At 64.3% G+C, this 56,310-nt stretch carries 53 protein-coding genes and 4 riboswitches (2 of these 57 running past the window's edge); of the genes, 21 read left to right on the forward strand and 32 right to left on the reverse strand.

Annotated features, from left to right (window positions below):
* From ACSKT0_RS23370 to gcvP, 9 genes are all read right to left on the reverse strand, one after another.
* Positions 1-274: the 5' end (the start) of a 4-hydroxybenzoate 3-monooxygenase gene (locus ACSKT0_RS23370; RefSeq protein ID WP_437771853.1), read on the reverse strand. The gene continues 914 nt to the left of window position 1, outside the view; the window shows 274 of its 1,188 coding nt (coding positions 1-274); its start codon is at positions 272-274; the stop codon falls past the left edge of the window.
* 113 nt (positions 275-387) lie between these two features.
* Positions 388-1,140, reverse strand: coding sequence for an IclR family transcriptional regulator (locus ACSKT0_RS23375; protein WP_437771854.1), 753 nt, complete (start codon positions 1,138-1,140; stop codon positions 388-390).
* 48 nt (positions 1,141-1,188) lie between these two features.
* The gene (locus ACSKT0_RS23380) at positions 1,189-1,752 is read right to left on the reverse strand and encodes a hypothetical protein (RefSeq protein WP_437771855.1); all 564 of its coding nucleotides are present in this window, start codon (positions 1,750-1,752) and stop codon (positions 1,189-1,191) included.
* Between the two features lie 106 nt (positions 1,753-1,858).
* On the reverse strand, positions 1,859-2,629 hold the full coding sequence (locus tag ACSKT0_RS23385) for a GAF and ANTAR domain-containing protein (RefSeq protein ID WP_437774100.1): 771 nt from the start codon (positions 2,627-2,629) through the stop codon (positions 1,859-1,861).
* Positions 2,630-2,722: 93 nt separating this feature from the next.
* Positions 2,723-3,772, reverse strand: a complete 1,050-nt coding sequence (locus ACSKT0_RS23390) for an FUSC family protein (RefSeq protein WP_437771856.1) — start codon at positions 3,770-3,772, stop codon at positions 2,723-2,725.
* Between the two features lie 205 nt (positions 3,773-3,977).
* On the reverse strand, positions 3,978-5,315 hold the full coding sequence (glyA, locus tag ACSKT0_RS23395; RefSeq protein ID WP_437771857.1) for a serine hydroxymethyltransferase: 1,338 nt from the start codon (positions 5,313-5,315) through the stop codon (positions 3,978-3,980).
* Entirely contained in the window at positions 5,312-5,695 is a 384-nt protein-coding gene (gene gcvH, locus ACSKT0_RS23400) for a glycine cleavage system protein GcvH (protein WP_437771858.1), read from the reverse strand. The genes glyA and gcvH overlap by 4 nt, the downstream gene beginning before the upstream one ends.
* 535 nt (positions 5,696-6,230) lie before the next feature.
* Positions 6,231-7,364: a glycine cleavage system aminomethyltransferase GcvT gene (gene gcvT / locus ACSKT0_RS23405; protein ID WP_437771859.1), complete on the reverse strand. Its 1,134-nt coding sequence runs from the start codon at positions 7,362-7,364 to the stop codon at positions 6,231-6,233.
* A gap of 13 nt (positions 7,365-7,377) precedes the next feature.
* Positions 7,378-10,251, reverse strand: coding sequence for an aminomethyl-transferring glycine dehydrogenase (gene gcvP, locus ACSKT0_RS23410; protein WP_437771860.1), 2,874 nt, complete (start codon positions 10,249-10,251; stop codon positions 7,378-7,380).
* A gap of 51 nt (positions 10,252-10,302) precedes the next feature.
* A riboswitch (glycine riboswitch) is annotated at positions 10,303-10,402 on the reverse strand.
* A riboswitch (glycine riboswitch) is annotated at positions 10,403-10,503 on the reverse strand. It abuts the riboswitch before it with no gap.
* 195 nt (positions 10,504-10,698) lie between these two features.
* Positions 10,699-10,796, forward strand: a riboswitch (glycine riboswitch).
* Position 10,797: 1 nt separating this feature from the next.
* Positions 10,798-10,906: riboswitch (glycine riboswitch) on the forward strand.
* A 50-nt stretch (positions 10,907-10,956) separates the two neighbouring features.
* Between gcvP and cycA the strand changes: the two genes are divergently transcribed.
* Entirely contained in the window at positions 10,957-12,423 is a 1,467-nt protein-coding gene (cycA, locus tag ACSKT0_RS23415; RefSeq protein WP_437771861.1) for a D-serine/D-alanine/glycine transporter, read from the forward strand.
* A gap of 35 nt (positions 12,424-12,458) precedes the next feature.
* On the opposite strand, the gene ACSKT0_RS23420 is transcribed toward cycA, so the two are convergent.
* Positions 12,459-13,952, reverse strand: a complete 1,494-nt coding sequence (locus ACSKT0_RS23420; protein ID WP_437771862.1) for a PucR family transcriptional regulator — start codon at positions 13,950-13,952, stop codon at positions 12,459-12,461.
* 218 nt (positions 13,953-14,170) lie between these two features.
* Here ACSKT0_RS23420 and speB point away from each other — a divergent pair, with 218 nt between their 5' ends.
* From speB to ACSKT0_RS23480, 12 genes are all read left to right on the forward strand, one after another.
* Entirely contained in the window at positions 14,171-15,175 is a 1,005-nt protein-coding gene (gene speB / locus ACSKT0_RS23425; RefSeq protein ID WP_437771863.1) for an agmatinase, read from the forward strand.
* Positions 15,172-16,629, forward strand: a complete 1,458-nt coding sequence (locus ACSKT0_RS23430; protein ID WP_437771864.1) for a purine-cytosine permease family protein — start codon at positions 15,172-15,174, stop codon at positions 16,627-16,629. The genes speB and ACSKT0_RS23430 overlap by 4 nt, the downstream gene beginning before the upstream one ends.
* Before the next feature lie 12 nt (positions 16,630-16,641).
* Positions 16,642-18,174 (forward strand): aldehyde dehydrogenase family protein, encoded by a 1,533-nt coding sequence (locus ACSKT0_RS23435; RefSeq protein WP_437771865.1) that lies wholly within the window; start codon positions 16,642-16,644, stop codon positions 18,172-18,174.
* A gap of 28 nt (positions 18,175-18,202) precedes the next feature.
* Positions 18,203-19,498 carry a D-arabinono-1,4-lactone oxidase gene (locus ACSKT0_RS23440; RefSeq protein WP_437771866.1) on the forward strand — a complete coding sequence of 432 codons (1,296 nt, stop codon included), beginning with the start codon at positions 18,203-18,205 and terminating at the stop codon, positions 19,496-19,498.
* 98 nt (positions 19,499-19,596) lie between these two features.
* Entirely contained in the window at positions 19,597-20,028 is a 432-nt protein-coding gene (gene mscL, locus ACSKT0_RS23445; RefSeq protein ID WP_236813712.1) for a large conductance mechanosensitive channel protein MscL, read from the forward strand.
* 122 nt (positions 20,029-20,150) lie between these two features.
* Entirely contained in the window at positions 20,151-21,005 is an 855-nt protein-coding gene (locus ACSKT0_RS23450) for an ACT domain-containing protein (RefSeq protein WP_437771867.1), read from the forward strand.
* Positions 21,006-21,079: 74 nt separating this feature from the next.
* Entirely contained in the window at positions 21,080-22,027 is a 948-nt protein-coding gene (locus tag ACSKT0_RS23455) for a proline dehydrogenase family protein (RefSeq protein WP_437771868.1), read from the forward strand.
* Between the two features lie 365 nt (positions 22,028-22,392).
* Complete coding sequence (locus tag ACSKT0_RS23460) at positions 22,393-23,733, forward strand: MFS transporter (RefSeq protein WP_437771869.1); 1,341 nt, start codon at positions 22,393-22,395, stop codon at positions 23,731-23,733.
* 101 nt (positions 23,734-23,834) lie between these two features.
* Positions 23,835-24,518, forward strand: a complete 684-nt coding sequence (locus tag ACSKT0_RS23465) for a GntR family transcriptional regulator (protein WP_437771870.1) — start codon at positions 23,835-23,837, stop codon at positions 24,516-24,518.
* Complete coding sequence (locus ACSKT0_RS23470; protein ID WP_437771871.1) at positions 24,515-25,330, forward strand: aspartate/glutamate racemase family protein; 816 nt, start codon at positions 24,515-24,517, stop codon at positions 25,328-25,330. The genes ACSKT0_RS23465 and ACSKT0_RS23470 overlap by 4 nt, the downstream gene beginning before the upstream one ends.
* An 8-nt stretch (positions 25,331-25,338) precedes the next feature.
* Positions 25,339-26,772 carry an amidohydrolase family protein gene (locus ACSKT0_RS23475; protein ID WP_437771872.1) on the forward strand — a complete coding sequence of 478 codons (1,434 nt, stop codon included), beginning with the start codon at positions 25,339-25,341 and terminating at the stop codon, positions 26,770-26,772.
* Between the two features lie 7 nt (positions 26,773-26,779).
* Positions 26,780-27,514, forward strand: a complete 735-nt coding sequence (locus ACSKT0_RS23480; protein WP_437771873.1) for a maleate cis-trans isomerase family protein — start codon at positions 26,780-26,782, stop codon at positions 27,512-27,514.
* An 18-nt stretch (positions 27,515-27,532) separates the two neighbouring features.
* Here the strand turns inward: ACSKT0_RS23480 and ACSKT0_RS23485 are convergent, their stop codons facing one another.
* The gene (locus ACSKT0_RS23485) at positions 27,533-27,736 is read right to left on the reverse strand and encodes a cold-shock protein (RefSeq protein ID WP_035743560.1); all 204 of its coding nucleotides are present in this window, start codon (positions 27,734-27,736) and stop codon (positions 27,533-27,535) included.
* Between the two features lie 242 nt (positions 27,737-27,978).
* Here ACSKT0_RS23485 and ACSKT0_RS23490 point away from each other — a divergent pair, with 242 nt between their 5' ends.
* Both ACSKT0_RS23490 and ACSKT0_RS23495 read left to right on the forward strand, forming a co-directional pair.
* Positions 27,979-28,653, forward strand: coding sequence for a response regulator (locus tag ACSKT0_RS23490; protein WP_437771874.1), 675 nt, complete (start codon positions 27,979-27,981; stop codon positions 28,651-28,653).
* Positions 28,654-28,730: 77 nt separating this feature from the next.
* Positions 28,731-29,504, forward strand: a complete 774-nt coding sequence (locus ACSKT0_RS23495; protein ID WP_437774101.1) for an SDR family oxidoreductase — start codon at positions 28,731-28,733, stop codon at positions 29,502-29,504.
* Positions 29,505-29,579: 75 nt separating this feature from the next.
* Here ACSKT0_RS23495 and ACSKT0_RS23500 read toward each other — a convergent pair whose 3' ends face one another.
* The gene (locus ACSKT0_RS23500; protein ID WP_437771875.1) at positions 29,580-30,632 is read right to left on the reverse strand and encodes an iron ABC transporter substrate-binding protein; all 1,053 of its coding nucleotides are present in this window, start codon (positions 30,630-30,632) and stop codon (positions 29,580-29,582) included.
* A gap of 316 nt (positions 30,633-30,948) precedes the next feature.
* Between ACSKT0_RS23500 and ACSKT0_RS23505 the strand changes: the two genes are divergently transcribed.
* Genes ACSKT0_RS23505 through ACSKT0_RS23515 form a run of 3 tightly spaced genes read left to right on the forward strand, consistent with a single transcriptional unit; the run spans position 30,949 to position 32,852 of the window.
* Positions 30,949-31,602 carry a hypothetical protein gene (locus ACSKT0_RS23505; protein ID WP_437771876.1) on the forward strand — a complete coding sequence of 218 codons (654 nt, stop codon included), beginning with the start codon at positions 30,949-30,951 and terminating at the stop codon, positions 31,600-31,602.
* A 54-nt stretch (positions 31,603-31,656) separates the two neighbouring features.
* A complete protein-coding gene (locus ACSKT0_RS23510; RefSeq protein ID WP_437771877.1) occupies positions 31,657-32,091 on the forward strand; it encodes an SRPBCC family protein in 435 nt (144 codons plus the stop codon).
* Between the two features lie 29 nt (positions 32,092-32,120).
* Positions 32,121-32,852, forward strand: a complete 732-nt coding sequence (locus ACSKT0_RS23515; RefSeq protein ID WP_437771878.1) for a hypothetical protein — start codon at positions 32,121-32,123, stop codon at positions 32,850-32,852.
* A gap of 95 nt (positions 32,853-32,947) precedes the next feature.
* On the opposite strand, the gene ACSKT0_RS23520 is transcribed toward ACSKT0_RS23515, so the two are convergent.
* The 4 genes from ACSKT0_RS23520 to ACSKT0_RS23535 form a co-directional block, all read right to left on the reverse strand.
* The gene (locus ACSKT0_RS23520) at positions 32,948-36,133 is read right to left on the reverse strand and encodes a fibronectin type III domain-containing protein (RefSeq protein WP_437771879.1); all 3,186 of its coding nucleotides are present in this window, start codon (positions 36,131-36,133) and stop codon (positions 32,948-32,950) included.
* Between the two features lie 225 nt (positions 36,134-36,358).
* Entirely contained in the window at positions 36,359-37,741 is a 1,383-nt protein-coding gene (locus ACSKT0_RS23525) for an NAD(P)(+) transhydrogenase (Re/Si-specific) subunit beta (protein WP_437771880.1), read from the reverse strand.
* A complete protein-coding gene (locus ACSKT0_RS23530; protein ID WP_437771881.1) occupies positions 37,738-38,079 on the reverse strand; it encodes an NAD(P) transhydrogenase subunit alpha in 342 nt (113 codons plus the stop codon). The genes ACSKT0_RS23525 and ACSKT0_RS23530 overlap by 4 nt, the downstream gene beginning before the upstream one ends.
* On the reverse strand, positions 38,079-39,269 hold the full coding sequence (locus ACSKT0_RS23535) for a Re/Si-specific NAD(P)(+) transhydrogenase subunit alpha (RefSeq protein WP_437771882.1): 1,191 nt from the start codon (positions 39,267-39,269) through the stop codon (positions 38,079-38,081). Before ACSKT0_RS23535 ends, ACSKT0_RS23530 begins: the two co-directional genes overlap by 1 nt.
* A gap of 226 nt (positions 39,270-39,495) precedes the next feature.
* Between ACSKT0_RS23535 and ACSKT0_RS23540 the strand changes: the two genes are divergently transcribed.
* The gene (locus ACSKT0_RS23540) at positions 39,496-40,107 is read left to right on the forward strand and encodes an NADPH-dependent FMN reductase (RefSeq protein ID WP_437774102.1); all 612 of its coding nucleotides are present in this window, start codon (positions 39,496-39,498) and stop codon (positions 40,105-40,107) included.
* A gap of 79 nt (positions 40,108-40,186) precedes the next feature.
* On the opposite strand, the gene ACSKT0_RS23545 is transcribed toward ACSKT0_RS23540, so the two are convergent.
* The 12 genes from ACSKT0_RS23545 to ACSKT0_RS23600 form a co-directional block, all read right to left on the reverse strand.
* Positions 40,187-41,011, reverse strand: a complete 825-nt coding sequence (locus ACSKT0_RS23545) for an IclR family transcriptional regulator domain-containing protein (RefSeq protein WP_437771883.1) — start codon at positions 41,009-41,011, stop codon at positions 40,187-40,189.
* Positions 41,012-41,107: 96 nt separating this feature from the next.
* A complete protein-coding gene (locus tag ACSKT0_RS23550) occupies positions 41,108-41,806 on the reverse strand; it encodes a 3-oxoacid CoA-transferase subunit B (protein WP_437771884.1) in 699 nt (232 codons plus the stop codon).
* Between the two features lies 1 nt (position 41,807).
* Entirely contained in the window at positions 41,808-42,467 is a 660-nt protein-coding gene (locus tag ACSKT0_RS23555; protein ID WP_437771885.1) for a 3-oxoacid CoA-transferase subunit A, read from the reverse strand.
* Positions 42,468-42,471: 4 nt separating this feature from the next.
* Positions 42,472-43,701: a thiolase family protein gene (locus ACSKT0_RS23560; protein WP_437771886.1), complete on the reverse strand. Its 1,230-nt coding sequence runs from the start codon at positions 43,699-43,701 to the stop codon at positions 42,472-42,474.
* Positions 43,702-43,783: 82 nt separating this feature from the next.
* Positions 43,784-44,245, reverse strand: coding sequence for a 4-carboxymuconolactone decarboxylase (gene pcaC / locus ACSKT0_RS23565; RefSeq protein ID WP_437771887.1), 462 nt, complete (start codon positions 44,243-44,245; stop codon positions 43,784-43,786).
* Positions 44,242-45,045 (reverse strand): alpha/beta fold hydrolase, encoded by an 804-nt coding sequence (locus tag ACSKT0_RS23570; RefSeq protein ID WP_437771888.1) that lies wholly within the window; start codon positions 45,043-45,045, stop codon positions 44,242-44,244. The genes pcaC and ACSKT0_RS23570 overlap by 4 nt, the downstream gene beginning before the upstream one ends.
* Positions 45,038-46,483 carry a lyase family protein gene (locus ACSKT0_RS23575; protein ID WP_437771889.1) on the reverse strand — a complete coding sequence of 482 codons (1,446 nt, stop codon included), beginning with the start codon at positions 46,481-46,483 and terminating at the stop codon, positions 45,038-45,040. The genes ACSKT0_RS23570 and ACSKT0_RS23575 overlap by 8 nt, the downstream gene beginning before the upstream one ends.
* Positions 46,480-47,061, reverse strand: coding sequence for a protocatechuate 3,4-dioxygenase subunit alpha (gene pcaG / locus ACSKT0_RS23580; RefSeq protein WP_437771890.1), 582 nt, complete (start codon positions 47,059-47,061; stop codon positions 46,480-46,482). Before pcaG ends, ACSKT0_RS23575 begins: the two co-directional genes overlap by 4 nt.
* A gap of 3 nt (positions 47,062-47,064) precedes the next feature.
* A complete protein-coding gene (gene pcaH, locus ACSKT0_RS23585; RefSeq protein WP_437774103.1) occupies positions 47,065-47,940 on the reverse strand; it encodes a protocatechuate 3,4-dioxygenase subunit beta in 876 nt (291 codons plus the stop codon).
* 51 nt (positions 47,941-47,991) lie between these two features.
* Entirely contained in the window at positions 47,992-49,941 is a 1,950-nt protein-coding gene (locus ACSKT0_RS23590; RefSeq protein WP_437771891.1) for a bifunctional sugar phosphate isomerase/epimerase/4-hydroxyphenylpyruvate dioxygenase family protein, read from the reverse strand.
* Positions 49,941-50,864, reverse strand: a complete 924-nt coding sequence (locus tag ACSKT0_RS23595; RefSeq protein ID WP_437771892.1) for a shikimate dehydrogenase — start codon at positions 50,862-50,864, stop codon at positions 49,941-49,943. The genes ACSKT0_RS23590 and ACSKT0_RS23595 overlap by 1 nt, the downstream gene beginning before the upstream one ends.
* A gap of 167 nt (positions 50,865-51,031) precedes the next feature.
* A complete protein-coding gene (locus tag ACSKT0_RS23600; RefSeq protein WP_437771893.1) occupies positions 51,032-51,802 on the reverse strand; it encodes an IclR family transcriptional regulator in 771 nt (256 codons plus the stop codon).
* A 207-nt stretch (positions 51,803-52,009) separates the two neighbouring features.
* Here ACSKT0_RS23600 and ACSKT0_RS23605 point away from each other — a divergent pair, with 207 nt between their 5' ends.
* Together ACSKT0_RS23605 and ACSKT0_RS23610 are read left to right on the forward strand one after the other, a co-directional pair.
* Positions 52,010-53,326 (forward strand): MFS transporter, encoded by a 1,317-nt coding sequence (locus tag ACSKT0_RS23605; RefSeq protein ID WP_437771894.1) that lies wholly within the window; start codon positions 52,010-52,012, stop codon positions 53,324-53,326.
* A 174-nt stretch (positions 53,327-53,500) separates the two neighbouring features.
* Positions 53,501-53,737, forward strand: a complete 237-nt coding sequence (locus tag ACSKT0_RS23610; RefSeq protein ID WP_059388807.1) for a hypothetical protein — start codon at positions 53,501-53,503, stop codon at positions 53,735-53,737.
* Between the two features lie 16 nt (positions 53,738-53,753).
* Here the strand turns inward: ACSKT0_RS23610 and ACSKT0_RS23615 are convergent, their stop codons facing one another.
* The 4 genes from ACSKT0_RS23615 to ACSKT0_RS23630 form a co-directional block, all read right to left on the reverse strand.
* On the reverse strand, positions 53,754-54,041 hold the full coding sequence (locus tag ACSKT0_RS23615) for a MoaD/ThiS family protein (protein ID WP_437771895.1): 288 nt from the start codon (positions 54,039-54,041) through the stop codon (positions 53,754-53,756).
* 8 nt (positions 54,042-54,049) lie between these two features.
* Positions 54,050-55,216 (reverse strand): WD40/YVTN/BNR-like repeat-containing protein, encoded by a 1,167-nt coding sequence (locus ACSKT0_RS23620; RefSeq protein ID WP_437771896.1) that lies wholly within the window; start codon positions 55,214-55,216, stop codon positions 54,050-54,052.
* Between the two features lie 57 nt (positions 55,217-55,273).
* Positions 55,274-55,474: a hypothetical protein gene (locus ACSKT0_RS23625; protein WP_059388808.1), complete on the reverse strand. Its 201-nt coding sequence runs from the start codon at positions 55,472-55,474 to the stop codon at positions 55,274-55,276.
* A gap of 331 nt (positions 55,475-55,805) precedes the next feature.
* On the reverse strand, positions 55,806-56,310 hold the 3' end of the coding sequence (locus tag ACSKT0_RS23630; protein ID WP_437771897.1) for a GntP family permease. It continues 887 nt past the right edge of the window; 505 of the gene's 1,392 nt are visible here — the last part of the coding sequence; the start codon falls outside the window, past its right edge; its stop codon occupies positions 55,806-55,808.

Here is a 56,310-nt window from a genome sequence, read left to right on the forward strand (position 1 = left end):
CGATCCTGTGGCTTTCGCCGTTGAAGCGCAGTTCGATCCCGTCATGCCGGTCGCCGTCGCGCAGCACCCGGTCCGAAACCCCGCTTTCCACGAGCAGGGCCACGGAGCCGTGTTCGAGGATGCCCGCACGGACGGTTTCGGCGATCCGCTGATGGCTGCGGACCTCGACCACCGTGGATTCGATCCCCGATGTGGCCAGCAGATGGGAGAGCATGAGGCCGGCCGGGCCCGCGCCTATGATGGCCACTTGGGTGGTGATGATCTTGCGTGCCAAAGTGTTCCTCGCTTCATTGCGGAACCGCGCCTGAAGGGCTGCGGAGGTTCTGCTGATCAGTGTGACCCGCACCGCAGGTTCGGCGTTAGATCAATTCCGTTGAACGGAAACGTTTAGGCGCTTCGCTGCTCCCCGAGCTGGCGGGCGATGCCGCGGGCCGCCGTCTGCAGCGCCGGCACCAGGGCCTGCAGGCGCATTTCAGCGAGGGGAACCACGACGCCGAGCGCAGCTATCGCGCGCCGCTTGCCGTCCGTGACCGGCACCGCGATGCCCCATGTGTCGGGATCCACCACGCCCGCGAGCTGCGCGTACCCTTGCTGGGCGGTTTCGGCCAAAAGGTGGCGGACGACGTCGGCCGTCACCTTGCCGGCCGGGTCACTGAACTGTTTGAGGTACTCGGCCTGCTGTTCCCGCGGCTGGCCTGCCATCAGGGCCAACCCGGCCGAAGAGATGTGAACCGGCATGCGGCCGGCAACGCGGGCGCGGTTGGCCACGGATCCCCTGCGGGACAGCCGCTCCACGAACAACGCCTCCCAACCATCGAGCACGGCAAGGTTCACGTTCTGGTTCAGGACCTGCTGGATGTCCTCCATGAACGGCAGTGCCGCTTGCCGGAGGGCCAGAGTGGGCGAATTCCGATTGACCAGCTCCCACAACCTCAGGCCCAATCGGACATTTCCGCCAACGCCGAGTTCAAGAAGTCCGTGTTCGGCTAGCTGCCGGACCAGGCGATGGGCGCTTGAGAGGGGCAAGCCAGCGGTCTCCGCAAGTTCGGAGAGGCGCAATGATGTGGCGTCCTCGGGGAAGGCCTCGATGATCCGGACGATGCGATCCACCACTGAATCACCGGACGCCGAGTTAGCCAATGCGCTTTCCTCCCTTCCCGCGGATTCCATTGAATGGTAGGCTCAAGTTTACTGCGGTTCGGCGGGATCCGCCGAGGCATCCTTGAGTTCCCGCCGCGAGATCTCCAAGCCGATCGCGTCGTAGTGCGCCAGCACTACCGGAGAGGCCGATGTACTGGGCTCATCCAGCAGGCCAAAGGCGAAATCACTGGCGGCCAGAAGTTCTTCATCGGAGCACTTGTCCAGCGGTTGGAATCCCGCCGCATCGATCGAGGCTCCGAATTCGCCCGTAATCTCGAACGATTTCGATCCCGTTGCGGCCCCGAGCGGGAGGCTGGCAGGCTTGTCCGTAAATTCCAGGGAAACTCCGGATCCGCTGACGAGGCCAACTTCCGTGGTTCCGCCGTCGATCGCATTGAGGTCGTTGCGGAGTCCGGCCAGGGCCTGCGACTCGACGATCGCGGCGCGGGAAAAGCCCACTCTGATGTGGGAGGTGACGCCCATTCGCCGAATCCGGCGAACGATGTGAACGAGCGCGGGCCTCGAATCTTGATTCAGGCTCCCCCGCACGTCGATTTCGACTGCGTCGGTGGAAACATCGAATTTTACGAGGGCGTGCAATCTGCGGTCCATAGGTACTCCAAAAGAGGTGTCTATGGCCGACGGCTCAACCTTGAGAAGCCTATCCCCTGGAATCCCCGTTGTACACCCGCCGCGTTGGGCGATCAGAGGGCTGGAGTCATCCCGCCCGGCTGCGGCCCGGCTCCTGGGCCGGCTCTTCGAAGTGGGTCAGGGTGCCCGCTGCGTCAACGGAATCCACCAAGGACTTGGCGACGTCGCGCAATTTCATGTTGCGATTGCTCGATGCCTCCGTCAGGATCCGGACGGCGTCCTCCTGGCTGCGGCGGCTTTGTGCCATGACAATTCCGACTGCTACGTCAATGACTGTGCGGGACTCCATGGCCGCGCGGAGATTCTTTGCACTGTCCGCATGGAGGGCGAATCTGATGGCAAGGCGCAGCGCCTGCGATACTTCACGTGTGTATCCGCGGGCCCGGTCTGCGGCCCTTTCGTTGAACTTGTAAGGAGCTTCGGAGTAGAGGTTGAGCGCCGCTTTGGCCTCTCCCTCCAGGTTGAAAGGCAACGACAACACCGACCTCAGCCCGTGCGACGCAACGGCATTCGCATAGTCAGGGCCCCAGCGGTTCTCCTCAAGAAGATCCGGGACGTGGACTTCCCGTTCCTCTTCGGCAGCCGTCAAGCATGGCCCCTGGGCCAAGGAATACTGGATCTCGTCCACTTCGCGCGCCGCATCACTGCTCCAACCAATAGTCAGCGCCTTCCGCTCGCGCAGCAGCGTGATCCCGCACAGCGCATCATCGCCGTCACCCGCCATCTGGTGCGCCGAAAACCGGGCCAGCTCGTTGAGGAAGTCCTCGAAATCAGCACTCTCCAGGATCAGGTTCTGGATTCGCTCGATGGTGGTCGGAGTGGAATCTGCAGGAAGCATGGCACGTTCTCCCGGTAAATATGCTGATTGGGGCATGTGGAAATAATAAGTCCCTTTACATAAGGTCCCACACGGTTGGCATTTGGGAAACGCCTAGCCCGAAGTGAGTTCCTGGACCCGGGACCATGCCGCGGGCGCCAATATCACCGCGACGCCGACGGCGGCCCCGATCACCGTCTCGACGATGCGGTCCCGCAGCAAGAGCCCGGGCGGGACGTTGGCCACCAGCAGAGTGGAAATGAGTGCGAGCGGGGTGACGAATATCTGTGCAACAAGATATTGGCGCGCGATGAACAGCTCAGCCCCGAACTGGCATACGGCAATCACCAACACCATCTGCCACGGCGCCGGGCCGAGCCAGAGAATTCCGGCCAACACCAGCAACCCGAACAGGGTCCCAACGATCCGTTGGATTCCGCGTTGCACCCGATGCCGGGTGCTGCGCCCCACCAAAGGAACCACTGCCGCCACCATGGCCCAATAGCCGTGTCCGAACCCGAGCCATTGCCCAGCCAAGGTGGCAAGCGTTCCGGCGAGCCCGGCCGCCACGAAGTAGCCTAAGCCTTCAAGCCAGGCCGCCCGGATTTCCTGCGGCAATAAGCGGTCCGCCGGCGGTCGCTTCCAGGGCGTCCGGTGGCTCGGGACTACCCGTGCTGACATTCCGATGAGCAACGCCAACACAGCGGTCAAAACAGCGGCCAGCATCCCTTCCCAGAGCGGCGGCTGCTGAGGCACGGAGGCGATCGCGGCGAAAGCGAAAATATGGAAGAGCGAACCTGCCGGGCGAAGCCTCCAAAGCGCAGTAACCACGGAGCAAAATGCGGCAACCAACGTGGTGCCAAGCGTGAGGATCCACACGTACGCGCCAGAGCCCTGTCCAAACCTGGCGGTCAGTGTGGCGAGCAGGATGATGCCCAGGAGCAGCGAACCGGCCCGGAGCTGGCTTCGAAAACGGTGGCGGTGGGGCTCGTTGCGGCCATAGATATTCGTGAACGCGGCAAAGCTGGCGAAAACCACAAGGTCCAGCCGTCCGAACAGCACGAGGGTGATCAACGGCAGGAAGACGCCCGCTGCGCAGCGCACAGCCGGGTGATGGTCCTTGTTCCCGGGACCGATCCTGAACATCTCTGCCAGGGCGTTCAACGGATTGCCTGCCTCTGCTTGCTTCTTTTGAGCGCTGTAGTGCTCAACTAATACTGCCCGACGGCGGCATTGGCATCCGTTACGAGCTTACGTCGGGCGGCTCAAGGTAGACCGATCAGCTTCCGTTGAATGGAAAGAGGATGCCGGTCCCGACGGGCCGTTGGTTCCGACACGCTGGCCGGACCCAACGGCCCAAAAGAGAGCCTCAGCTGAGGTTCGCGACGCCGGGGTAAAGCGGGTGCGCGGCGGCGAGTGCCTCCACGCGGTGACGCAGGCCGGAGAGGTCCGCGCCGGCGTCGGCGATCAGTGCCTCGGCGATGATGTCCGCAACCTCGCGGAACGCCGCTTCACCGAAACCGCGGGTGGCCAGTGCCGGGGTGCCGATCCGCAGGCCGGAGGTGACCATCGGCGGGCGCGGGTCGAAGGGAACCGCGTTGCGGTTCACGGTGATCTCGATCGCTGCGAGGCGGTCTTCGGCCTGCTGGCCGTCGAGTTCGCAGTGGCGCAGGTCCACGAGCACCAGGTGCACGTCGGTGCCGCCGGAAATCACGGAGATCCCCTTGGCCGTGACGTCGTCCTGGACGAGGCGTTCGGCCAGGATCCGGGCACCGGCCAGCACACGCTCCTGGCGTTCCTTGAACTCTTCCGAGCCGGCGATCTTGAAGGCCACGGCCTTGCCGGCGATCACGTGCTCCAACGGGCCGCCCTGCTGGCCCGGGAAGACCGCGGAGTTGATCTTCTTGGCGATGTCGGCATCGTTGGAAAGGATGATCCCCCCGCGCGGACCCGCGAGGGTCTTGTGCGTCGTCGAGGTCGTCACGTGCGCGTGCGGGACCGGGGACGGGTGCAGCCCCGCGGCCACGAGGCCGGCGAAGTGCGCCATGTCCACCATGAGGTACGCGCCCACCAGGTCCGCGATCCGCCGGAACTCCGCGAAGTCCAGCTGCCGCGCATAGGCGGACCAGCCCGCCACGATCAGTGCCGGCTTGTGCTCCAGCGCCAGGCGCTCCACCTCGGCCATGTCGATCCGGTGGTCCTCTTCACGGACCTGGTACGGGATGACGTTGTACAGGCGGCCGGAGAAGTTGATCCGCATGCCGTGGGTCAGGTGACCGCCGTGGGCCAGGTTCAAGCCCATGATGGTGTCGCCCGGCTTGATCAGGGCGTGCATCACCGAGGCGTTCGCCTGCGCGCCGGAGTGCGGCTGCACGTTCGCGTACCCGGCACCGAAGAGGGCCTTCACCCGGTCGATCGCGAGCTGCTCGATGACGTCCACGTGCTCGCAGCCACCGTAGTAGCGCTTTCCCGGGTAGCCCTCGGCATACTTGTTCGTCAGCACCGAGCCCTGCGCCTGCATCACGGCCACCGCGGTGTGGTTCTCGGAGGCGATCATTTCCAGGCCCGACCGCTGGCGGTTCAGCTCATCGTCGATCTTCGCCGCGATCTCCGGATCCAGCACGGACAACACCGCGTCCAGGGACGGCGAAACGACCTGCTCGAACACAATGTTCTCGGTGCCCGCGGCCCCGGTCGCGGCGCTCACAGCTCGCCACCGTTCTTGGAAGCGTATTCCTCGGCGGAAAGCAGCGGACCGTCGGACTCGGCGGACACCTTGAAGAGCCAGCCCGCACCATACGGATCGTTGTTGATCAGCGCAGGATCGTCGACGACGGCGGAGTTCACTTCCGTGACCTCCCCCGTCACCGGGGAGTACAGGTCAGAGACGGACTTGGTGGACTCCACCTCGCCGCAGGTCTCCCCCGCAGTCACAGCGGAACCGACCTCGGGCAAGTCAACATACACGATGTCGCCGAGGGCATCGGTGGCCACGGCCGAGATACCGACAGACACAAGATTGCCGGCTTCGCGGGCAACCCACTCGTGCTCGTCGGAGTACTGGAGTTCAGGTGCAACTTTTGCCATGTTTTTTCCTTTGCGTTGGTCTAAGAAAACAGTTGTGGTCAGGTTACGCGGCGGGGGCCGCCATCCTCTGCGTGCTGCTCCTTCGTCGCTTTGACGCACGCTGCCGGATGCCGCTCCCCCACCGCTAGAGGCTTGTTCAGTTTTCGGGGCTCACCGTTCCGGAAAAGAACGCTGGCCCTTCGGGATTCAGTTATGGGCCCGTGGTTCCCGTGGGCCTCACCCTCGGCAGGTAGCTCATCCTCCATAAGCTAAACCGGAGGTGAGCTGAGCCGCAGGTGAGATGCAGGGCCCCATCGGGTGCCGGCATCCGGCAGCATGCGTCTAAGGGAGCGACACGTCCGCTCAGCGGGCGTCTTCGCGACCGAGCATGCAGAGGATGTCGGACCCGACGGGCTAAACGCAACCACGGTCACGCAACCCACCGGGAGCGTCACGTCCGCCCAGCGGGCGTCTTCGCGACCGAGCACGCGGAGGATTCTTCCGTCCCGCGGCTCCCAGCCACCCACCGAAGCCGACGGGCTTAAGGCGACACGGCCTACTTAACCCGCTTATAGAACGGCAGTGCGACAACCTCGAACGGTTCAGCCTTGCCGCGCAGGTCTACGTCCAGGGCCGTGCCTGGCTCGGCGTGTTCGACGTCGACATAGGCCAACGCCACGGGGTAGCCGAGGGTGGGGCTGGGCTGGCCGGAGGTGACTTCGCCGACCACTACGCCGTCCTTGAGGACCGGGTAGTGGCTGCGGCCGGCGCGGCGGCCCAGGCCCTTGAGGCCAACCAGCTTGCGGCCGCTGGTGGATCCGGCGCCCTCAGCCTTCAGGGCTTCGAGGGCGGCGCGGCCTACGAAGTCGCTTTCCTTGGCGAGCGAGACGACCGGGCCCAGGCCCGCCGAGAAGGGGTTGCCTTCGCGGGAGAGCTCGTTGCCGTAGAGCGGCATGCCGGCTTCGAGACGCAGGGAGTCACGCGAGGCCAGGCCGGCGGGGATCAGCTCGCCGTCTTGGGCAACTGCCGCGATTGCTTGCCACAGGGCGGCGGCGGCATCGTTGTCCACGAAGATTTCGAAGCCGTCCTCACCGGTGTAACCGGTGCGGGCGAGGAGCAGTTCCGTGATGCTCCCGGCAAAGGTGAAGGGCACCTCGACGGCGGCGTAGTACTTCAGCTCGGTGACCAGGGCGTGCTGTTCCGCCGGGACCAAACGCAGGAGGATTTCTTCCGCCTTGGGACCCTGGACGGCGATCAGCGAGGTCGCTGCGGAGGCGTCCTCGACGACGACGTCGAAGTTGGCAGCCCGCTGCGCCAGTGCCTCGGCAACAACCTTGGCGTTGCCGGCGTTTGGAACCACCAGGAACTTGGAATCGCCACGACGGTACGTGATGAGGTCATCGATGATGCCGCCGTCTTCCTGGCAGATCAGCGAGTACTTGGCCTTGCCAATCGACATCGCGGAGATCTTGCCCACCAGTGCGTAGTCCAGGAAAGCGGCCGCGTCCGGGCCGCTGACCCAGACTTCGCCCATGTGGGAAAGGTCGAACAGGCCTGCGGACTGGCGGACGGCGTGGTGCTCGGCCAGTTCGGAGGAGTACTTCAGGGGCATCTGCCAGCCACCGAAATCGGTGAAGGAAGCGCCGAGCTTCTTGTGCTCTTCGTAGAGCGCAGTGTAGTTCTCAGTCATCGTGAGGAGTCCTTTAGTTCTCGAAGGCTTCGATCGGAGGGCAGGAGCAGACCAGGTTGCGGTCGCCCGCGGCGCCGTCGATGCGGCCGACGGGCGGGAAGTACTTGTCCTGCTTGAGGTGGTGGACAGGGAAGACGGCCTGCTCGCGGGAGTACTCACGGTTCCAGTCCGAGGAGACGACGGCGGCCGCGGTGTGCGGTGCGTGGCGCAGCGGGCTGTTCTCCACCGTGAAGTCGCCGTTCGCGACCTGGTCGATTTCCTTGCGGATGGTGATCATGGCTTCGATGAATCGGTCGATCTCCCCGAGGTCCTCGGATTCGGTGGGCTCCACCATGAGGGTGCCCGCCACCGGGAACGCCAGGGTGGGAGCGTGGAAACCGTAGTCGATGAGGCGCTTGGCCACGTCCTCAGCAGTAACGCCGGTGCGAGCCGTCAGTTCGCGCAGGTCCAGGATGCACTCGTGGGCCACGAGCCCGCCTTCACCGGTGTAGAGAACGGGGAAGTACTCGTTGAGGCGCGAGGCGATGTAGTTCGCGGCAAGCAGCGCGGACTTGGTGGCCTCGGTCAGGCCTTCGCCGCCCATGAGCTTCACGTAGGCCCAGGAAATCGGCAGGACGCCGGCGGAGCCGTAACGCGAGGCGGAGATGGCCACGCCAGTCCCTGGCAAAGAAGCGCCGTCTTCGTGTGCTGCCTTGTTCGCATCGCCGGGCATGAAGGGTGCAAGGTGCGCCTTGGCCGCGACCGGGCCAACACCGGGTCCGCCGCCGCCGTGCGGGATGCAGAAGGTCTTGTGCAGGTTCAGGTGGGACACGTCGCCCCCGAACTTGCCCGGCTGGGCCAGGCCCACGAGCGCGTTGAGGTTGGCGCCGTCCACGTACACCTGGCCGCCGGCCGCGTGCACCGAGTCGCAGATTTCGCGGACGTCGGCGTCGTACACGCCGTGCGTGGACGGATAAGTGATCATGATGCAAGACAAAGCACGGCCGGTGGCGTCGATCTTGGCCTGCAGGTCCGCGTGGTCGATCGTGCCGTCGGCCGCGGTGGCCACCACGACCACTTTCATGCCGGCCAGCACTGCCGAGGCGGCGTTGGTGCCGTGGGCGGACGCCGGGATGAGGCAGACGTTGCGCTGGGCCTCGCCGCGGGAGTGGTGGTAGCCGCGGATGGCCAGCAGGCCCGCGAGTTCGCCCTGGGAACCGGCGTTGGGCTGGATGGAGACCTGGTCGTACCCGGTGATCTCCGTCAGGTCAGCTTCCAGATCTTCGATCAGTTCGCGCCAGCCCTCGGTCTGGGAATCCGGGGCGAAGGGGTGGATCGAGGCGAATTCCGGCCAGGAGATGGCTTCCATCTCGGCGGTGGCGTTCAGCTTCATGGTGCACGAACCCAGCGGGATCATGGTGCGGTCCAGCGCCAGGTCGCGGTCCGACAGCTTGCGGATATAGCGCAGCAGCTGGGTTTCAGAACGGTGCGTGTTGAACACCGGGTGCTGCAGGAAATCAGAACTGCGGACCACGGCCTCCGGCAACTCGAAGCCGGAAGCGGTCTTCAAGGGACCGGCGCCAAAGGCGACGGCCACTGCGGACAGCACTTCCGACGTCGTGGTTTCGTCAACGGAGACGCCCACAGTGTCGGCGTCGATGATCCGCAGATTGATGCCCCGCGCTTCGGCGGCGGCGATGACCTTCCCGGCCTTGCCGGGGACGCGGACGGTGACGGTGTCGAAGAAGCTGCGGTGCAGGACCTCAAGGCCCGCGGCCTTCAAGGACGCTGCCAGGGTGCGGGCGTGGTTGTGGGCCGTCTCGGCGATCGCCTTCAGGCCATCGGGGCCGTGGTAGACGGCGTACATCGAGGACACGATGGCCAACAGGGCCTGCGCGGTGCAGATGTTGGACGTCGCCTTCTCGCGGCGGATGTGCTGCTCGCGGGTCTGGAGGGCGAGGCGGTAGGCGGGAGTGCCGGCGTCGTCCTTGGAAACGCCCACCAAGCGGCCCGGCATCGAGCGCTCGAGGCCCTTCTGGACAGCCATGTACGCGGCGTGCGGGCCGCCGAAGAACAGCGGTACGCCAAAGCGCTGGGTGGAGCCGACGGCGATGTCGGCACCCTGCTCACCCGGAGGCGTGATCAGGGTGAGCGCGAGGAGGTCCGCCGCCACGGTGACGAGGGCGCCGCGTTCCTTGGCGGCGGCAATCACGGCGGAGTGGTCGAACACCCGGCCGGAAACGCCCGGCTGCTGCAGCACGATGCCGTTGATGTCGCCGTCGGGCAGGCCCTGGGACAGGTCAGCGATCTCCACCTCGAAGCCCAGCGCCTCGGCGCGGCCCTTCACGATGGCGATGGTCTGCGGGAGGCATTCGGCGTCGAGGACGGTCTTGCCCGCAGAGGCGGACTTGTTGGCCCTCCGCATGAGCAATACGGCCTCGGCGACGGCGGTGGCTTCGTCCAGCAGGGACGCGTTGGCCACCGGCAATGCCGTGAGGTCCTGGACCATGGTCTGGAAGTTCAGCAGGGCTTCGAGGCGGCCCTGGGAGATTTCCGGCTGGTAGGGCGTGTAGGCCGTGTACCAGGCCGGGGATTCGAGGATGTTGCGGCGGATCACCGGCGGAGTGACGGTGTCGTAATAGCCCTGGCCGATCATCTGCACGGCCGTCTTGTTCTTGGCCGCCAGCTTGCGAAGTTCAGCCAGGACTTCCACCTCGCTGAGGGCGTCGGTGCCGTGCTTGGACAGCCTAAGTGCAACATCCTGGCGGATGGAATCGGGGACAGCGACATCCACCAGGCCGTCAACGGAGTCGTAGCCGACAGCTTTGAGCATGATGCCAACATCGATTTGCCGTCGTGCGCCGATGTGTCGGTCTGCGAAAGCGGTGGGGGTTGATTGAACAGTCAAAAGGAACTCCAAGGTAGGGCCGACCGCAATGGCACGGCTTCGGTTTGGGTTCCTCCCCGCTCTGTATCGGACCTGAGAGATTCCGCAGGCTTGGTTGCCTGCTTGCACCGTCGGTGAGCCGGACCGAAGCCTGGCTGCTTTCCAGAGTTGCCTCGCCGCAGCGGTACGGGGGCCTGAGAGATTCCTGGGGAGGATTTGCTCCTACGGCGCCTGCCCGGTTGATGACTGGGAGGACTCTCCCGCCACGGTTCGAAAGGCATATTCAGATTTGGGGTGATTCGGCTCACACCATACACACAATGTCAACGCAGGGGCAACATCAGGTATCGGAAATAGCCGTCGGCAGAGGATCATCAGTCGAGGAGATCACGAAGCATAGCCGGAGTTGACATTCCTTGGTGACCTATCCCACACTGAGTCGGGCATCACCCAAACTGAATACGCTGATGATCTGCGGCGGGAGAGTCCTGCCGGTACATTCTGCAGTCGCCGTAGGAGCAAATCCTCCCCAGGAAACTCTCAGGCCCCCGTACCGCCGCGGCAAGGCAACTCTGGAAAGCAGCCCGGGAACTCCGGGCTCACCGACGGTGCAAAGCGGAACCATGCGAAAGCACGGGGCCGCGGAATCTCTCAGGTCCAATACAGAGCGGGGAGGAACCCGAATCATCGTGGCACGCTAATGCCACTTGAACGATGGAGTTCCTCATGACGATTCATCACCCGCCCGCCATAGCTAGTGAAACACCCCATCTTGATCGGCAGCTCAGCAACCGGCACATCCAGCTGATTGCGATCGGCGGCGCCATCGGCACAGGCCTCTTCATGGGTTCCGGAAAGACCATCTCCGCGGCCGGCCCGTCCGTGATCTTCGTGTACATGATCATCGGCTTCATGCTGTTCTTCGTCATGCGCGCCATGAGCGAACTGCTGCTGTCCAACCTGCACTACAAATCCTTCAGCGACTTTGCCGCAGACCTTCTGGGTCCGTGGGCAGGTTTCTTCACCGGCTGGACCTACTGGTTCTGCTGGGTGATCACCGGCATCGCGGACGTCATTGCCATTGCGGGCTACTCAAAGGAGCTCTGGCCGAGCCTCCCGCTGTGGATCCCGGGCCTGGCCACTATCGCGATCCTGCTGCTGCTGAACCTGACCACGGTGAAGGCCTTCGGCGAGACAGAATTCTGGTTCGCCCTCATCAAAATCATCGCGATTGCAGCACTGATCGTTGTAGGGCTGTTCATGATCTTCAGCGGGTTCCAGTCCGAGGCCGGACCGGCAAGCCTCACCAACCTCTGGAGCCACGGCGGCTTCTTCCCCCACGAATTCATGGGCTTCGTGGCCGGCTTCCAGATCGCGGTCTTCGCATTCGTGGGCATTGAGCTAGTGGGCACCACTGCGGCAGAGGCCAAGGACCCGGAGAAGAACCTGCCCAGAGCGATCAACTCCATCCCGGTGCGAGTGCTCCTGTTCTACGTGGGCGCCCTCATCATCCTGATGTCCGTCACTCCTTGGACCCAGTTCGCCGCCGGCCACAGCCCATTCATCGCCATGTTCTCCCTGGCTGGGCTCGGCGCAGCCGCCACCGTGGTCAACCTGGTGGTGCTGAGCTCGGCCATGTCCTCGGCCAACTCCGGCATCTACTCGACCTCGCGCATGGTGTACGGCCTAGCCCAGGAGGGCGACGCCCCGGCCCTTTTCAGCGGCCTGTCCCGGCGGAAGGTTCCCCGCAACGCCCTGTTCCTCTCCTGCGTGCTGCTGCTCTCCGGCGTCGTCCTGATGTACGCGGGACAGGACGTCGGCAAGGCCTTTGACATGGTCACCACCGTGTCGGCCGTCTGCTTCGTCTTCGTCTGGTCCATCATCCTGGCCAGCTACATCGCATTCCGTCGTCGTCGCCCGCAGCTGCACATCGCGTCCACGTTCAAGATGCCCGGCGGCATCGTGATGGTGTGGGTGGTCTTCGCGTTCTTCGCGTTTGTGCTCTGGACGCTGACCACCCAGTCGGACACGCTGACGGCACTGCTGGTCACGCCGGCCTGGTTCATCATGCTCGGTGTCGCGTGGTTCTTCCTGCGCCGCCGTCCAGCCCACCTGGCCCGCTACGCGAGGTTCCAGGACGAGCTCCAGTCGGACCAGGATGCCGCAGACGTGCCCCTCCGCGCGGGCGCCTAGGCGGACAATGACAACCACCTCTGCGGGGTGGGGGTTCACTTATGCATGGCCTCATGTATCTGGAGCGCAAACCAAAGCTGGGCCAACGTGGATGTTTCGGTCATGTCGAGCCCCGTCAACTCGCTGATTTTCCGGATGCGGTAAATGATGGTTTGTCGATGGGCGAAGAGCGCCGCGGCAGTCTTTTGCCACGACCTCTGGGCGTCCAGGTAGGTTTTCAAAGTCACGATGAGATCGCCTTCCTGGCTCTGTTCATACGTGAAGATCGGGCCGAGCAGCCGCTGAACCAACGCCGCCCCCTCCTCGAAACTGGTGAGCCCCAGCCACGAGGGCCCCTCGGCGTAACGGGACAGGTTTACGGCATTGCCTTTCGCTGAACCGAGCGCCCACAGCGATTCCTGCAGTGCTCGTTGGATGCCACCCGCAGACGTAGGGGAGCTGATGCCAATCCGAACCTCGGGCCCTGCGCAGTGGATCAATACGTCATCGGCCACCGCTGCTGATATCGCCACATGAAGTGTGTTGAAACGCCTCAGGCAAGCGGCCTGAAGGCCGTGACGCCACAGTTCGACGTGAATGTTCGCCAGCCGCTCGCCGTCGTCGTCCCCTATCGAAACAACCACCAAATTCTGCGCCGGAACATCAAGAGCGGCGAGCCTGACCTCCAGTTCCGCGAGCCCGAGACGTCCATCGAACGCCTGCAAGAGGAATTCGCCCGCCAGGCGATGCCGGCCTTCCAAGGACAGGGCCGACCGTGAGAGTTCCAGCCCCAGCACCGTTGCCGCATGCAGAAGCACGACGGCGTCAGGGTGCGGATCGCTTTTCGGCAGCACCACCAGCACCGCATTGGCGTGGGTAGGGATGTCCATCATCAACACGTGCCGGTCCCGCAGCCGATGCCATTGGAACTTCTTCCCGGTCATGGGTATATGCCCCGTCAAGGGGGCCAATTCCGCCTCCAGGAAGTCCGGCAGAGGCTCACCATCCGGATGCCAGGGATGAAGACAGCGCCGGTCCACGACGAATAGATCCGCATCGAGCTCGGCCTCGAGGCCTTGGATAAGGCCCTGCCAATGGTCCCCGGATGTTCCCGCCGTACGGAGCAGGTCATAGACCCGGGCCGTCTGACGCAGCCGCCGTGATTCCTCCAACAAGGAGGCCTCGGCCACCGCTCGCGCGATAGCGATGAAGGGCAATGGATACGGAATGCTAATCAGCGGTAGCGGCAGCTGCTCGCAGGCCGCCAGAAACTCGGGCAACAACTCCGGGGCATGCATCTTTTCCCCGATGGCCAGGGCGCTGGCCCCTGCATCGACGAGCGCCTCGGCGAGCGCTACTTGGCCTTGGGCGTCGGACGGGATGGACAGGCCGTTGGTCATCATCAGTTCGCCGCCGGTGACCCATTCCCACAGCCTCGGCAGGTCAGAAGTGTGTGCCCAGGCGATTCGGTTGTGCTTGCCTGTGGATCCGGCCAAAAGCGTGAGTCCGAGCTGGGGTTCCGCCACGAGCTCAGCCACTGTAATCGCCATGAAATATGCTCCCAGCGCGTTGGTTTCCGGACTATTCAGGGCCCCTTAGACATATGTATAAGAGCCCCGGCCATTTGTAGTCAATCTACCGCTATACGCCGTGATGCACGTCACTAAGAATTGGATTACCTACTTCCCGCTCAACGGCGAGCACCCCATCCCAACACCGAAACGCTGCGGGCATCGCCGCCCGGCAGCACTGCACAAAGGATCCTGGAATGACAACGCACAAGCCCATCGGCCCCGTCGACGCAACAAAAGTCCCCCGGTATGCAGGCCTCGGCACCTTCGCCAGGCTCCCCCAAATCGACCGCGTTCCGGACTACGACATTGCGATCGTCGGCGTGCCGTTCGACGGCGGAACGTCCTTCCGGCCAGGCGCCCGGTTCGGTCCTGCCGCAGTCCGCGAAGCCTCCCGGCTGCTGCGTCCTGGCTACCACCCCGAACTGGACGTCGAGCCTGTGTACGAAGTCCAGGTTGTCGACGCTGGCGACATCGCCTGCACGCCTTACGACATCACCCGTGCCGTCCGCGAAATCGAAGAGCAGGCACTCCCCCTGATCGGCGAGGACAAGAAGCTCATCTCGATCGGTGGCGACCACACTATCGCCCTCCCGATGCTCAGGGCCTTGAACAAGGTCCACGGGCCGGTCGCGTTGCTGCACTTCGATGCCCACCTGGACACTTGGGACACTTACTTCGACCAGCCCGTCACCCACGGAACCATCTTCCGGCGGGCTTTCGAAGAAGGTCTCCTGGTGGAAGATAGGTCCATGCACGTCGGCATCCGCGGGCCGGTCTACGATCGCAACGATTTCCTCCGCGACCACGAATTCGGATTCCAAATCATCCGCTGCTCGGACCTGGATATCATCGGCGTTCCAGCAGCCATCCAACAGGTCAAGGAGCGGCTCGGCGACACCCCCGTGTACGTCTCCATCGACATCGACGTCCTGGACCCGTCCTACGCGCCGGGCACCGGTACTCCCGAGATGGGCGGGCTCCACTCGCGCGAACTTCTGGCACTGCTCCGCGGCCTGAACGGCATCAACATCGTCGGGGCAGACGTCGTCGAGGTCGCTCCGGCTTACGACCACGCAGACATCACCACGGTAGCCGCGGCCACCCTCGTCTTCGACCTCCTCGCGCTAATGGTTAATCGCGGCAAGGCCTCCGCCAACGCTCTCCTCGAATTGCAAGCAGCCTCCTGGACCGCATCATGAGCACCCGAAGCAATCCCGCCGCGGCCACCGAAGTGCCCCGGCTCGAAGACAAGACCATCCAGCCCATCCCGCTGAATGAACGCCACGGGAAAGCCCGGGACCTCTTTACCATCTGGTTCGGTTCCAACATCATGATCATGACTATCGTGACCGGCGGACTCGCAACAACGGTGTTCGGGCTCAGCTTTGTACCCGCCATCGTGGGAATCATCCTTGGAAACGTCATCGGTGGCATCTTCATGGCGCTCCACTCCGCCCAGGGACCGCAATTGGGCGTGGCGCAGATGATCCAGACCCGCGGCCAATTCGGCTCCTTCGGGGCGCTGCTGATCGTGGTCATCGTGGTGATCATGTACGTCGGATTCTTCGCCGCGAACCTTGTCTTCGGCGGCGAAGCAATGGCCGCGGTCAGCCCGGACATCAGTGTTGACGCAGGAATCATCATCATCGGCGTCGTGAGCGTTGTTGCCACGATTTTCGGCTACCGCCTCATCCACGCCTACGCTCGCTTCCTCAGCATCGTGGCTGGTTTGGCATTGCTTCTGGCCTTCGTCTGGATCATGTTCGTCCACGGCCTGCCCGCCACTTTCCTGTACCAGGGAAACTTCAACTGGGTTGGCTTCATGGCCACCGTCTCCGTATCCGCCTTGTGGCAACTCGCCTACGCTCCCTACGTCTCGGACTACTCCCGCTACATGCCGCACGGCACCGGCTCGGCCCCGGCGTTCTGGGCCTCCTACTCAGGCTGCGTCCTGGGCACGCTCTTCCCGATGATCCTGGGTGCATTGGTGGGAACCCTGGCGGTCACGATGGGCGCAGACGCTGGCAACGTGGAAATCGTCGGCAGCATGGGAGCGTTGCTCCAGCCATGGACCCTGGCAGTCGTGGGAATCTTCTGCCTCGGCGTTGCAGCGTCGAACGCCATGAATCTCTACTGCGGCGTCCTGTGCAGCCTCACTATTGGGCAGACGTTCAAGCCGAACTGGTTGCCTCGAGCCAAGACCCGAAGCGTCGCGGCAATCATCCTCTTTACATTCGCGCTCCTGATCTCGCTGTTCGCACGCGACAATTTCATCCTCTTTTACACCAACTTCCTCTCCTTCCTGATGTACGTGCTGGTTCCCTGGACGGCCATCAACCTGGTGGACTACTACCTTCTCCGGCACGGCGATTACAGGGTTGAGGACTTCTTCAAGCGCGACGGCGGAGTGTACGGCCGCTTCAACTGGGTAGCGATCGGTTCCTACGTGGCAGGTGCCCTGGTCCAGCTTCCATTCTCGGCAACAGCGATCTACACCGGGCCCGTCGCAGCGGCCATGGGCGGTGTGGACCTCTCCTGGATTATCGGCCTCGTCGTGGTTGCTCCGCTCTACTACGTCGCGGCACGCACGTTTCGAAAGAAGCCGGAAGCCGAGCCCGTTCCAACTCCCGTACTTGCAGCTGACCTCATCTGAAAGCGAAAAATCATGACACTCATTGACACCGAACAGTTCACCGTCCGCCGCGTCAGCGAAGGCAACAACTCCCCCGCGTCCCACAAGGTCTCAGGCATCTTGCCACTGCCTCTGCCTCCCGGCGGGCACTTCATTGGCGGATCGTTTGTTCCGGGCTCTTCCACCCACTTCATCGAAGTCGTAGACCCCACCACTGAACAGGTCATCGCCTCCGTCAAGGCCGGCACAGCCGCAGATGTTGACGTTGCTGTTGAAGCAGCCGTGGCTGCGCAGAAATCCTGGGGCGCCACCACGCCGAAGGAGCGGTCCGAGGTCCTGAACCTTATCGCCAACATCATTGAAGCCAATCGTGAAGCCTTCGAAATCATCGAGTCCGCCAACACGGGCAAGCCGCGAACCGTTGCGGAGGACGATGTCTCCAGCACCATTGACACTTTCCGTTTCATGGCCGGAGCGTCCCGCACGCTGACGTCCATGGCTGGCGGCGACTATGCAACCGGGCACACCTCGGTGATCCTCAGGGAGCCCGTGGGCGTGGTCGGCGTCATCACTCCGTGGAACTACCCGCTCCTGATGGCTGCCTGGAAGATCGCGCCTATCTTGGCCGCCGGAAACAGCATCGTCCTCAAGCCGTCCGAGCAGACGCCGCTCTCGACCCTCAAACTTGCAGAACTTCTGGCCGGACGCATTCCGGACGGAATCCTCAATGTCGTGACGGGACAGGGCCGGACCGTCGGACAGCGGATTTCCGAACACCCCGACGTTGCCCTCGTCGCCTTGACGGGGAGCGTTGTCAGCGGACAGGCCGTGGCGGAGACGGCGGCCAAATCAGTCAAGCGCGTCCATTTGGAACTCGGCGGCAAGGCTCCGGTTGTTGTGTTTCCCGACGCCGACCTCCGGGCTGCCGCGGCCGGCGTGCGAAACGCAGGCTATTGGAATGCCGGCCAGGACTGTGGCGCTGCATGCCGCGTTCTTGTGCACGAGTCGGTGGCTGCAGAGTTCACGGAACACCTGGTGCGCGAAGTCAGCACCCTGGTGGTCGGGGCCCCGGAGGCAGGGGACGATGTGGAAATCGGACCCATGATTTCCCGCCCACACTTCGAACGCGTCAAGGAATCGCTCGCCGAGGCAAGAGCTACTGGCCTGCACATGGCCATCGGCGGTTCTGCGTTGGAAGGCCCGGGTTACTTCATCGAACCCACGGTCATCAGCAACGTCCCGGCCGGGGCGCATGTTGCCACCCACGAGATCTTTGGCCCTGTGGTCACCGTCGAGACTTTCAATTCCACTGAAGAGGCCATCACTCGGGCGAACGAAAGCCCTTATGGACTATCCGCTTCGGTATGGACCCGGGATTCAAGCCTCTCATTGAGCGTTCCAAAGCAACTCGACTTCGGTACGGTCTGGGTCAATTCGCACTTGGTGTTGGCTTGCGAGGTACCGTGGGGCGGATTCAAGGGATCCGGCTACGGCCGGGACCTCTCCCTTTACGCCCTGGACGATTACTCCCGCACCAAGCACGTCATGATCAACCACGGCGCATGAGCGTTCAAACAAGCAACGGAGCTTAGCAATGACCACCGCGAACCTTCCCCACACATCAGTCTCGCCGCGCGCGGCAACCCCGCCGGGCCCTTTCGGAACAGACGTCACCTGGACCAATTGGGGCGGGAACCAGAGCGCCACGCCGGCCTTCACCGTCCGGCCTCGGACTGAACAAGAAGCGCTCGACGCCGTTCGTTTCGCGATCCGCGAAGGCTTGCCCGTGCGGGCGGTCGGCTCAGGGCATTCGTCCTCGCCGCTGGTCCAGACGGGGGGCGTCCTGATGGACATGTCCGGACTATCCGGGATCACCGGAACCGACCCCGTCCGGCGGCGTGCCAGAGCCCTTGCCGGCACCACGATCAATGCCTTCGGCGATCCGTTGTGGGAGCAAGGCCTCGCGCTGGCCAACCAAGGCGACATCGACAAACAGCAGATTGCGGGGGCGCTCTCAACCAGCACCCACGGCTCCGGTAAGGATCTGGGGAGCTTCTCGTCAAGCCTCCGCTGGGTGAAGCTGATCAATGGTTACGGCGAGATCGTCGAAATCGGCGAAGGGCAGCTCCGCGAACTCAGAGCGGCACAGGTGGCTTTAGGTACGCTTGGGATTTTCCTCGAGGTGGAGTTGGCGGTTGAGGACCGCTACTACCTGCAAGAACAAATCACGTACCCCACTTGGGCCGAGACCACCGCAACGTGGCAGTCCGACATCGACGCGAACAGGCATTACTCGTTCCTCTGGTGCCCGGAAGAAGGCTCGTGCGAGCTCCTGGACCTCCCGGGCGCGCCAGGCCTGAGCATGGCAAACCGCAGCTACACCAAGCGGTACAACATCGCGCAGGTCCGGGACGAGCGCGAAATTTCGGGTACGGAAGGTGCCCGGCTGGACCGTTCGTACCGTATTTACCCGGGCGGATTCACCACGCCTTTCCATGAACTCGAGTACTTTGTGCCGAGTGAAGTTGGACTGGCCGCCGTCGAGGCCGTCCAGGACCTGATCCGAACCAAGCACCCTGAGCAGAAATACCCCGTGGAGGTTCGCTGGGTGAAGGCCGATGAGGGCTACATGTCCCAGTTCCAGGGACGCGACACCACCGTCATCACCCTGACTACCGAACCCGGGACCGACTACTGGCAGTTCTTCCGCGATGCCGATGCGGTGCTGCAGGAATTCGAGCCACGCGCGCACTGGGGAAAGATCCATTTCATGACCAGGAGCCGTTTGGAACGCCTCTACCCGGAGTTGGACACCTTTATCCAAGTACGGCGGGAGTTCGATCCGCGCGGAATATTCCTCAACGACCACACCCGCGCCCTTCTGGGCTGACCGAGCGAAGCTACCTCCGATACACCCCTTCGAAACACTGGAGTGATAGTTTGATCCCTGCTTGAGCCAGACACTCGTACCCACTCGGAGGATATTTCATGCTCAAAGGTTTCAAGGACTTCGTTCTTCGCGGCAACATTATCGAGCTGTCCATCGCCGTCGTCATCGGCACCGCGTTCACAGCCCTGGTCGCAGCATTCACCACCAACATCATCAATCCGGTTATCGCCGCCGCCGGCGGAGTCAACGCGCAGGGACTGGGCTTCTCCATTTGGCCCGACAACGCGAAGACCTTCGTCAATTTCGGTGCCGTCATCACCGCGTTCGTGACCTTTCTGATCACGGCCGCCGTGGTGTACTTCATTTTCGTTGCGCCCATGAACAAGATCAACGAACTGACCAAGCGCCGTGCCTCCATCGAAGAGCCCGAGGACGAGCCGCTGCCGGCTGACACCGCCCTGCTTGTTGAAATCCGCGACCTCCTGACCGATCTCGCCGCCGCCAACAAGAGCAACGAGAACGCCCGCTAGGTTTCGGGCACTACGGCCAGTTCGGCGCGTCCGGTCGGCGCCGAACTGGCCCCCACCAGGGCTGCCCAAGATCGTGACGCAGGCGCAATCCGCCTGAAACAGGGCTCGGGCACGATAGTGCCATGAAGCCGAACAAGAGGACTTCCGCTACAGCCGAGCTCTCCTGCGAAGTGTGCGGCCAGATGCCTGAGGCTCCGAAGGCCCGGGTCACCGTGGCCCAAATCGCCGTGATGCTCCCTATCGAACTTCTTGTCCACGCCATCGTGGTTGAAACGCAACTGCCATACCTGGCCAAGGTACTCCTCCTCACCGTCACCGCAACGGTCCTGGTCATTTGGGTCGCCGAACCCTCCGCGGCCAGGATTCTACGGCGCTGGATCCACGCGCCTGCCCTCCGCAACCGCCGGAAGCTCCATTTGGCCCCGGCTCTTTGGCGGGCGAGAACAGTGCTCCGCGACCAGCCGGGTTCCCTCCAACGCATCACCCAATCGCTGGCCCGGACCGACATCAATATCCTCAGCATCCATGTCCACCCCATGGATGGAGCCGTCATGGACGAATTCGTACTTTCCGCTCCGGGCCACCTCGGCGAGCAAGAGCTACTGACAGCGCTCGACGACGGCGGCGGCCGGGATTCGCACGTGTGGCCTACCACTGCACTCGCCATGGCGGACGGCCAGACCAAGGCCTTGAGCCTGGCTGCCCGGATCGCCGACAACCCGCAAGAACTACAGCTGGCGGTTGCGGAACTCCTTTCGGCGAAAATCGTCACCCCGGAACCCGAAGGTCAGGCCGTCGAAGCGGGCGCCGCCGTCGGGCCCTCCACGACACTCCTCAAGATCCCCACCGCCTGGCACGGCCCGCTCGTGTTCTCCCGACCGGGCGAACCGTTCACGCCGGCGGAATCAGCACGTGCACATCGGCTGGCCGAGCTCGCGGAAATCCTGGCGCACACCCGCAGGGGCAGCCGCCCCTGAACAGCCCGGCGCCGAGATTTCACATGGTGAACCCGACGCCGGCGACCACAAACTCCGCCGGTACAGTTTGTCGGGTGACTACCAAGATTGATCTCCAGCGCGCCGCCGATACCCTCCGGGCATGGGCATTGGATGAAGACCTGAAGCAACGAGTCATGTCCACACCGGCCTTGGCGACAATGGCTGCGCGCGTGGCAAGGCGATACTCGGCCGGGGACACTGCGGCCGACGCGATCGAGGTAGCGGCAGCCGCGGTGGCCCGCGGGCATGCCGCGAGTATCGAATACGCGGGCGAGAGCGTACGCAACGCCGACCTCGCACGCTCGGAAGCCGGAGTGTTCCTCGAGCTGGGCGCTGCCCTCGGAAAGACCGGCCTGCCGAGCACGATTTCTTTCGACCTTTCCCACCTCGGTGCCCTCGTGGACCCTGAGCTTGCGCTCGACCATGTACGCCACCTCGCCGCGATAACGGAACCGTTCGGAACGGGACTGATGATCTCAGCCGAAGGCTCGGATCGGACCGATCTGGTCCTGGACCTGTACGACGAACTCGCGGTCGAGATCCCCCGCGTCGGAATCACACTCCAAGCCCGCCTGCACCGCACCCCCGGAGACCTCGGGCGGGTCCTTCGCCACCCGGGTACCGTTCGGCTGGTCAAAGGCGCGTTCCTTGAACCCGAGTCCGTCGCCTACCCCCGCAACAGCGCCGAACTGACTGCCGCCTACCTCGACCTGGCGAGCCGGCTCATCCTCTCCGGCCACCCGCTTTCCCTCGCGACCCACGACGACGAGCTCGTCAACACGCTCATCGCCACGCACGGCGAGGCATTGAAGACCGGCGCGATCGAATTCGAGATGCTCCTCGGCCTGGGGACCGATCTTCTCGACCGGCTCCACCGGGACGGCTACCGGACGCGCGAGTACGTCATCTTCGGTGGCGAGTGGTGGTTGTACGTCCTCAACCGCATCGCGGAACATCCCGAACGGGCGCTGACGGCCCTCGCCGACCTCAACCCGAGCTAGGCCCTCCCGGGTCTGTCCTAACCCGGCAAGCAGGTCCACGTTGAGGTCCCCGGTATCCCATCCGCGGCATCTCCGCGCACGCTACCGCTCCGGTTGGGGCCGGAGCATCTTCGGTCACATCCTGTTTCTTCGCTTTGTATACCAAATCTCTTGACAGTGCGCCGGGTCACATCTACTTTTGATTTTGGGATCCCAAAGCGGGATCCCAAAACGGACTCAACGAACCGGCAGCGTCCCTCCTCCCAGAAAGAGGACCGGGCCGCAACTGCTGCCGCCGGCGCGAGTCCAGCTGCCGCGGCAACCCGCACCCAGCACAACAATTCAAGACTTTCCCCGCTCCTCAAACTCCCCCTGAAGGAGAAACTGTGTCTCTCCAAAACACTGAAGCAATAGCCTCGGAAGGCGAAGAAAAAGCCGGCAAGGACGGCGTGCAGCGACGCACGAGTGTCCGTTGGAGGCTCTTCGTCCTGCTGCTGATCCTGGTAGCCGTCAACTACATCGACCGCGGCTCCATCTCCGTGGCATTGCCCATCATCCAAAAGGAATTCAACCTCGCACCGGAGCTCGTTGGGCTCCTGCTTTCCGCATTCTTCTGGACCTATGCCCTCATGCAGATCCCCGTCGGCCTGCTCATCGACAAGTTCGGCCCCCGCAAGGTCGTCACGGCGTCGTGCATCGGCTGGGGTGCCGCAACGGCAGCATCCGGCCTGGCCGGCGGCTTCCTCAGCATGTTCATAGCGCGCCTGGGTATCGGCGTCGCCGAAGCAGGCGTCATGCCGGCCGGCGGCAAGCTCAACGCCATCTGGATGCACAAGAAGGAGCGCGGCCGCGGCGCCACGATCCTTGACGCAGGCGCCCCGCTCGGCGCCGGCCTGGGCGGTATCCTCATCACCTGGCTCATCGCCTCCACCGGCAGCTGGCGCTACTCGTTCATCATCGCCGGCGCAGCCACGGTCCTCATGGGCCTGGCTGTCTGGTGGTACGTCCGGGACAATCCCCGCAACCACAAAGCCGTCAACGCCGCCGAGGCCGAATACATCGAGTCCTCCCACGCCGAAGAAGACGCCGAGGCCGAGAAGGACGGCGTCAAGGGCAAGCGCGCCCTGCTCCCCTACCTGAAGTTCCGCTCTTTCTGGGCCATGTGCTTTGGCTGGCTCGGATTCAACGGCGTGTTCTACGGCCTCCTGACATGGGGCCCGCTCTACCTGGCCCAGGCCAAGCATTTCAACCTGAACACGATCGGCTGGTCCACTTTCGTGATCTTCGGCGCAGGCTTCGTCGGTGAGATCCTCGGCGGCACCATTGCTGACAAGTGGCGCGCAGCCGGCGCCTCGGCCAACCTGGTCATGCGCACCCTGCTGGGCGTCTCCAGCGTCGTGGTAGTCGGCGGCCTGGTTGGCGTGACGGTCGTCTCAGACCCGATCACCGCCGTCGTGCTCCTTTCAGTGGTCCTGTTCTTCCTCCGCTGGGTGGGTCTGTTCTGGAGCATCCCCTCAATCCTGGGCGGCCGCACCAACGCCGGCGTCCTGGGCGGTGCGATGAACTTCAGCGGCAACATCGCAGGCTTCGTCACCCCGATTGTGGTAGGCCTGATTGTCGGGGCCACGGGCTCCTACACCTGGGCGTTGCTGTACTTTGTAGGATCCGCCGTGATCATGGGCGTCTCCGTGCTGACCCTGAACTACAACAAACGGCTTCCGGTCTAACTCGCCTGACCGGGCCGGCCGGGCGGTCCTGAACCGCCGCTCGGCTGTACGCCTCCGGGTTGCCGGGCGCAATGATCCAAGAGAACACGAATGGAGCAAAGATGCTGATTGCAGATGAAACCCCCACCACGGACCGCCCCCTCCGGGAATCCGTGCGGGACGCCATCCGTTCGCGAATCTTCGAGGGCCATTACGCGCCCGGCACCCGGCTGGTGGAGCGGGACCTCGCCGCCGAATTCAACGTGTCGCGACTCCCCATCCGCGAAGCCCTCCGCATGCTGCGGCAGGAAGGCCTCATCCAGGACCGGGCCTCCCGCGGTTCCGAAGTGGCAGGGTTGAGCCCCAAAGACGTCGAGGACCTCTTCGACGTCCGCCAGTCGCTCGAAGTCCTCGCCTGCCGCCTGGCCGCGGCCCGCGCCACGGACAAGGACCTCGAACACCTGGCGAGGCTCCTCGATGAAGCCGAGCGTTTCCTCGCGAAAGGCTCAATCCTCGAGGCACACCGCGCCAACAGCGAATTCCACGATGCCATCACGGCCATCGCCAACAACGATTTTCTCCGCACCGCGCTGGAACCGCTCCAAGGCCGCATGCACTGGCTCTTCCGCCACGTGGACGACCTGCCGGAACTGATCCAGGAACACCGCGATCTCTACGCCGCCATCGCGAGCGGCGATCCCGAGCGCGCCGCAACCCAATCGGCGTCGCACATTGGAAAGTACCGCGAGCAGTTCCCCCAGAACGAGCCCGCCACCGAACTCAAGTTGCAAGGCAAACGACCATGAAATTGCTAGTCATCAATCCCAACATCAGCGCGGATGTCACCGCGCTGATCGACGCCGAAGCCCGCCGCTCGGCGGGGGCTGACACCGAGCTGATCGTCCGGACCGCCGGACACGGTGTCGAATACATCGAGACCCGCTTTGAAGCCCTCATCGCAGCCGGCGCAGTCGCCGAAATCATCGCCGAGCACTCCGGCGGCGATCCGGAAGCGGACCGCATTGACGGCGTCGTCGTGGCCGCATTCGGCGACCCTGGAATGCCTGCGCTCAAGGAACTCACCGACGTCCCGGTCATCGGCATCACGGAGGCCGCCCTCTGCGCCGCGGCCCTGCAGGGCCAACGCTTCTCCATCATCGCCATTTCGGACCGCATCACCGCTTGGTACCGGGACTGCGTGGATCATTTCGGACTCGGCAGCCGGCTTGCCTCGATCCGTTCCATCAACCAGAGCCTCAACGGCATCGGCACAGTGCAACAGGATTTCAAGGAAACCCTCCTGGCACTGAGCCGGCAAGCCGTCGCGGAAGACGGCGCCGACGTCGTCATCCTCGCAGGTGCCCCGCTTGCCGGACTCGCGCGCGAGCTTGAAGGACAGATCCCCGTGCCTTTAGTGGACGGAATCTCCGCCGGAATCCGGATGACCGAAGCGGTTGTGGCGCTGCAGTCCGGTTTCCACCGCCAAGGCGCTTTTGCGCCGCCGCCCGTCAAGCACCGCCGGGGTTTGTCCGAAAACCTCGACGCCGCCCTGACCACCATCCAGTCCGCCGCCAGGGCCTCAGTTGCCGGCCGCGCCCCCGTTCCAGCCGGAAAGTAGGGACAATCGTGAATATTCCCGACCTCGTCATCGCCCACGGCACCGTCGTCAACAGCGTCGGGCGGCAGGCTTCGCACGTCGTGGTCAATGACGGCCGTATCACCCAGCTCATCGACGCCGCAGAACCGGTCCCTGCCGCCTCCCGCACCATCGACGCGTCCGGCAAGTTAGTCATCCCTGGCGGCGTGGACGGTCATTGCCATGTCGCCCAAGTGACCGGACGCTTCCGCACCCTTGACGACTACCGCACTACCTCCACCGCCGCCTTGTGGGGTGGCACCACAACCATCATCGATTTTGGTATTCCACGTGATGGCCAGGAATCCCCGCTGGACGCCGTCCTGAACAAGAAGCGCTTGGCCGCCGAGTCCCGCTGCGATGTCGCACTGCACGGCTCCGTGGTCGCATGGGATGAGACCGTGCCCTGGCAGCTGGAACAGCTCGCCGCCGAGGGCGTCCGTTCGGTCAAGATGTACACCACCAACCGCGGCTCCACCATGGCCGACGGCGACACCATCCTGAAGGTCATGCGTGAAATGGTGCGTCTGGACGGACTCACGTACATCCATGCCGAGCACGATCCCATCATCGCCGACTGCACCGAACAGCACGCCGCGGACGGCCGGATCGGCATCGAGCACCTGCATTCCACGCGGCCCGAGCTCGCCGAGGAAATTTCCGTCAAAGAGACCCTCGCCATGTCCGAGTACACCGGAGCGCCAGTCTACTTTGTGCACCAGTCGACCCCCGGCGCCGTGGATCTCGTCACCGAGGCCCGCGGGCGCGGCCTGCAAGCCTACTCCGAGACCTGCCCGCACTACTTGACGCTGGATGACACTGTCTACGGCAGCAATTTCCCGGAATGGTATGCGTGCTGCCCGCCCATGCGCAGCGCTGAAACCGTGGCCGGGCTGAAGGAACGCCTCGCGGCCGGAGCCATCCACACCGTGTCCTCGGACCACTCCTGCTACGACCTCTCGCAAAAGCGCGAGCGCACCGACGACGTCCGCTTCATGCCGCACGGGCTGCCCGGCGTCGAAACCCGCATGCCCGTCACCTTCACCGCGATGGCGCCCGACAGCACCGTGGAGGACTTCGTCGAGGTCTTCTCGGCCGGCCCGGCGCGGATCAATGCCGTGCCCGGCAAGGGCACTATCGCAGCAGGGTTCGACGCCGATCTGGTCATCTTCGATCCCGCCGAAGAACGCGAGGTCGACGGCGGCGCCCTCCACATGGGAACCGACTTCTCGCCTTTCGAAGGGAAGACGCTGAGCGGCTGGCCCGCCGTCGTCGTCTCCGCCGGACGCGTGGTGGTCGACGACGGCGGTTTCCACGATCCCGGCCCGGTTGGCCGTTTCGTTGCCCGCAACGGGTTCGCCGCCCATCGCGACGCTCTTTCCGTCCGAATATCGCCGTCTGTTCCCGACAACGTTTCTGCTTAGGAGAACCATGCCTTCCACACACCGCCCCACCCGCATCGGCATGATCGTGCCGTCGTCCAACACGTGCCTGGAGCCGCAGAGCTACCGGATCCTGGGTAACCGCCAGGACGTGACCATCCACTTCACGCGGATTCCGGTCACCCGGATTGCGCTGGATGATTCCTCGGACAAACAGTTTGATGCGACCGTCATGAGGGAGGCCGCCGCATTGCTCGCGACGGCGGACGTGGACGTCATCGCGTGGAACGGAACTTCGGGTTCCTGGCTCGGTGCAGCCCATGACGAAGCCCTGGTCCGGGAAATCACGGAGGCCACCGGGATTTCGGCAACGACCTCAACGTTGGCCTACCTGGAAGCCTTCAAGACGTTCGGCACGGAAAAGATCGGCATGTTCACGCCTTATACCGGGGATGTGAACCAAGCCGTCGTTGAGTCATATGCGCGCGAAGGAATCAAGACGGTGGACCACCGCCACCTGGACCTCAGCAAAAATGAATGCTTCGCCCGGGTCACGGACGCGGAAATGATGCCCGGGTCCTTGGAACTTGCTGCTTCGAACCCGGACGCGCTCATTTACTTGTGCACGAACCTTTACGGCGCCAACATCACCGCGGAAGTGGAGGAAACCACCGGAGTACCGGTCCTCGATTCCGTAGCCGTGACGCTGTGGCATTGCCTCAAGCTCGCCGGGGCGCCGTTGTTGGCGCCCAAGTGGGGCCGGCTGCTTGCAGAACTAGCCTGATTCGTCTGTGGTCCCCTCTTAAAGAGGTTGGATGTTCTCTGCCTGGGGACCTTTCGGGCCCTGTACGACGTCGAACTGGACCCGCTGATTCTCGTCCAGTGATCGGTACCCACTCGAGGCGATCGCTGAGTAGTGGGCAAAAACGTCCGCCGAACCGTCGTCGGGGGCAATGAAGCCGAAACCCTTTTCGGCGTTGAACCACTTGACAATACCTGTTGCCACGGCCATGTTCCTTCTCTGAATCTGACTGACCACCGGCTTCAACCCCGATGCCCCCGGACGCATACGTCCGCTTCCTCAAACCTACGGTGCGGGGTTCCGGGGCGCAAGGATCTCCGGAGGTCTCGGTGTTCCCTAGTGCCAGAATCTTGAGGATTTCTTGCTCCTCTGCAGTGCGGGATCTTGAAACTGGGACGGCAGAGTGGTTGACGATTAGCGTCGTCGGCCATAAAGGAGAACACCAGGTGGGGTTGTTCCGGCGCCGGTTCGAAGCGGCAGCGCCAAAGATCCACGTGGACATCCTCGAAGACCACGCACTGCTCCGGGAGAGTCTTGCTTCCTGGCTTGAAGCCAACGCAGCAACCGTGAAGGTAGTGGGCAGGTTCAGCTCCTGGGCTGAGCTCGCCGCCTCGCTGGGACAGTTGTCGGACGTTGTCCTGTTGGACATCATCCTTGGTGACCGGATCCCGCTGCGCTCCAAGATCCACGCCATTCTCTCAACAGGGTCACAAGTGGTGGTCTGCAGTTCCCTCGCGACGCCCCTGGTGATCCGCCAAGCGTTCGACGCCGGCGCACTGGCCTACATACCCAAGACGGCGGGGGCCGAAGTGCTCACCACGGCCGTTCTCGCCGCCGCGCGCGGCGAGAAGTTCATCCTGCCCGAGCTAGCCGGCGTCTTTGACGTCCCCGGGCCGCGGATCCGCCTCACCCCGCGCGAACACGAAGCCGTCACGCTGTATCTTGGCGGCTCAGGCGGGACAATGGCGGATGTCGGTGCGAGCCTGGGCATCAGTGCCGACGGCGTCAAGAAGCTCCTCGTGTCAGTCCGCCGCAAAGCCCATAGCGGACCGGAATCACTCAGCCGGCCCGCGCTCCGGGAACTGCTGATCGCCGACGGCTGGCTGCTCCCCGATCGGTGAGGGGGCTGTGCCGCGCGGCGACCCACCGGGGAACGGGGCGTCGCCGCCGATACGCTTCCTAGAATCGAACCATGACTATGCAGAGCCATTCGAAAGTCGCGGTTGTGACAGGGGTCGGCCGGCGGCGCTCAATCGGGGCGAGCCTCGCAGTCGGCCTGGCGCGCGACGGCTGGGACCTCGCCCTCAACTATTGGCGGCCGTACGACGATCGCGTCGGATTGGAGCGCAATGCCGACGACCCGGAGTCCATCGCGAGCGAATGCCGCGCGTTGGGAGCCGCCGTCGAACTCGTCCCGGGCGACTTGGGCGATCCAGCGGTGCCGGCTGAGCTCATCAGGGCTGCGGGAACCCTTGGGCCGGTGACCGGATTGGTCATGTCGCACTGCGAATCAGTCGACAGTTCGATCCTGACGACCGACTTTGAGAGTTGGGATCGCCACTTCGCTGTCAACGCCCGGGCGACGTGGCTCCTCATCAAGGCCTTCGCCGAGCAACTACGGGAATCCGTCGTTCCGGGCGTCGTCGGGGGCCGGATTGTCGCCTTGACGAGCGATCACACTGTTCACAATCTGCCGTACGGTGCGAGCAAAGGAGCCCTCGACCGGATCGTCACCGCAGCCGCCGTCGAGCTGGCAGGCCGGGGTGTGCGTGCGAACGTGGTGAACCCGGGCCCGATCGACACCGGGTGGATGGACGACGCTACGCGGCGTTCGGGCATTGACGCGACTCCGGCGGGTCGACTCGGCACGGCCGAGGACACGACGGACCTGGTGAGATTCCTGTTTTCCGAGCAGGGCTCGTGGGTGAATGGCCAGATTCTTTATAGCAACGGGGGCTTCAAGGTCGGCTGAGCACTGACGGACCGCCGCCCCCGCCCCATTGCAGGACAGGGGTGGCGGTCCGCAGCAGCAAGGCGGCCCTGGGGCCTAGAGAAGCCCGACCTTGGTCATCAGCTCGGTGACCTTCTCGCTGTTGAGCTTGGCGGGGTCCACCGAAGGTGCCTGAAGATCCTTGAGGGGCACAAGCTTGGAGTTCGCCGGGACGTCGGAGCCAACGGTGTATTCAAAGGAGTCACCGTTCTGGAGGACCTGCTGACCGGCTTTGCCCGTGATGAATTTCAGGAACTGCTGGGCCTGGGCCTGCTTCTTGCTCGAGGCCAGAACAGCGCCGCCGGAGACGCTGACGAACGCACCCGGGTCCTGGTTCTTGAAGTAGTGGAGGTCAACGTTCTTGCTGTTTTCTCCGGTCTGGGCCTGATCGACGAAGGAGTAGTAGTGGTACAGGACTCCCGCGTCGACCTCTCCGGCGTTCACGGCTGCGAGCACGGGGGTGTCGTCCTTGTAGGACTTGAAGTTGGTTTTGGCTGCCTCCAGCCATTTCTGGGTGGCGTCTTCACCCTTGAGCGCAAGCATCGCGCTGACGATGGCTTGGAAATCAGCTCCGCCCGTGGACGCACCGATGCGCCCCTTCCATGACGGGGCCGCGAGGTCCATCAAGGACTTGGGAAGCTGGTCTGCAGTGAGCTTGGTCTTGTTGTAGGCCAGCACGGTGGAGCGGGCCGCGATGCCCGTCCAGTCGCCGGTGGAGGGCCGGTACTGCGCGGGGACTTGGCTGAGGGTTGCCTGGTCCACGGGGGCGAGCAATCCGGCACTCGCGATGCGGACCATGGCCGGGGAGTTTTCGGTAAGGAAGACGTCCGCCGGGGAGTTCTTGCCTTCCTCGCTGAGCTGGTTGCTCATTTCAAGGTCGTCACCATTACGGAGCGTAACCTTGATTCCCGTCTCCTTGGTGAAGGCGGCCACCCATGCGCCGGTGAGGTTTTCATGCTGCGCGTTGTATACGACGATGCCGTCGCCGGACGCGCCGGCCGTGGAACCACCGCTTGCGGTACCGCTTGGTGAGCCGCTGCACGCCGAAAGTGCCAGCAGCGTGGCCGTGGTGGCGGCAAGGGCCGCAGCGGGTTTGATGCCGAATTTCATGGGGGGCCTTTCAAGGATTCCGGCTGGGACCGGAACGGTTGGGGGGGTACCACTGCCCTTCACGCCGAGCAGCCCGAGGAGTCGGGGAACGGTAGCGAGATAGGCAAGGCAATCCTTACTGTAATAACAACATGCCATTGTTGCGTAATTCTGGGCACGCTGAGGCCGACTGTTACAAATGGCAACGCGGACGCTAAATCTGCTCCTGTCCGCGTAAGGAAACCATTAAGGACCGACGACGGCCGCTTGGTTTGGTGGTCTGATGAAGATAGTCAATTCGGGCTTTGGGCTGACCTCCGTAGGAGCTGAATCCACCATGAAACGCACTCCCCTCAACCAAGGAACGTCACACGATTCCGAGCTTGCCGGCGCCGTTCCGGAAGACTACGTCGTTGTCGATGAACTCGGTGATTTCACGTACTATCCGACCAAAACAGCCATGCTCGAAGACCTTGAGTACGTTGACGAAGCAGCCAGCATCCTGGACCGGGAGGGCAACAACTTCCACTTGACCTTGGAGGGGGGCCGGAAGCTGACCTTGGGATCCTCGTTCGGCAGGGTCGAATTCACGTGGCTTCGCCAGACCTGGATCAACGATCGGCGCCGCGAACCGAAAGCGCATCGATTGCTCCGTCTCTACCCCACAACGCTCGATGCCCTTCTGGCTGGAATATTTGAAACCCTGAGCCTGGAACTCACCAGCAGCGCCCCCAGTTCGCCCTGGGTAGTGGATGTAGCGGGAGAAGAGACCCATCCCGCGACGCTCAGGGACGTCGATGGCCTCATCGCGCGGCTCGATCACCTTGAACGGGTCACTGTGCGCGATCCCTTCGGACACGACTACCGGCCAACCCGTCATGCAACACACCGCCTCCACGCCCCTGGTGCAGGGGCGATCTACTACGTGGAGATGGAACCGCGTGCCGGGGAGGCGGATCAGCATCCCCGCGAAACTGACAATCTGCCCTGAACTTATTCAATGTGGGTTACCGCCCGGTAGGCGCGTTCTGCGATAGTTGGGAACATGGTGAACGTCCAGACCGAAATACTGATCCAGCGGTCCCGCGAGATCGTAGCAAGTTATGCTTCCAACCCCGACAACGCGCCGGTCTGGTATGTGAACATACGATCTGCGCAGTGGCAGACGCCGAAGCCCCTCGTGGTCGGATCCCGGGTTGCCTTCACCGCACGGTTCCTGGGCCGAAATCTGGACTATGTCTACGAATTCACCGAGCTCGTCCCCGGCGAGAAACTCACCATGCGCACCAGCCAAGGTCCTTTCCCGATGCGGACCACTTACACCTGGTCCGATGAGAATGGTGCGACACGCATGACCCTCCGCAACACAGGTGAACCCTCCGGGTTCTCCGCGCTTGCGGGCATCGTCATGGCGCCAATGATGCGGGCGGCCATGCGCAAGGACCTGGAAAACCTCAAGAAGATCCTCGAAGCCGGCTAGAAACGGCGGCCCCAGGCTCTCCCCCGCGGATGCGGGTCGCCGACTCAGTTGTTCGATTCGCAAGCTGGCAAAAATCCGCCGTTGCGTGCAAGGATGACCCATACGATCGCAGCGGTCCACATTGGGGGAAAATGACCGAAAGCACCAACCTGCCGGAAAACACGCAGCCCGGCAGCAACGAATATCGCGCATCGCAGCGTCCCCGGCCTGAGTTCGGGATGAGCGCCCCGGAATCCTCCGGCCCACAGATTCCCTCTTGGCATCCGGAATCCAACCAATCTCAGGCACCAGCATGGCCGCCCGCTCCCCCGATCCGAAGCAGCGAAAACGTGGGCCGAGGCGCCCTGTTCGCACTCCCGGCCCTCCCGATCGGCGTCGTTCTGTGGCTTGTCATCTGGAATTTTGGCTGGATGTCCTCGCTCGTCACCTTCGCCGCCGCCGCGATGGCGGCCCGTTTCTACGTGATGGGAGCTGGCGGGCTGAGCAGAAAAGGCGTGTGGGTGATAGCAGCAATAACAGCTGCCACCGCGATTTTGTCTTTCGTAGCGGGAGTCTGGCTGGACGCTGCCAAATACATCAATAGCCAACCCCTCACTTTGATCACCAGTTCCGAGCCGTGGGACCTGATGAACTACAACCTCGCGAACAACCCGAACTTCGTGAAGGGGTACATGGGCGACTTCTTCATGGCGCTGCTCTTCGGCGCCTTGGGTTGCTTCTTCACACTTCGCCGCATGTTCGCCGCCACCAAGAACGGCTAACGCTCAACTAGAAGCGGCGGCTGCGAAGCAAGTTCGCGGCCGCCGCTCTCGGGTTAAGCGCTAGGGCTCGACGGCGACCACGTCGATCGACCGCCTTAGCCGTTGGTGAGGGTGATGTCGTCGAGGTACATCCAGGTGTCGTCGGCGGGGCTCGAGCCGTCGAGGTGGACGTTGAACCAGAGGGTGATGGTCTGGCCTTTGTAGGCGGTGAGGTCGGCGGTGAGCTGGGTCCAGGTGCCGTTGTTGTTGCAGAGTTTGAACAGGCTGCCCGGGGTGGTGCCGGTGGTGGTGCGGACTTGTGCTTCCATCCAGTCGTACGGGCAGGCGTTGCCGGTGCAGGGGTCTTCCTGGCTGTGGGGCTGGTACCAGAAGGACAGGGTGGTGGTTCCGGTGGCGGGGACGGTGATGGTCTGGGACAGGCTGCTGTCGCCGAGCGGTTCCGCCCCGGAGGCCAGGCCCAGGAGCGCGGAGCCGGTGCCGGTGTGCGCGGTGGTGGAGGCGACGGGTGCCCTGACGCCGCCGGTGATCCAGGAGCTGAGTCCGGATTCGAAGCCGCCGTTGGTGATGGCCGAGCTGGTGGTTCCGGTGGGGGTGACCGGTGCCGAGGCCGCCGAGGCAACGGAGGTGCCGATGGCGTTGGTGGCGGTGACGGTGAAGGTGTAGGCGGTGCCGTTGGCCAGGCCGGTGACGGTGGTGCTGGTGGCGGGCGGGTTCCCGGTCACGGTGACCGGGGCCAGGGTGGTGGCGCCGGCGTGCGGGGTGATGGTGTAGGAGGTGATCGGGGAGCCGCCGTTGGCCGGGGCGGTCCAGGACACGGTCGCGGAGCCGTTGCCCGCGGTCGCGGTGACCCCGGTGGGGGCGGCGGGTGCCGTGGCCCCGGCGGTGGGGGTGACCGGCGCCGAGGCCGTCGAGGCCGGTGAGGTGCCGATGGCGTTGGTCGCGGTGACGGTGAAGGTGTAGGCGGTGCCGTTGGCCAGGCCGGTGACGGTGGTGCTGGTGGCGGGCGGGTTCCCGGTCACGGTGACCGGTGCCAGGGTGGTGGCGCCGGCGTGCGGGGTGAGCGTGTAGGAGGTGATCGCGGAGCCGCCGTTGGCCGGGGCCGTCCAGGACACGGTCGCGGAGGCGTTGCCCGCGGTCGCGGTGACCCCGGTCGGGGCGGCGGGTGCCGTGGGCGTGGTCTGGGTATTGGTGAGGGCCACGTCGTCCAGGTACATCCAGGTGTCATCGGCCGGGCTGGAACCGTCGAGGTGGACGTTGAACCAGAGCACGATGCTCTGCCCGTTGTAGGCCGAGAGGTTGGCGCTGAGCTGGGTCCAGGTGCCGGAGTCGCTGCAGAGCTTGAACAGGCTCGCCAGGACCGTGCCGCTGGTGGTGCGGACCTGCGCTTCCATCCAGTCGTAGCGGCAGGCGGTGCCGGTGCAGGTCTCGTCGGCGGTGTGCGGCTGGTACCAGAAGGACAGGGTGGACGTCCCGGTAGCGGGGACGGTGATCGTCTGGGACAGGGAACTGTCGCCGAGCGGTTCGGTGCCGGATGCCAGGCCCAGGAGCGCGGAGCCGGTGCCGGTGTGGGCGGTGGTCGAGGCCACCGGTGCCCTGGCGCCGCCGGTGGTCCAGGACGTGAGCCCGGATTCGAACCCGCCGTTGACAACGCCCGGAACCGGGGCCGTCGGGGTGACCGGGGCCGAGGCCGCGGAGGGCGCGGACGTCCCGACGGCGTTCGTGGCGGTGACCGTGAACGTGTAGGCCGCGCCGTTGGTCAGCCCGGTGACGGTCGCCGTCGTCGAGGGCGGATTCCCGGAGACCGTCACCGGAGCCAAAGCCGTGCCCCCGGAGGTAGGCGTCACCGCATACGAAGTGATGGGGGAGCCGCCGTTGGCCGGCGCCGTCCAGGACACCACCGCGGAGGCGTTGCCCGCCGTAGCGGTGACCCCGGTGGGTGCCGCCGGCGCGGTCGCGGCGGCCTGGGTGACGTCGATCATCGAATAGTCGTCCGTGGTGATCGAACCGTTGGATTGGATGTTGAGTCCGTAACTGATTCCCGAGGCACCAGCGGGAAGAGCGGGCGTGGTCCAGGTTATCTGGGTCCAGTTGCTGCTCGCGTTGAACAGGGGGCTCGCCGTCCAGTAGGTCCAATACCCCGTTCCGGTGCGGTAGTAGACCTCGAATTGGGTGATGACATTGGATTTATACCAAGCGCTGAGCTGATAGATGTGGCCGGGAGTCCCCGTGGGTGAGCAGCCACCAAGGTCCAAGGCGGGCAGGAGCTTCGCGTCACCGCTGACATAACCGCTCATTGTCAGCAGTTCCGCGTTGTTGCCTGTGTGTCCCGGCGAGACTACTGAAAAGCTGGGAGTGTTGGTGCCGTATCCACCCGCAGCCCAGCAGAGCGGAATCCCGCTGGTGAGCGTTTCCAGGCTCGGGTTCTGGATCATGTTGGTCCCCTGTGGCGGCGGGGGCGGCACCGGCGGACCGGAGACGAGGGGCTGGACCGCGCCACCGATTACCTGGTCAACCGTCTTCACGGCAACGCTGCCCGCCGTCTGTTGTTGCGCTAGCCAGGAGGCGAATTGGTTGAACAGGCTGGGGCTGATGGTGAGCGTCGGATCGGTCCCTACCGCGATGTGGTGGAACGTCAATTGAACCCAGCCACCGCCGGCCGCCTGGGCCCTGGTCACGGAGTTTTCAAGGTTGGACAGCGTCCAGGTGCTGTCCACTTCCTCCGGCGCCGCGGTGTCATAGGGGTTGGCGGGCGGAATGGTTTCGGCGGCCGGGAGCCCGGGATCGTCCTTGCTGTAAAGGTCCCCGAGCCCGCGGGCGCTGTTGAAACCGCAGTTCTTGACGATGGTCTGCACGGCGGGATCCAAGGAAGCGAAGGGGTAGGCGAAGCTGGTGACCTTGAAGCCCATGTTGGCCAGGGCGACCCTGCCGTTGCACACTTGGCGCGTCACTTCATCCGACGTCAAGGTGACCAAATCGGGGTGGGTGACCGTGTGCCCGGCAATCTCATTGCCGTCCGCATAGAGTTGCTGCAGGTTCGCGGAAGTGAAATAGCTCGGCTGATCGATCCACCCGGAGGGGACGAAGTAGGTGCCGTGAAGTCCGAGGTTCTTTAGCGTGGCTGCGGCGGTCAGTTGGTCGGCGTTGCCGTCATCGAAGGTCAGCGTGATGACGGTGTTTGCAGCCGCATGCGCCGGCAAGGCAAAACCGCTGAGGAGTGCCAGGACCATCGCAGCGCACGCCCCGACGGCGGCCCAACGGACCCCGGAATGGCGTGTGACCATCTGCTCATGCGTCGAGGATCCAACCACTCCACTCACCGTCCATTCGATGCCAGGGCAACCGTCAAGGATGGGAGCATTCCCACCCTCGGTCTTCGGCGATGATAGGGCGTTGAATCCGGCCGCGTCTTGAGTGGGCTCACCCGGCTGGCAGCAGCTGCGGGCCGGGATCCTGAGTGTGCTCACCTGATTTGGCGGCAGAGAGGCGTGCCAGCACCCCAGGGTTGGTTAACTAAGCTTGAGCGCCTTGACCGCACTCAGCACTTTGGTGAGGGATTCCTTGGCGTCCCCAAACAGCAGCGTTGTCTGCGGTTCGTACATGAGTTCGTTCTCGATTCCCGCGAATCCCGGCCGCATGGAGCGCTTGAGGAAGACTACTTGGCGCGCGTCGGCCACCTCAAGGATGGGCATGCCATAGATCGGCGAACCTGCGGTGGTTTTCGCGGCTGGATTGACGACGTCGTTCGCGCCAACCACGAGGGCGACATCGGCTGTCCGGAATTCCGAGTTGATTTCGCCCATTTCCTTGAGGGACTCATAGGGCACATTGGCTTCGGCCAGCAGGACGTTCATGTGCCCGGGCATTCGGCCGGCCACCGGGTGGATCGCGAAGTCCACTTCAATGCCCCTCGCCTCCAAGGCTAGGGCCAACTCCGCTGCCGTGTGCTGACCTTGGGCCACAGCGAGCCCGTAGCCGGGAACGATGATGACCCGTTGCGCATACCCAAGGAGTACGGCCACGTCTTCCGGGCTGGAGGAGCGGACGGGCCGGTCGCTCACCGCCGTCGACCCCGCCGTCGAGCCTCCCTTGAAGGCGCCGAAGAGGATGCCCGCAACACTGCGGCCCATGGCCGCGGCCATGGCCCTGGTGAGGATGGTGCCCGAGGCGCCCACCAAGGTGCCGGCCACCACCAAGAGCACATTGCCAAGCACCAGGCCCGAGGCAGCCACGGCCAGGCCCGTGAAGGCATTCAGCAGCGAGATGACGATCGGCACGTCGGCGCCGCCTACCGGCAGCACCAGCAGGACGCCTGCCGCCAACCCCAGCACCAAGAGCGTCAGCGCGAGCGCGAGGGAACCACTGAAGACGACGGCGACGGCGGCACCCACCGCCGCAAGCAGCACCGCTCCCATGAGGGTCGGCAGGCCCGGGAACACCACCGGGCGGGTGGTCATGAGCTCCTGGAGTTTGGAGAACGTGATGGCGGAACCCGCGAACGACACCGCCCCCACCAGCAGCGTGAAGACGATGGCCACGCGTACCCAGTGGTCCTCCGTGTGCGCCAGTTCCAGGAGTGCCACGAGGGCCGCGGCTCCGCCGCCTACGCCGTTGAACAGCGCCACGAGCTGCGGCATCTGGGTCATCTTGACCTGGCGCGCCACCGGCGCGGCCACGCCCGAACCAACCACCATCGCGCCCAGGATCCAGGGAACGTTGTCCATTTTGACGGACATGAAGACCGTGGCGACGGCGAGCGCCGCACCGAATGCGCCCACCAGGTTGCCCCTCCGGGCGGTACGTGGCGAATTGAGTCCCTTGAGCGCGAGGATGAAACAAACGGCAGCCGCGAGGTAAAGGAGCGAGGTCCACACCGGCTCGATGAGGGTCATCGCGTGCGCTCCTTGGACTCAGCCTCTATGGCCTCCGACTTCCCGCCTGGCGGCGCAACGCGTTTACGGCCGCGGAACATCTCCAGCATCCGGTCAGTCACGACGAAGCCGCCCACCAAATTGGCGGTCGCGAGGACGACGGCGAGCAAGGCCACCGCGAGGACCCAAGGATCCGAGGCCTGCCCGGCGACGATGATCGCGCCCACCAGGATGATTCCGTGGATGGCGTTGGCCCCGGACATCAAGGGCGTGTGCAGCGTGCTTGAGACTTTGGAGACCACTTCGAAGCCCACAAAGATCGCCAGGACGGTGATAGTGAGCAGGGCGATGCCGTCCATCAGGAGACCCCCTCGTTGGCAGAGCTTACGGATTCCGCGGTCTCGGCGGAGAGCTCGGCAAGGGCCTCGGCCGTCGGACCGTGCCGCACCTCGCCGTCGTGCGTCAAACACGCACCCGCCACCACCTCATCGCCGAAGTCCGGGACGACGGCGCCATCACACGTCATCAGGGCCAGCAGGTTCGCGACGTTCTTCGCGTAGAGGCGCGAGGCGTCCGCGGGCATGGCAGAAGCGACATCCTTCATCCCCACGAGGGTGACCGTGCCCTGGCCGTCCGCCGTCGGTATTTGAAGATCCAGGCCAGGGACCGAGCCTTCCACGTTGCCCCCGGACTCCGCGGCGAGGTCGACGACCACCGAGCCCGAGCGCATGTGCTGGACCATTTCGCGGCTCACCAGGAGAGGGGCCCGTCGTCCGGGAACAGCAGCCGTCGTGATGAGTACGTCTGCCTGGGCCACGTACGGGGCGAGCAGCTCGCGTTGCAGGGCACCGCGGTCGGCGCTGAGCTCGCGCGCGTAGCCGCCGGAAGATTCCGCCGCCTCCACATCGAGTTTGATGAAAGTGCCGCCCATGGACGCGACCTCGTCCGCCGACGCCGGCCGGATGTCATTGGCGGAGACCCGTGCACCTAGCCTCTTCGCGGTACCGATGGCCTGCAGGCCTGCCACACCCGCTCCCAATACCAGCACGCGGGCCGGGGGAATGGTTCCGGCCGCCGTCATATAGAGCGGGAAGAAGCGCGGGAGGCGCATTGCCGCCTCGAGCACGCAGCGGTATCCGGCCACGAGAGCCTGGGACGTGAGCGCGTCCATGGATTGTGCCCGGGAAATGCGCGGCACCAGCTCAAGCGCGAAGGAGGTCACTCCCGCTTCGGCGAGCGCGCGGACGGTGGGAAGTTCCGACGACGGCGAGGCCAGGCCTACGGTGACGGCGCCCCGGCGCAGCGCGGCCGCCGTCGTGGGTTCGAGGGGGCGGACGTGCGCGTAAACGTCCAATGTGGCCAGATCCAAGGCGGGGACGATGAGAGCTCCAGCCTGGCGGTAGTCCTCGTCGCTGTGGCCCGCGGCGGTTCCGGCTCCGCTTTCGACGACGACTTCCAGTCCCAGTCCAGCCAACTGCTGGACGGTCTCCGGCGTCGCAGCCACACGCCGTTCACCGTCCAGGCGTTCCCGCGTTATGCCAAGTTTCACCCGCGCTCCCTTTCTGAAACCCCATTGTCCTTCTGAACATCATTGTCCTGAGCCGTTGTTGGCTTGAGTCTAGGACGCGGAAGGCCCGGGCGGGAGTAGGTGCCCGGCCGAACCCGGCCATTCCCATCCTCGGATGGCTCTACTAAGCTCGCTGTGGGCTGGGAGCCTCCAGTACCGCACCGTCGATGAGCCGGTTCCGGCCGCGCCGTCGGGAAGGAACATTGCCATGGCCACGTACAAGATCGGATACTTCGTCGGCAGCCTTTCAAGCCGCTCCATCAACCGGGTCCTGTCCAAGGCGCTCATCAGCGTCGCGCCGGAAGAGCTCGAATTCACCGAGATCCCCATCAAGGACCTGCCCCTCTACAGCTCCGACTACGACGCCGGCTTCCCTCCTGCGGGTCGGGCGTTGAAAGACGCGATCGCGGCGTCGGACGGCATCCTGTTCGTTTCCCCCGAGTACAACCGCTCCATCCCCGGCGCCTTGAAGAATGCCATCGACTGGGGATCGCGGCCCTGGGGAACCAACTCCTTCGCTCGCAAGCCCACGGGCATCATCGGAACATCTCCCGGCAGCATCGGCACGGCCGTGATGCAGTCCTCCATGCGCAGCGTCCTGAGCTTCCTCGACGCACCTCAGCTGAACGCCCCGGAGGCCTACATCAAGTTCGATCCGGCGTCCTACAACGAGGATGGATCCGTCCGGGACGAAGGAACCGCGTCCCTCCTGCGCCACTACATGGAGGAGTACAGCGCGTTCGTCCAACGCGTCCTGGCCGCCAGCGCTCCCGGGCACATCGGCGATGAACACCCGGACGACGCCAAGCTGACGCGGTAGCGCGGCCTGCTGCTCGTCCACGTCGGTCATGGGCCGCGAGCGTACGGGCTACACCGCGCCGTGGCAACCACGCCAAAGACTAATGCTTCGCCGAGACGTCCTGCGAAATCGCCCGCGCGGTCTCCACGATCTGGTCCCGGACCGATTCGAGGTAGGCGTCAGGGTCTGGCTGGGCGGCGACATTTTGCGCTTGGAGCGAGACGTTGACCGCTGCAGCCACATGTCCGGCATTGTGATTCCACACCGGCGCAGCGATGGACATGAGCCCGAGTTCCAGTTCCTGGTCCAGGAGGCACCAGCCCTGCTTGCGGACCCGGTCCAGCTCGGCCAGAAGTTCCTCTCGGGACGTGATGGTCCGCGGCGTCAGTGCCTTGAACTCCACCGAGGACAGGTACTCGTCCAGTTTCCGCGGCGTCAGTCCGGCCAGAAGGACCCGTCCCATGGAGGTTGCGTAGGCGGGGAAGCGGGTGCCCACCGAAATGCCGACCGTCATGATCCGGCGTGTGGTCACGCGGGCCACGTAGAAGATGTCCGCCCCGTCCAGCACCGCGGCCGACGTCGACTCCCCCAATTTCAGCGAGAGTTCTTCAAGGTGCGGCTGCGCGAGCTGGGGCAAGGACAAGGCCGACAGATATGAGTAGCCAAGCTGCAGGACCATCGCCGTGAGCGCGAAGGTCTTGCCGTCTGTGCGGACATAGCCGAGCTCCACCAGGGTATGCAGGAATCGACGGGCCGTGGCGCGCGTCAGGTTGGTCCGCGCCGCCACCTCGCTGAGCGTCATGACGGGGTTGGCCGCGTCGAACGCACGGATCACGGACAATCCGCGTGCCAGTGATTGCACATACTGGTCACTCGCTTGGGGAGCACCTGCCTGGGGCACCCCGGCTACTGCTGCGTCGGTCATGGTTACCAATCTTATTGGCGCGAACTGGCAGCAGTTGCCCCTTGGATTGCTTCCAGAGGGCATTTGCTGCCAGTTCGCGCTCGACTTTAGGCTCGTTTAGACGCCGACGACGGCGCCGGCCGCCTTCTCGTCGAACGGCACCAGCGGGACCGGGACGATGGCTTGGAGTTCATCGAAGGTGCAGCCGAACGTCTCACGCACGGTCACGCCGTCGGGCCCTATCAGGAAGACCGCTTTGTCCGTGTACACGCGGGTCACGCAGCCCACGCCCGTAAGCGGGTAGCTGCAGTGCTCGACGAGCTTGGACGCGCCCTCGCGGGTCAGGAGCGTCATCATGACGAATACGTCCTTGGCGCCGGTGGCCAGGTCCATTGCCCCGCCGACGGCCGGGATGGCGTCTGGTGCTCCCGTGTGCCAATTCGCGAGGTCGCCCGTGGCCGACACCTGGAAAGCGCCGAGGACGCAGATATCCAGATGCCCGCCGCGCATGATCGCGAAGGAATCGGCATGGTGGAAATACGAAGCACCGGGGAGCTCCGTGACGGGGATCTTGCCGGCATTGATGAGGTCGCCGTCGATCTCGTCCCCCTTGGCCTCAGGGCCCATCCCGAGCATCCCGTTCTCCGTGTGGAGAGTGATGTTCTGCTCCTCTGTGAGGTAGTTGGAGACGAGCGTAGGCTGGCCGATGCCGAGGTTCACGAACGAGCCCGGAGCGATGTCCCGCGCCACGAGCCGCGCGAGATCGTCACGGCCCAACGGCGTAGCCGAAGTTTGCAGAGTTGTTTGGATGCTCATGTCAGGCCACCTTCACGATGCTGTTGACGTAGATTCCGGGGGTCACCACGTTCTCCGGGTCGAGGGCGCCGGTCGGAACGATCTCCGACACCTGGACAATGGTGTGCTTTGCGGCCGCCGCCATGATCGGTCCGAAGTTCCTGGCCGTTTTGCGGTAGACAAGGTTGCCCTTGCCGTCGGCCTTGAGCGCCTTGATAAGCGCGACGTCGGCGTGGATGGGCGTCTCGAACACTTGCCATTTTCCGTCGAGGAAGCGTGTGTGCTTGCCTTCAGCGAGCATCGTGCCGTAGCCGGTAGGGGTGAAGAACCCGCCGATGCCCGCCCCGGCAGCCCGGATGCGTTCGGCCAGGTTGCCTTGCGGCACGAGTTCCAGTTCGATTTCCCCGGCCTTGTACTTGGCGTCGAAGTGCCAGGAATCGGACTGGCGCGGGAAGGAGCAGATCATCTTGCGGACCCGCCCTTCCTTGATGAGCAGTGCAAGGCCCTGGTCCCCCTGGCCCGCGTTGTTGTTCACCACGGTGAGGTCGGCGGCACCGGAATCGAGCAGCGCGTCGATGAGTTCGAACGGTTGGCCCGCGTTTCCGAAGCCTCCGATCATGACGGTGGAGCCGTCCTTGATGCCGGCGACTGCTTCGCCGACAGTGTCAATGAATTTCAGCATTGCCTTAGCCCTTCACCGGTTGTGCCGAATTTCCGGCAGTGACGTTCTCAAGCACCACGGCCAGGCCCTGCCCGACGCCGATGCAAATCGCGGCGACACCCCAACGCTCGCCGGAAGCCTGAAGGCTGCGGGCCAGGGTGCCCAGGATCCGGGTGCCGGAGGCGCCCAGCGGGTGGCCCATCGCGATCGCGCCGCCGTGCCGGTTCACAATGGACGGGTCGATCCCCCACGCATCGATGCAGGCCAGGGACTGGGCGGCGAAGGCTTCGTTAAGTTCGACGGCGCCCACCTGCTCCCAGCCGATGCCCGCCTTTGCGAGTGCCTTGTTAGCGGCCTCCACCGGCGCGTAGCCGAAGAACTGGGGATCGTTTCCGTGTGCTCCGCGTCCGGCGATGCGGGCGAGCGGCTCCAGTCCGAGCAGCCCGGCGGCGCTTTCGCTGCCGATCCAGGCCGCGGAGGCGCCGTCGGACAGCGGCGAAGCGTTGCCCGCGGTGACCGTGCCGCCTTCCGTGCCGGCTGATTCGGGACGGAAGACGGTCTTGAGCCCGGCGAGCTTCTCCGCCGTCGAGCCCGCACGGATCCCCTCGTCACGGACCAGCTCAGTGCCCGGTACCGGGGTCACCAACTGGTCGTAGAATCCTTCGTCCCACGCAGCAGCTGTGAGGTTATGCGAGGCCGCAGCGAACTCGTCCTGCCGTTCCCGGGTGATCCCGTACTTCTCACGCAGCCGCTCGGTGGCCTCGCCCAGCGAAATGGTCCAGTCCTTCGGCATCGCCGGGTTCACCAGGCGCCAGCCGAGGGTGGTGGAGGCCAGGGTCATGTCACCGGCCGGGTACGGCTTTGAGGTCTTGGGCAATACCCACGGCGCTCGGGACATGGACTCAGCCCCGCCCACCAGGACCAGTTCGGCATCGCCGGCGTTGATCTGGCGCGAGGCGATGATGGCGGCATCCAGGGAGGAACCGCACAGGCGGTTGACCGTGGTGCCCGGGATCGACGTCGGGAGCCCTGCCAACAACGTGGCCATGCGGGCGATGTTCCGGTTCTCCTCGCCGGCGCCGTTGGCGTTGCCGAAAACCACTTCGTCGATGCGCTCAACATCCAAAGCGGGGGCGCGCTTGACGGCCTCGCGCACCACGTGGGCCGCGAGGTCGTCCGGCCGCACCCCGGCAAGTCCCGAGCCGAATTTTCCAAAAGGTGTGCGCACGGCGTCGTACACATACGCCTGGTTCATGGGGTCTCCTCTAAGTGTCTGTAGTCCCAACTGACTCGCAGTTAATGTCGTTATGAGGGCTCAAAACGACATCTAATGCGAGTCAGTTGGGTGGGGTGGGGCTCGCGGGTTGGGTGGATTCGGGGGTCTCGTCGAGTTCCGCGAAAACGCCCTGTGCGGTCTTGAATGCGGTGTTGGCGGAGGGAACTCCGCAGTAGATGGCGGTCTGCAGCAGGATTTCCTTGATCTCGTCCCTGCTCAGCCCGTTCGTGATGGCCGCGCGGATGTGCATGGCCAGTTCTTCCCAGTGCCCGTGCGCCACCATCGCGGTGATGGTGACCGCGGAGCGCATTTGCCGGGTCAGGCCCGGCCGGGTCCAGATGCCTCCCCAGGCGATGCGGGTGATCATGTCCTGGAAGTCGCCTGTGAATTCGTCTTTCGCAGCGTTGGCGCGGTCCACGTGCGCATCGCCGAGCACTTCGCGGCGGACCACCATGCCGGCGTCGTAGATTTCCTGTGAGGTGGCGTCGCGCTGAACGGCGCCTTGCAATGGATTTGTGCTCATTTTCCGGCCTCCGTCATGAACGTCCGCATGAGGTCCGCGACGACTGCGGGCGCCTCCGCGGGCGCAAGGTGCCCGACGTCGTCGAGCGCTACGGAAACAGCGCTACCGCTGCCTGCGTTTATGCCGTCCGCAATTTCTTCAGCGAACGACGGCGGTGCAACAGTGTCCTCGACGCCGGCCAGCGCCTGCGTGGGGACGGTGATGCTGCCGAGTTCGGCGCGGACGTCGAATCCGGCGAGGGCCTCGCAGCAGAAGGCGTAGCTGAAGCGGTCCGCGTCCCGCAGGGCGTGCAGGAGGCGGCTGCTGACCACTGGCTGGCGATCCATGAAACCGGGAGCGAACCAACGCTGCGCGGAACCCTGGATCATCACCGCGGTACCTTGTGCGCGGACGGTTTCAGCCCGTTCCAGCCATCCCTCCGGCGTACCGAGCTTTGCTCCGGTGCACTGCACGGACAGGGACTTGAGCCGTTCTCCGTGTTTGATGGCCAATTGCAGTCCGGTGGCACCGCCCAAGGAGTCCCCGGCGTAGTGGAACTCGGCGCCCGGGGCGATCGAGTCAACCAGATCCACTACAGCGTCGGCCAGTTCGGCGACGCTGAACGTTTCGGAGGCCGCGGGCGAGACTCCATGCCCGGGAAGGTCCCAGCCAATGACGTCGAAGTCACCGCCGAGAAGGGCTGCCGTCTCGGTCCACAACACCGTGGAGGTTCCAAGAGAGGGCCCCACCATCAGGAGCGGCTTCTCCCCCAAGGTGCGCTGTGGGGACAGCAACACCGCCTTGACGTTGGGCTTAGCCACGATCGGCTCCCTTCGGGTTGGTGTGCGTGAATTCGGGGTACGCGGCAAGGATGCGACGGCTGATCTCGGGAGCCTCACCCACATAGTTCGCCGGATCCAGAAGGGCCCGCAATTCCTCATCGGTCAGCTTGCTGCCCGGCACGGCTTCGCGGAGGAGCTTGGTGTAGATCCGGGCCTGCTCCGCGACCGGAGCTTGCAGCGTCTCGTCGACGACGGCTTGCAGCTTCGCCTTCGCTTCTCCCCTGTCCGTGCCAAGGAGTGGAGCAACGGAGGATGCAACAGCTTCGCTGAGCAGCAATGGCCCGGAGATTTCCAGGTTGCGTCGCATCGCCTCGGGGAAGACACGGAGTCCTTCGGCAAGCTCGCGCAATTGGGTGGCGGCACCAAGTGCAAGCCGAAGCAAGCCCCGCAAGGCCTGCCATTCGCTGTGCCAGGCGCCGTCCGGACGTTCGTCGTTGAAGTTCGCGGCTGCGAGGTGCAGCTGCATTGCCAGCCCGGGAGCTTGGAGCGCTGCGCTGCGGATCAGCACGGACAGCACCGGGTTTTGCTTTTGCGGCATGGCAGAGGAAACGCCCCGACCCGCGGCAAGGGGTTCACCCAGTTCGGCAACCTCGGGGCGGCTCAGGAACAGCAGGTCCGAGGCGATCTTGCCGAAAGAGTCCGTCATGGAGGCCAAGGCGTCGCCGAGTGCAGTGACATCCAGGCGGTTCGTGTGCCAAGGAGCCGCGGCGAGAGCCAGCCCCAGTTTCCCGGCCAAAGCGTCGGCCAAGTCAAAGGGGCTCGACGACAAACGGTCGGTGAGCACGGTGCCGGCAGCCAGCGTGCCGCCGGCACCGCCGAACTGCACCGGCAACTCCAGGGCTTCGAGGCGACGGGCTGCGGCGGCCACTCCGTGGAACCACTGCGCCAATTTGAGCCCGAAGGTGAACGGAAGCGCATGCTGCGTCAGGCTCCTGCCCACGCACAGCGTGTCCGCATGCTGCTCCGCAAGGGCGGCGAGCGCCGTCGTCGTACCTTTTACTTCGGCGAGAAGCGCGGAAACCACGCGGTGCGCGAGCAGCATCAGGGCCGAATCCAAGACGTCTTGGCTGGTCAGTGAGGTGTGCACGGCTGCAAGCGCGCCGATGGCCCCGCCGGGATGCCCGGCGTCGAGCTGCCTGACCCTGCCCCGGAGATCGGCCAGCAGCGGAATGACCGGGTTGGCGCCACCTTGTGCGCGTTCGGCGATGGACGCGGCGTCGTAGGCCCAGGATTCCGCGGCTTCGGCGACGACGGCGGCGGAACCGGCGGGCGCGAGGCCCGCCTCTTCGAGCACGGATGCCCACGCGGCCTCGACGTCGAGGATGGCAGCGATCACCGCACGGTCACCCGTCAGCGCCACCACGGCGGGCGACGCCGAAACCGGGCTGAGCAGCCCGAAATCGCCGTCGCCGCTCACTGGGAGGCGCCTTCGAAGTCGAGAAAAACGGTCTCGTTCCCGCCTTGAAGGCGTAGGTCCCAGGTGAGTCCGCCATCCGCGTCGCGGCGTGCGATCAGGGTCTTGCGGCGCTCGGGATCCAGGGAGCTGAGCAGCGGGTCGGCAGCGAGCGCTTCCTCATTTTCCGGCAAGTAGATGCGGGTGAACAGGCGGTTCATGAGGCCACGCGCAAAAACGGCGACGGAGATAAAGGGAGCCGCCGCTGGTTTTCCGGGGACCGGGGTGGTGGGTCCGGGGTTGACCGTGGTGAAGGTGAAGACACCGGAGTTGCCGACCGCGGCACGGCCCCAGCCGGTGAACGTGTAGCCATCGCGGACAAGGGAACCCGTGCGCTGGACCACCTTGCCTTCGGCATCGGGCTGCCAGATCTCCAGGATGGCGTCCGGGATGGCGTCTCCGGCGCCGTCGTACACGGTGCCTTGCAGGCGGATGCTTCCGGCGCTGCCAGGAGCAAGGAGCTCGTTGTCCTTATTAAAGGGGAGGGCATAGCCGTAGAACGGGCCAACGGTCTGGCCGGGTGTGGGTGTCAGCTTGCTCATGTTCTACTCCTCATCCCCGGCGTCGCCAAAGGCTTCGTTTTCGGTCCAGGTCCGCTTCGACCCGCTCAGGACGATGTCCCAGTTGTAGCCCAAGGCCCACTCCGGGCTCGTCAGCTCGTGGTCGTACTTGGCTACGAGGCGGTCGCGGGCGTCCTGGTCCACGATCGATTGGTAGATGGGGTCCAGCGGGAACAACTGGTCCCCCGGGAAGTACATCTGGGTAATGATTCGCTGCGTGAAGTCCGTCCCGAACAACGAGAAGTGAATGTGCGCCGGCCGCCAGGCGTTGAGGTGGTTCTTCCACGGGTAGGCGCCGGGCTTGATGGTGGTGAAGCGGTAGGAGCCGTCCGGTCCGGTGATGCAGCGTCCGACGCCGGTGAAGTTCGGGTCGAGCGGGGCCGGGTGCTGGTCGCGCTTGTGGATGTACCGGCCGGCGGCGTTTGCCTGCCAGATCTCCACGAGCTGGCCGGCAACCGGGCGGCCGTCGCCGTCGAGCACTTTGCCTTGCACGATGATCCGCTCGCCCTGGGGCTCGCCGTTGTGCTGGATGGTGAGGTCGGATTCCAAGGCGTGCACGTCCTGGTGCCCGAACGCCGGCGAGTACAGCTCGATGGTCTCCGGGTCGGCGTGGTGCAGGCTCTTGGTAGGGTGGCGCAGGATGCTGCTGCGGTACGGCGCGAAGTCCAGGCGGGGCTGGGTCTCCGGCGCGGCACCGTCTTTGAGCGCCTGGGCGTACGCCTCGCCGATCGCCTTGATCTCGGCACTGAGATCCGCTTGGGTTTCGACGGCGGCGTCCGACGGCGCGTGGGCGGCATGCGGTTCGGCCGCAGGTACGAGCTCGTCGTCGTCTTGGTAGTGCCCGGCATTTGCATCTAGCAGCACGGCCGGCTCCTTTCGGGTGGTTGCTTTCCTGGTCTCTTGCGTTTCTGTTCAGCGGTGCACGTGGTGGGCGTGAAGCGAGTCGTACTGGACGGCGTGCCGCACCGGGGCGTTGGGGGCGCCGTAGCCGTCGTAGTTGCCGCGGCGTTCCACCATTTCGAAGAACACGCTGCCCACCGTGGCGGTGTAGAAATGGAGGAATTCACCGTTGGCGTCCCTGTCATAGAGAAGGTTCAGTTCCTTGAGGGTGGCCAGGAAGGCAGGCTCCAGGGCGAAGCGCGCATCCAGGTCCTCGTAGTAGTTGGTTGGAATCTGGAGGAACTCGAGTCCGCGTCCTTGAGCAGCCCGGGCCGTAGCCACGAGGTCATCCACCGCGAAGGCGATGTGTTCCTGGTAGCTCTTGCGGGCGCCGTTACCTTGCTGGCCCGGTTCCTGCTGACCCGGGTCCTGTTGGAGCACCGGAGCGAGGTTCAGGACGAGGCGCACGGCACGGTCGGAAGTCACCATGACCTGCGAGCGAACCAGGCCGCTGGGGCTCGGCACTTCGGCGAACGGCTGAGGTTCCAGTGCGAGGGCACTCGTGTAGAAAAGGACAGCTTCGTCGAAGTGCTGCCAGGGCTGGGCGAGGTTCACGTGGTCAATCACGGCTTGCGCTCCCGCTGAAGGGTGCTCGAGGCCTTCACCGAATTCATGGGTCCATGCCGCCGTGCCGTCCGGGCTGCCTTGGCACAGGAAGATCTCGGTGGAGTCCGGGGCCGCGATGCCCTGGAACACTTCCTCGTCCGCCTGGACCTTGCGCGGTACCACGGGGGCTTTGAGTTGCTGGGCGCGGGCCGAGGCAATGACGGGAGAGTCGACGTCGAATCCCAACGCCGCGATGGCGGGTTCGCTGTGCGACGGCGCTTGTTCGTTGATGATGACGCGTGCCTGCCCCATGGACCACAACTGCACGTCCTTGGTCCGGTGCCGGCCGTCGAATTCGAAGCCGAGCTGGCCCAGAAGCGTCTCGAGCTGTGCGGGCTCATCGGTTTTGACCTCGGCGAAGTTGAACCCGGCCGGTTCGGCCACCTTGGGCAGTGTGGCCAGTTCCATGGGATAACGACGCCGGCCGGCAGCGTTGGCGAGCGAGTCACCGCCGGCGGCTCCCGGCGCTCCTCCCTGTGTAAAGGACGCCGCGTTCGCGTCGAGCCATTTGGCGCTCTGTTCCTCAAGCCAGATCAGCGAGCGCATGGCGTCAACCGCGGTGCGCTCCACATCCGATTGGCGGAAGACGTCGTTGAAGACCTCCAGGGAGACGGGACCGGAATAGCCGGCACGGGCAACGTGGCCCATGAATTTGGCCAGCTCGAATTGTCCTTCGCCGGGGAACACGCGGTAGTGGCGGCTCCAGGACAGCACATCCATGGAGAGTTTCGGGGCGTCGGCCACCTGGACGAAGAAGATCTTTTCGGGCTTGATGGCCTCGATGGGCGCGGTGTCCCAGTCGCGGGAAAGGATATGGAAGGAGTCCAGGCAGGTGCCGAGGTTGGGGTGGTCCACGGTGTCCACCAAACGGTGCGCGTGCTCGTAGTCGTTGACGTATTTGCCCCAAGCGAGTGCCTCGTACGCCACCTTGACGCCGTGGTTCCCGGCCAATTCCGCCAGGCGGGCGAGCTGCCCGGCCCGGAGGTCGTCGTCGTCGATCGTGGCGGTTCCCACGTTGGTGCACACCAGGACGGTGTCCATGCCGAGGCGGGACATGAGCTTGAACTTGGCGTCCGCCCGGCGCAGGTTTTCCTGCAGGAGGTCTTCGGAGACGCTGTCGAAGTCGCGGAACGGCTGGTAGAGATCAAGGCCGAGTCCAAGGTCCGCGGCCATCTTCCGCACGTCTTCAGGGCTGAGCGGTGAGGTGACGAGGTCCTGTTCGAAGATCTCGATGCCGTCGAAGCCCGCGATGGCGCAGGCCTGCATCTTTTCCTTAAGTGTGCCCGAGAGGCAGACAGTAGCGATTCCCGTGCGCATCAGTGACCCGCCCCGGCGAGTGCCTTGCCGGCCTTCGACTCTTCAGCCTTGGCGTCTTCCGCGCCCACCAGCTCAAGGAAATGTGCCCGCATCCGTTCAGGATCGGCGTCGCGGCCTGTGAAGATGCGGAAAGCGTCGGCAGCCTGGCCCACGGCCATGCGTCCGCCGTCGAGCACGCGGCAACCCTTGGCCCGGGCCTCGAGCACCAACTGGGTTTCGATCGGACGGTAGACGATGTCAGCCACCCAGTGACGGGGTTCCACGAGGGACATGTCCAGTGGGAGGCCCGGATGAGCGGCCATGCCCACCGGCGTGCAGTGCACCAAACCGTCGGCCAGCGGCATGAGTTGCGGCAGCTCCGCCGTCGTGCGCGCCGTGACGGTGCGGCCCGGGAACAGGGCGGCGAGCTCCGCTGCCCGTTCTGCGCAGCGCGCAGGGTCCACATCCACCAGGTCCAGTGTCTTGACCCCCGCGGAAAGCAGGGCGTATGCGACGGCGGAGCCGGCACCGCCGGCTCCGAGTTGGACGACCCGCTCCAGGCCGGCGTCGGGAAGGCCGCTGGCCAAAGCGGAGCCGAAGCCGGAGAAGTCTGTGTTGTGGCCGATGAAGCGGCCGTCCTTGATCAGCACGGTGTTCACAGCGCCGAGCCGCCGCGCGTCCTCGGAAACCTCGTCCAGGAACGGCAGCACGAGTTGCTTGCACGGATGCGTGATGTTAAGGCCGTTGTAGCCAAGCCGGAAAGCTGCAGTCAGCAGACCGCCGACGGCGGAGCCGGGCAGGGAGAGCTCCAGCAGGTCGATGGGCCGGTACAGGTAGCGCAGCCCCTGGACGTCGGCCTCCCTCTCATGCATGGGCGGCGTCAGCGAAGGCGATACGCCTTCACCAATCAGGCCCACCAGGAAGGATTCGGCTCGGTTGCTCATGCTCATTGCTCCTTTGACAACTGCACCCGCGGATTGGCCGACTCTGGATCCTTTGAGTCATCCAGAGTCTGTTGCTCCGCCGGGCGGTATGAATCAGACTACACAAAATGTTCACATATTGCACTAGTGTTCTTATCGCGAACAAAAGTGACAGCCGCTGACGCCCTTTAGCGCTGCGGCAGGCGGTCGGCGAGCTCGGACGCCGCGCTCTTCAAGAGCGGAACGACTGCCACGAGCTGTTCCACGCTCATCCGGAAGACTGGGACGGCGGTGGCGAGGGATGCGAAGGCGACTCCCTGGGAATTGAGGACGGGGACGGCGACTGCGCGCATGCCCACCTCGTTTTCCTCGTCCATGATCGCGTAGCCCTGGCGACGGACCTTCTCGATTTCCAGGCGGAAAGCGTCGCGGTCTGTAATGGAGAACTCCGTCAGCGGCTCCAGCTCAAGCTCTTCCACCAACTGCCGCCGCTCGTCGTCGTCCGCGAAGGCAACAAGCGCTTTGCCCACTGCCGTGGTGTGCAGCATTCCAAGATGCCCCGGATCGCTGGTGACCCGGAACATTTGGGGACCGTCTACCTTGTTGACCGTGAGGTGGTGGTGGCCATCCCGCACAGAAAGGATGGTGGCCTCGCCGGTCCCTTCCGTCACGCGCTGCAGGATGGGCCGCGCGGTTCCGGCAAAGCCGTGGTGGTTCGATACCCGTTGACCGAGCTGGAAGACGCGAAGTCCCAGATGGTAGCGGCGGCCATCGGCCTCGTAGTCGACGAATCCGTCGCGGGTCAGGGATCCGAGCAGCCGGTAGGTGGTGCTGAACGGCAGCTCCGCCTGGCGGGCGAGCTCGGAGGCGCTGGCCCCCTTCGGCTCATTGCCCAGCAATACGAGGAGGCCGAGGGCCTTGCCGATCATGTCGGTTTTTGTGTCTTCCTTCACATCCATAACTAAAGATTGCCACATCGTGAGAGCTATATCTAGATGGTGAGTAAATATCTTGACAAGTGACCACGCTCACAGTCATTATTGCTGTATCGCACAAGTAGCTCTCACAATGTGGCTACAGTGTGAGGCCGCTGCCGGACCCCCATCGACGTTCCAGGTACGCAAATTTCAGCCAGATGCGACATCGCCGTCACACAAAGGAACACCATGAGTCACACGATCCCGTCTACGACGCCGGGCACTGCCACGGCGGGAACGCCGAAGAAGGCCGCCCTCGCCAGCTTCCTCGGTAGCGCCGTCGAGTACTACGACTTCTTCATCTTCGGTTCGGCCGCGGCCTTGATTTTCCCGCACGTCTTCTTCCCCAGCGCCGACGCCAACGCAGCCATCATGTCCTTCGCGACATTCGGCTTCGCCTATGTGGCGAGGCCCGTTGGAGCCATCATCCTGGGGCACTTCGGCGATCGCATCGGCCGCCAGCGCGTACTGATGTTCACCCTGGTGCTGATGGGCGGTGCGACCTTCATCATCGGTTGCCTTCCTGATTTCAAGGCCATCGGATGGTGGGCTCCGGCGCTGCTGGTCTTCGCACGCCTCTGCCAGGGTCTTTCGGCCGCCGGTGAACAAGCGGGCGCTTCGTCCATGACGCTCGAACACGCTCCGGACAACCGCCGCTCCTTCTTTACCTCCTGGACCCTCACGGGAACCCAGGGTGGCCAGATCCTCGCAGCATTGGTCTTCATCCCCGTCGTCGCCCTCCCGGACGAGGTCAAGTACGGCATCGGCTGGCGCATTCCGTTCTGGCTCAGCGCCGTGGTGGTCCTGGTAGCGTTCTTCATCCGCCGCACCCTGCACGAACCGCCCGCATTCGCCGAGGCAAAGAAGAACAACCAGATCGCCAAGCTCCCCGTTGCCGACCTCCTCCGGCTGCACTGGGCCGATGTCCTGCGAGTTATCTGCTGCGCCTTCATCTCCGCCGTAAGCACCGTCTTTGGCACCCTGGCCATTGCCTATGCCAAGGACGTGGCACACGTGAACAGCACCATCACGCTGTGGCTCGTCGTGGCGGCAAACGTCGTGGCGCTCGGCACCCAGCCGGTCTTCGGCCGGATGGCCGACCGGATCGGCCGCAAGCCCGTCTTCATCTACGGCGCCGTAGCCAGCGCCATCATGACGCCGGTGTTCCTCCTGACGCTCGAATCCGGAAACGTTCCGCTCATGTTCCTGGTCTCGGTGGTGTACTTCGCCCTCGGATACGCCGCTGCAAACGCAGTGTGGCCCTCGTTCTACGGCGAGATGTTCAGCACCAAGGTCCGTTTCTCCGGTTTGGCCATCGGCACGCAGATCGGATTCCTCATGGCGGGCTTCGCTCCGACGATCGTCACCGCAATGGGCGGCACCAAGGCGGGCGGCTGGGTCCAGATCAGCATCTTCACCGGCGTCATCTGCGTCATCGCAGCGGTCTCCGCGATGACGGCCCGCGAATCCTTCAAGACCCCGACGGCGGAGCTCGGCCTGAAGTAGGGCGCTCCCCGTTCTACCCCCATCCATTGCTCCGTACCCGTCGTTTTGAGCCTCCAGAACGACAGGTACGGAGCAATGGATTTTCCTTTTACCCCGCCGAAACCACCCTGCAACATTGGCCCGCCACACTGGAATAGCCGGCAAATGCTGGCAGCTCCAGCCAGGGAGGCCACCATGTTGAAGGAAGTATCAACCCACCCCACAAGAATCCGCGCGCTTGACCAGCTGCACCGCGGCGACCAGATTGAAGCCCGCCTCTCCGTCGGACCCTCCTACGATGACGTTGTCATCCGCCGAGGCAGCGTCCAGGAAACGGCCCCGGGCATCGGCGTCGTCTGGATCATGGATCAGCTGACCGGCCTGCGCAAGGCCATCAATACCGACGAATGCACAGTCTGGCGAGTGGCCTGACCTGGCCCCGAACCGCTCAGCCGCCAGCCACGGACTGGATGATCAAAACCTCCTGGCCGGCCGCAACCTCAGTATCCAGACCCTTCAGACGCCGGACCTCCTCGCCGTTCACGTAAATATTCACGTAGCGCCGGAGCGAACCGGTTTCATCCCGGAGTCTCCGGGCCAGCACCGGGTAATTACCGGTCACAGCGTCAAGCAAGCTTTCCACGGTCACAGCTCCGTCGGCGGGTGTAGTCAGGTAGGACTGCCCGCCGGCGAGGGGCTGGAGGACGCTAGGCAAAAACACGGTGATATCGGGCAAGATCCGTCCTAAGCCGGAAGACCGGATGCTGCGGAGACAGCGGCCAATTCGTCGGCCACATCTGCGGAGACAACCCCGGAGATAACGGCAGCCCGGACGCACAAAACATCAGGTAGGTGCGAGGCAACTTCGATGAAAGACTCGCCTTCATCGGCGCTGGCGTAGACCGAACCGCCGCGTGTCCCGAAGTACACCCCGGCAGGTTCAGCCGAATCCACCGCGGCCGCGTCACGGAGCACGGCGTTGTATTCATGGTCCGGGAGGCCCACATCCAGGCGCTTCCACGACTCACCTGCGTCATCCGTGCGGTGCACTGCGAGATGGCCGTCCGGCGGAATCCGCTCACTATCGGCCTTGATCGGGATCACCCAGGCGGTCCCTTCACGGCGGGGGTGGGCGAGCATCACGAAGCCGAAATCTGCCGGGAGGCCCTCGGCGATGGAGATCCAGTTCTCACCGTTGTCATCCGTGCGGTACACACCGTGGTGGTTCTGCGCATACAAGCGGCCTTCGACGGCGGCATCCGCGGCGATCTTATGCACGCACTGGCCGAACTCCGGGTTGGGATCAGGCATGAAGTAGGCCGAAATCCCCTTGTTGCGGGCCTCCCAGGAGGCACCGCCGTCGAGCGATCGGTAGACGCCTCCAGTGCTCATGGCCACGTGGACGTTCTCCCCGGAAGGGTTGACCACAATCGAGTGGGCGGCAGCGCCGCCGTAGCCAGCTCCCCATTCGCTGCGATGCGGGTGGTCCCACAGGCCGCGGTTCAACTCGAAGTGCTCGCCGCCGTCGGTCGACTTCCAGACGGAGATCGGTTCGCAGCCGGCCCAGACGACCCCGGGGCGGGAGGCGGAATCGGGGTAGATCTGCCAGATCCGTTCCAGCGCAGCCTCGGTTCCCTCGGGGAATTTGATGGCGCCTTGCTCGGGCTCGGTCCATGTGGCGCCAAGGTCATCGGAGTGGGCCACGGTGGGACCCCAGTGTTCGGAACGGACGCCCACCATGATCCGGGGCTTGTCCCCGCGTGTATCGATCCCGATGCTGGGGATCTCGCTCATGAGGAAGTGCGGACCGGAAAGGGACCATTCCTTGCGGTCTGTGCTGCGTGCCAGCCAGAGTCCTTTTTTGGTCCCGATCGCCAAGACATAACTCTCTGCGGTTGCCATGCACCCCATGCAACCATCCTAGGGCGGGAGCCGCAACGATTTTATGAGCCGGTCTAGGAAACCGTCTCAGTCCACGAACTCGGACTGCGTCTCAATGAAGTCCCAGTCGGCGTCGCTCAGCCCGCCTGCCAGCTCTTCAAGGCGCGGGCCGCCAACATCGGCAATGCGTTGCAGAACTTCCAGCGGAAGCTCCGTGGCACGAAGGTTCTCGCGCAGCCATTCCTTGCTCTTGAGGTCTATGTCCAGCCACCACATGAAGATCTCCACGTGGACCACCCCTTCCTGTGCAAGTTAACGCTAGGCCTGCGCCGGGTGCACTACAAGGGGCCGAGGACCTGATCAAACCCCCGATTTCGCCCTAAAATCCGGGTCGGAAAAAGTAAAGTGAAAGTAGTTATTCAGATTGGTAGCGGAGTGCTGTTGGGGCACGTAAGCTAATTGTCAGCAGGAACCCAAAGAACCTGCTCCAAAGTCCGCTCCGGAGTGCGTATCCCCCAATAACGCACTCCGGAGCTCTTTGTTTAAGCCTCGCGACGCGCAAAATCCCTGACGCCCCCGGAATTCCGTGGGCGCCAGGGATTTTCCGTATCGCTAAGCCTTAGACGAACTGGTACAGCAGGGCCGCCATGCCGAAGCCCACTACCGAGAGCACGGTTTCCAGCACCGTCCACGTCTTCAGGGTGTCCTTGACCGACATGTTGAAGTACTTGGAGATGATCCAGAATCCGCCGTCGTTCACGTGGCTGGCGATGATGGAGCCGGAAGAGATGGCCATGACAATCAGGGCCAATTGCGGCTGCGAATAGTGTCCGGCCGTGAGCGCCGGGGCCAGGATGCCGCCCGTCGTCACGATCGCGACCGTGGCGGAGCCCTGGGCGAGACGCATGCCGCAGGCGATCACGTAAGCGGACACGATCACCGGGAGCCCGGCCTTGGCCAAGGTGTCCGCCACGGCGTTGCCCACCCCGGTTGCCGAGAGCACTGCGCCGAAGAACGCGCCGGCTCCAACAACAAGCAGGATCATGCCGACCGGTTTCAGCGAGGCTGAGCTCAGTTCGGAGAGGTCCTTGGCGCTCATGCCCCGACGTGTGCCCAGGAGCCAC

Source organism: Arthrobacter sp. KNU40, assembly GCF_051515115.1.
Taxonomy (GTDB): domain Bacteria; phylum Actinomycetota; class Actinomycetes; order Actinomycetales; family Micrococcaceae; genus Arthrobacter.

What these genes read in the sequence shown, in the direction of transcription:
- ACSKT0_RS23440 (WP_437771866.1), top strand. Translation starts at nt 18,203, where the DNA reads ATGACCACCGCGAACCTTCCCCACACATCAGTCTCGCCGCGCGCGGCA.
- ACSKT0_RS23590 (WP_437771891.1), bottom strand. Translation starts at nt 49,941, where the DNA reads ATGCGCACGGGAATCGCTACTGTCTGCCTCTCGGGCACACTTAAGGAA.
- pcaG (WP_437771890.1), bottom strand. Translation starts at nt 47,061, where the DNA reads ATGAGCAAGCTGACACCCACACCCGGCCAGACCGTTGGCCCGTTCTAC.
- ACSKT0_RS23465 (WP_437771870.1), top strand. Translation starts at nt 23,835, where the DNA reads ATGCTGATTGCAGATGAAACCCCCACCACGGACCGCCCCCTCCGGGAA.
- ACSKT0_RS23500 (WP_437771875.1), bottom strand. Translation starts at nt 30,632, where the DNA reads ATGAAATTCGGCATCAAACCCGCTGCGGCCCTTGCCGCCACCACGGCC.
- ACSKT0_RS23540 (WP_437774102.1), top strand. Translation starts at nt 39,496, where the DNA reads ATGGCCACGTACAAGATCGGATACTTCGTCGGCAGCCTTTCAAGCCGC.
- ACSKT0_RS23550 (WP_437771884.1), bottom strand. Translation starts at nt 41,806, where the DNA reads ATGAGCATCCAAACAACTCTGCAAACTTCGGCTACGCCGTTGGGCCGT.
- ACSKT0_RS23525 (WP_437771880.1), bottom strand. Translation starts at nt 37,741, where the DNA reads ATGACCCTCATCGAGCCGGTGTGGACCTCGCTCCTTTACCTCGCGGCT.
- ACSKT0_RS23545 (WP_437771883.1), bottom strand. Translation starts at nt 41,011, where the DNA reads ATGACCGACGCAGCAGTAGCCGGGGTGCCCCAGGCAGGTGCTCCCCAA.
- ACSKT0_RS23495 (WP_437774101.1), top strand. Translation starts at nt 28,731, where the DNA reads ATGCAGAGCCATTCGAAAGTCGCGGTTGTGACAGGGGTCGGCCGGCGG.
- gcvT (WP_437771859.1), bottom strand. Translation starts at nt 7,364, where the DNA reads ATGACTGAGAACTACACTGCGCTCTACGAAGAGCACAAGAAGCTCGGC.
- ACSKT0_RS23600 (WP_437771893.1), bottom strand. Translation starts at nt 51,802, where the DNA reads ATGGATGTGAAGGAAGACACAAAAACCGACATGATCGGCAAGGCCCTC.
- ACSKT0_RS23450 (WP_437771867.1), top strand. Translation starts at nt 20,151, where the DNA reads ATGAAGCCGAACAAGAGGACTTCCGCTACAGCCGAGCTCTCCTGCGAA.
- ACSKT0_RS23610 (WP_059388807.1), top strand. Translation starts at nt 53,501, where the DNA reads ATGTTGAAGGAAGTATCAACCCACCCCACAAGAATCCGCGCGCTTGAC.
- ACSKT0_RS23595 (WP_437771892.1), bottom strand. Translation starts at nt 50,864, where the DNA reads ATGAGCAACCGAGCCGAATCCTTCCTGGTGGGCCTGATTGGTGAAGGC.
- ACSKT0_RS23605 (WP_437771894.1), top strand. Translation starts at nt 52,010, where the DNA reads ATGAGTCACACGATCCCGTCTACGACGCCGGGCACTGCCACGGCGGGA.
- ACSKT0_RS23420 (WP_437771862.1), bottom strand. Translation starts at nt 13,952, where the DNA reads ATGGCGATTACAGTGGCTGAGCTCGTGGCGGAACCCCAGCTCGGACTC.
- speB (WP_437771863.1), top strand. Translation starts at nt 14,171, where the DNA reads ATGACAACGCACAAGCCCATCGGCCCCGTCGACGCAACAAAAGTCCCC.
- ACSKT0_RS23435 (WP_437771865.1), top strand. Translation starts at nt 16,642, where the DNA reads ATGACACTCATTGACACCGAACAGTTCACCGTCCGCCGCGTCAGCGAA.
- ACSKT0_RS23510 (WP_437771877.1), top strand. Translation starts at nt 31,657, where the DNA reads ATGGTGAACGTCCAGACCGAAATACTGATCCAGCGGTCCCGCGAGATC.
- ACSKT0_RS23430 (WP_437771864.1), top strand. Translation starts at nt 15,172, where the DNA reads ATGAGCACCCGAAGCAATCCCGCCGCGGCCACCGAAGTGCCCCGGCTC.
- ACSKT0_RS23520 (WP_437771879.1), bottom strand. Translation starts at nt 36,133, where the DNA reads ATGGTCACACGCCATTCCGGGGTCCGTTGGGCCGCCGTCGGGGCGTGC.
- mscL (WP_236813712.1), top strand. Translation starts at nt 19,597, where the DNA reads ATGCTCAAAGGTTTCAAGGACTTCGTTCTTCGCGGCAACATTATCGAG.
- pcaC (WP_437771887.1), bottom strand. Translation starts at nt 44,245, where the DNA reads ATGAGCACAAATCCATTGCAAGGCGCCGTTCAGCGCGACGCCACCTCA.
- cycA (WP_437771861.1), top strand. Translation starts at nt 10,957, where the DNA reads ATGACGATTCATCACCCGCCCGCCATAGCTAGTGAAACACCCCATCTT.
- ACSKT0_RS23380 (WP_437771855.1), bottom strand. Translation starts at nt 1,752, where the DNA reads ATGGACCGCAGATTGCACGCCCTCGTAAAATTCGATGTTTCCACCGAC.
- ACSKT0_RS23480 (WP_437771873.1), top strand. Translation starts at nt 26,780, where the DNA reads ATGCCTTCCACACACCGCCCCACCCGCATCGGCATGATCGTGCCGTCG.
- ACSKT0_RS23530 (WP_437771881.1), bottom strand. Translation starts at nt 38,079, where the DNA reads ATGGACGGCATCGCCCTGCTCACTATCACCGTCCTGGCGATCTTTGTG.
- ACSKT0_RS23555 (WP_437771885.1), bottom strand. Translation starts at nt 42,467, where the DNA reads ATGCTGAAATTCATTGACACTGTCGGCGAAGCAGTCGCCGGCATCAAG.
- gcvH (WP_437771858.1), bottom strand. Translation starts at nt 5,695, where the DNA reads ATGGCAAAAGTTGCACCTGAACTCCAGTACTCCGACGAGCACGAGTGG.
- ACSKT0_RS23385 (WP_437774100.1), bottom strand. Translation starts at nt 2,629, where the DNA reads ATGCTTCCTGCAGATTCCACTCCGACCACCATCGAGCGAATCCAGAAC.
- ACSKT0_RS23470 (WP_437771871.1), top strand. Translation starts at nt 24,515, where the DNA reads ATGAAATTGCTAGTCATCAATCCCAACATCAGCGCGGATGTCACCGCG.
- ACSKT0_RS23620 (WP_437771896.1), bottom strand. Translation starts at nt 55,216, where the DNA reads ATGGGGTGCATGGCAACCGCAGAGAGTTATGTCTTGGCGATCGGGACC.
- ACSKT0_RS23560 (WP_437771886.1), bottom strand. Translation starts at nt 43,701, where the DNA reads ATGAACCAGGCGTATGTGTACGACGCCGTGCGCACACCTTTTGGAAAA.
- ACSKT0_RS23505 (WP_437771876.1), top strand. Translation starts at nt 30,949, where the DNA reads ATGAAACGCACTCCCCTCAACCAAGGAACGTCACACGATTCCGAGCTT.
- ACSKT0_RS23515 (WP_437771878.1), top strand. Translation starts at nt 32,121, where the DNA reads ATGCGGGTCGCCGACTCAGTTGTTCGATTCGCAAGCTGGCAAAAATCC.